At 71.1% G+C, this 56,805-nt stretch carries 52 protein-coding genes (2 of these 52 cut by a window edge); 22 read left to right on the forward strand and 30 right to left on the reverse strand.

Translation table 11 applies throughout. The features are described from left to right. The 9 genes from pdxT to C5H89_RS08845 form a co-directional block, all read right to left on the reverse strand. Window positions 1-25, reverse strand: partial view of a pyridoxal 5'-phosphate synthase glutaminase subunit PdxT gene (pdxT, locus tag C5H89_RS08805; protein WP_104106614.1) — the 5' end (the start) only. The gene continues 593 nt to the left of window position 1, outside the view; 25 of the gene's 618 nt are visible here — the first part of the coding sequence; the start codon lies at window positions 23-25; its stop codon lies beyond the left edge, outside the window. After that, window positions 22-573: a hypothetical protein gene (locus C5H89_RS08810; protein WP_104106615.1), complete on the reverse strand. Its 552-nt coding sequence runs from the start codon at window positions 571-573 to the stop codon at window positions 22-24. The genes pdxT and C5H89_RS08810 overlap by 4 nt, the downstream gene beginning before the upstream one ends. Then, complete coding sequence (gene pdxS, locus C5H89_RS08815; RefSeq protein ID WP_104106616.1) at window positions 570-1,481, reverse strand: pyridoxal 5'-phosphate synthase lyase subunit PdxS; 912 nt, start codon at window positions 1,479-1,481, stop codon at window positions 570-572. Before pdxS ends, C5H89_RS08810 begins: the two co-directional genes overlap by 4 nt. An 89-nt stretch (window positions 1,482-1,570) precedes the next feature. Continuing rightward, window positions 1,571-2,365 carry a fused MFS/spermidine synthase gene (locus tag C5H89_RS08820; protein WP_104106617.1) on the reverse strand — a complete coding sequence of 265 codons (795 nt, stop codon included), beginning with the start codon at window positions 2,363-2,365 and terminating at the stop codon, window positions 1,571-1,573. Between the two features lie 3 nt (window positions 2,366-2,368). Continuing rightward, complete coding sequence (pgsA, locus tag C5H89_RS08825) at window positions 2,369-2,998, reverse strand: phosphatidylinositol phosphate synthase (protein ID WP_104106618.1); 630 nt, start codon at window positions 2,996-2,998, stop codon at window positions 2,369-2,371. Window positions 2,999-3,010: 12 nt separating this feature from the next. Continuing rightward, window positions 3,011-3,772, reverse strand: a complete 762-nt coding sequence (locus C5H89_RS08830) for an inositol monophosphatase (RefSeq protein ID WP_104106619.1) — start codon at window positions 3,770-3,772, stop codon at window positions 3,011-3,013. 7 nt (window positions 3,773-3,779) lie between these two features. Beyond that, window positions 3,780-4,331 carry an HIT domain-containing protein gene (locus tag C5H89_RS08835; RefSeq protein ID WP_104106620.1) on the reverse strand — a complete coding sequence of 184 codons (552 nt, stop codon included), beginning with the start codon at window positions 4,329-4,331 and terminating at the stop codon, window positions 3,780-3,782. Window positions 4,332-4,336: 5 nt separating this feature from the next. Further along, on the reverse strand, window positions 4,337-6,328 hold the full coding sequence (gene thrS, locus C5H89_RS08840; protein ID WP_104106621.1) for a threonine--tRNA ligase: 1,992 nt from the start codon (window positions 6,326-6,328) through the stop codon (window positions 4,337-4,339). A gap of 63 nt (window positions 6,329-6,391) precedes the next feature. After that, entirely contained in the window at window positions 6,392-6,958 is a 567-nt protein-coding gene (locus C5H89_RS08845) for a DUF2231 domain-containing protein (protein WP_104106622.1), read from the reverse strand. A gap of 98 nt (window positions 6,959-7,056) precedes the next feature. Between C5H89_RS08845 and C5H89_RS08850 the strand changes: the two genes are divergently transcribed. From C5H89_RS08850 to C5H89_RS08865, 4 genes are read left to right on the forward strand one after another with little or no spacing between them, the layout of a single operon-like run. Next, window positions 7,057-8,226: an RtcB family protein gene (locus C5H89_RS08850; protein WP_104106623.1), complete on the forward strand. Its 1,170-nt coding sequence runs from the start codon at window positions 7,057-7,059 to the stop codon at window positions 8,224-8,226. Window positions 8,227-8,276: 50 nt separating this feature from the next. Then, entirely contained in the window at window positions 8,277-9,002 is a 726-nt protein-coding gene (locus C5H89_RS08855; RefSeq protein WP_104106624.1) for a VOC family protein, read from the forward strand. Window positions 9,003-9,027: 25 nt separating this feature from the next. Next, window positions 9,028-9,891 carry an MBL fold metallo-hydrolase gene (locus tag C5H89_RS08860; RefSeq protein ID WP_104106625.1) on the forward strand — a complete coding sequence of 288 codons (864 nt, stop codon included), beginning with the start codon at window positions 9,028-9,030 and terminating at the stop codon, window positions 9,889-9,891. Continuing rightward, window positions 9,888-10,472, forward strand: coding sequence for a TetR/AcrR family transcriptional regulator (locus C5H89_RS08865; RefSeq protein WP_162799293.1), 585 nt, complete (start codon window positions 9,888-9,890; stop codon window positions 10,470-10,472). The genes C5H89_RS08860 and C5H89_RS08865 overlap by 4 nt, the downstream gene beginning before the upstream one ends. On the opposite strand, the gene C5H89_RS08870 is transcribed toward C5H89_RS08865, so the two are convergent. The 10 genes from C5H89_RS08870 to C5H89_RS08915 form a co-directional block, all read right to left on the reverse strand. Beyond that, entirely contained in the window at window positions 10,456-11,727 is a 1,272-nt protein-coding gene (locus C5H89_RS08870; RefSeq protein ID WP_162799294.1) for an MFS transporter, read from the reverse strand. The two genes, C5H89_RS08865 and C5H89_RS08870, sit on opposite strands and share 17 nt — an antisense overlap. After that, window positions 11,724-12,305, reverse strand: coding sequence for an isochorismatase family cysteine hydrolase (locus C5H89_RS08875; protein WP_104106627.1), 582 nt, complete (start codon window positions 12,303-12,305; stop codon window positions 11,724-11,726). The genes C5H89_RS08870 and C5H89_RS08875 overlap by 4 nt, the downstream gene beginning before the upstream one ends. Continuing rightward, entirely contained in the window at window positions 12,302-12,988 is a 687-nt protein-coding gene (locus C5H89_RS08880; protein ID WP_104106628.1) for an isochorismatase family cysteine hydrolase, read from the reverse strand. Before C5H89_RS08880 ends, C5H89_RS08875 begins: the two co-directional genes overlap by 4 nt. Before the next feature lie 76 nt (window positions 12,989-13,064). After that, window positions 13,065-14,060: an ABC transporter permease gene (locus C5H89_RS08885; RefSeq protein ID WP_104106629.1), complete on the reverse strand. Its 996-nt coding sequence runs from the start codon at window positions 14,058-14,060 to the stop codon at window positions 13,065-13,067. 1 nt (window position 14,061) lies between these two features. Further along, the gene (locus C5H89_RS08890; RefSeq protein ID WP_104106630.1) at window positions 14,062-14,943 is read right to left on the reverse strand and encodes an ABC transporter permease; all 882 of its coding nucleotides are present in this window, start codon (window positions 14,941-14,943) and stop codon (window positions 14,062-14,064) included. Then, window positions 14,927-16,618: an ABC transporter ATP-binding protein gene (locus C5H89_RS08895; protein ID WP_162799295.1), complete on the reverse strand. Its 1,692-nt coding sequence runs from the start codon at window positions 16,616-16,618 to the stop codon at window positions 14,927-14,929. The genes C5H89_RS08890 and C5H89_RS08895 overlap by 17 nt, the downstream gene beginning before the upstream one ends. Further along, window positions 16,611-18,185 carry an ABC transporter substrate-binding protein gene (locus C5H89_RS08900; protein WP_104106632.1) on the reverse strand — a complete coding sequence of 525 codons (1,575 nt, stop codon included), beginning with the start codon at window positions 18,183-18,185 and terminating at the stop codon, window positions 16,611-16,613. The genes C5H89_RS08895 and C5H89_RS08900 overlap by 8 nt, the downstream gene beginning before the upstream one ends. A gap of 80 nt (window positions 18,186-18,265) precedes the next feature. Then, window positions 18,266-18,886, reverse strand: coding sequence for an isochorismatase family cysteine hydrolase (locus C5H89_RS08905; RefSeq protein ID WP_104106633.1), 621 nt, complete (start codon window positions 18,884-18,886; stop codon window positions 18,266-18,268). Further along, window positions 18,883-20,379 carry a sodium:solute symporter family protein gene (locus C5H89_RS08910; RefSeq protein WP_104106634.1) on the reverse strand — a complete coding sequence of 499 codons (1,497 nt, stop codon included), beginning with the start codon at window positions 20,377-20,379 and terminating at the stop codon, window positions 18,883-18,885. Before C5H89_RS08910 ends, C5H89_RS08905 begins: the two co-directional genes overlap by 4 nt. Before the next feature lie 109 nt (window positions 20,380-20,488). Next, window positions 20,489-21,181 (reverse strand): TetR/AcrR family transcriptional regulator, encoded by a 693-nt coding sequence (locus C5H89_RS08915; RefSeq protein WP_104106635.1) that lies wholly within the window; start codon window positions 21,179-21,181, stop codon window positions 20,489-20,491. A gap of 142 nt (window positions 21,182-21,323) precedes the next feature. On the opposite strand from C5H89_RS08915, the gene C5H89_RS08920 reads away from it, so the two are divergent. The 8 genes from C5H89_RS08920 to C5H89_RS18920 all read left to right on the forward strand — a co-directional run bounded on the left by C5H89_RS08920 (window position 21,324) and on the right by C5H89_RS18920 (window position 32,854). Next, entirely contained in the window at window positions 21,324-22,157 is an 834-nt protein-coding gene (locus tag C5H89_RS08920) for an urea amidolyase associated protein UAAP1 (RefSeq protein ID WP_104106636.1), read from the forward strand. Next, window positions 22,154-22,768 carry an urea amidolyase associated protein UAAP2 gene (locus C5H89_RS19115; protein ID WP_240181780.1) on the forward strand — a complete coding sequence of 205 codons (615 nt, stop codon included), beginning with the start codon at window positions 22,154-22,156 and terminating at the stop codon, window positions 22,766-22,768. Before C5H89_RS08920 ends, C5H89_RS19115 begins: the two co-directional genes overlap by 4 nt. Beyond that, window positions 22,765-26,346 (forward strand): urea carboxylase, encoded by a 3,582-nt coding sequence (uca, locus tag C5H89_RS08925; protein WP_205304933.1) that lies wholly within the window; start codon window positions 22,765-22,767, stop codon window positions 26,344-26,346. Before C5H89_RS19115 ends, uca begins: the two co-directional genes overlap by 4 nt. Then, entirely contained in the window at window positions 26,343-28,091 is a 1,749-nt protein-coding gene (gene atzF, locus C5H89_RS08930) for an allophanate hydrolase (protein WP_104106638.1), read from the forward strand. Before uca ends, atzF begins: the two co-directional genes overlap by 4 nt. A 66-nt stretch (window positions 28,092-28,157) precedes the next feature. Next, window positions 28,158-28,748 (forward strand): TetR/AcrR family transcriptional regulator, encoded by a 591-nt coding sequence (locus tag C5H89_RS08935; protein ID WP_104106639.1) that lies wholly within the window; start codon window positions 28,158-28,160, stop codon window positions 28,746-28,748. 178 nt (window positions 28,749-28,926) lie between these two features. Then, a complete protein-coding gene (locus C5H89_RS08940) occupies window positions 28,927-30,882 on the forward strand; it encodes a primary-amine oxidase (RefSeq protein ID WP_104106640.1) in 1,956 nt (651 codons plus the stop codon). A 17-nt stretch (window positions 30,883-30,899) separates the two neighbouring features. Beyond that, window positions 30,900-32,384: an APC family permease gene (locus C5H89_RS08945; RefSeq protein ID WP_104106641.1), complete on the forward strand. Its 1,485-nt coding sequence runs from the start codon at window positions 30,900-30,902 to the stop codon at window positions 32,382-32,384. A 5-nt stretch (window positions 32,385-32,389) separates the two neighbouring features. Continuing rightward, window positions 32,390-32,854: a hypothetical protein gene (locus C5H89_RS18920; protein WP_162799296.1), complete on the forward strand. Its 465-nt coding sequence runs from the start codon at window positions 32,390-32,392 to the stop codon at window positions 32,852-32,854. On the opposite strand, the gene C5H89_RS08950 is transcribed toward C5H89_RS18920, so the two are convergent. The 5 genes from C5H89_RS08950 to C5H89_RS08970 are packed head-to-tail and all read right to left on the reverse strand — an operon-like array spanning window position 32,743 to window position 37,276. Continuing rightward, window positions 32,743-33,309, reverse strand: a complete 567-nt coding sequence (locus C5H89_RS08950) for a carboxymuconolactone decarboxylase family protein (RefSeq protein ID WP_104106642.1) — start codon at window positions 33,307-33,309, stop codon at window positions 32,743-32,745. The genes C5H89_RS18920 and C5H89_RS08950 overlap by 112 nt on opposite strands. Further along, a complete protein-coding gene (locus C5H89_RS08955) occupies window positions 33,306-33,755 on the reverse strand; it encodes a nuclear transport factor 2 family protein (RefSeq protein WP_104106643.1) in 450 nt (149 codons plus the stop codon). Before C5H89_RS08955 ends, C5H89_RS08950 begins: the two co-directional genes overlap by 4 nt. Beyond that, window positions 33,752-34,474 carry a hypothetical protein gene (locus C5H89_RS08960; protein WP_104106644.1) on the reverse strand — a complete coding sequence of 241 codons (723 nt, stop codon included), beginning with the start codon at window positions 34,472-34,474 and terminating at the stop codon, window positions 33,752-33,754. The genes C5H89_RS08955 and C5H89_RS08960 overlap by 4 nt, the downstream gene beginning before the upstream one ends. 41 nt (window positions 34,475-34,515) lie before the next feature. Beyond that, window positions 34,516-36,480 carry an FAD-dependent oxidoreductase gene (locus C5H89_RS08965; RefSeq protein WP_205304934.1) on the reverse strand — a complete coding sequence of 655 codons (1,965 nt, stop codon included), beginning with the start codon at window positions 36,478-36,480 and terminating at the stop codon, window positions 34,516-34,518. Window positions 36,481-36,517: 37 nt separating this feature from the next. After that, complete coding sequence (locus tag C5H89_RS08970) at window positions 36,518-37,276, reverse strand: hypothetical protein (protein ID WP_104106646.1); 759 nt, start codon at window positions 37,274-37,276, stop codon at window positions 36,518-36,520. A 233-nt stretch (window positions 37,277-37,509) separates the two neighbouring features. On the opposite strand from C5H89_RS08970, the gene C5H89_RS08975 reads away from it, so the two are divergent. From C5H89_RS08975 to C5H89_RS09000, 6 genes are read left to right on the forward strand one after another with little or no spacing between them, the layout of a single operon-like run. Then, complete coding sequence (locus C5H89_RS08975) at window positions 37,510-38,352, forward strand: ABC transporter ATP-binding protein (protein ID WP_104106647.1); 843 nt, start codon at window positions 37,510-37,512, stop codon at window positions 38,350-38,352. 1 nt (window position 38,353) lies between these two features. After that, on the forward strand, window positions 38,354-39,253 hold the full coding sequence (locus tag C5H89_RS08980) for a branched-chain amino acid ABC transporter permease (protein ID WP_158647992.1): 900 nt from the start codon (window positions 38,354-38,356) through the stop codon (window positions 39,251-39,253). Further along, window positions 39,246-40,394 carry a branched-chain amino acid ABC transporter permease gene (locus C5H89_RS08985; protein ID WP_104106648.1) on the forward strand — a complete coding sequence of 383 codons (1,149 nt, stop codon included), beginning with the start codon at window positions 39,246-39,248 and terminating at the stop codon, window positions 40,392-40,394. The genes C5H89_RS08980 and C5H89_RS08985 overlap by 8 nt, the downstream gene beginning before the upstream one ends. 59 nt (window positions 40,395-40,453) lie before the next feature. Next, window positions 40,454-41,677, forward strand: coding sequence for an ABC transporter substrate-binding protein (locus C5H89_RS08990; protein ID WP_104106649.1), 1,224 nt, complete (start codon window positions 40,454-40,456; stop codon window positions 41,675-41,677). Between the two features lie 36 nt (window positions 41,678-41,713). After that, window positions 41,714-42,445, forward strand: a complete 732-nt coding sequence (locus C5H89_RS08995) for an ABC transporter ATP-binding protein (RefSeq protein ID WP_104106650.1) — start codon at window positions 41,714-41,716, stop codon at window positions 42,443-42,445. A 48-nt stretch (window positions 42,446-42,493) separates the two neighbouring features. Further along, window positions 42,494-43,723 (forward strand): ABC transporter substrate-binding protein, encoded by a 1,230-nt coding sequence (locus C5H89_RS09000; RefSeq protein ID WP_104106651.1) that lies wholly within the window; start codon window positions 42,494-42,496, stop codon window positions 43,721-43,723. 603 nt (window positions 43,724-44,326) lie between these two features. Here C5H89_RS09000 and dctP read toward each other — a convergent pair. The 4 genes from dctP to C5H89_RS09025 all read right to left on the reverse strand — a co-directional run bounded on the left by dctP (window position 44,327) and on the right by C5H89_RS09025 (window position 49,585). Next, entirely contained in the window at window positions 44,327-45,628 is a 1,302-nt protein-coding gene (dctP, locus tag C5H89_RS09010; RefSeq protein ID WP_104106653.1) for a TRAP transporter substrate-binding protein DctP, read from the reverse strand. Between the two features lie 123 nt (window positions 45,629-45,751). Further along, window positions 45,752-47,242: a TRAP transporter large permease gene (locus C5H89_RS09015; RefSeq protein ID WP_104106654.1), complete on the reverse strand. Its 1,491-nt coding sequence runs from the start codon at window positions 47,240-47,242 to the stop codon at window positions 45,752-45,754. Window position 47,243: 1 nt separating this feature from the next. After that, window positions 47,244-47,801 carry a TRAP transporter small permease gene (locus C5H89_RS09020; protein ID WP_104106655.1) on the reverse strand — a complete coding sequence of 186 codons (558 nt, stop codon included), beginning with the start codon at window positions 47,799-47,801 and terminating at the stop codon, window positions 47,244-47,246. Further along, window positions 47,798-49,585 carry an AMP-dependent synthetase/ligase gene (locus tag C5H89_RS09025; protein WP_104106656.1) on the reverse strand — a complete coding sequence of 596 codons (1,788 nt, stop codon included), beginning with the start codon at window positions 49,583-49,585 and terminating at the stop codon, window positions 47,798-47,800. Before C5H89_RS09025 ends, C5H89_RS09020 begins: the two co-directional genes overlap by 4 nt. Before the next feature lie 222 nt (window positions 49,586-49,807). Here C5H89_RS09025 and C5H89_RS09030 point away from each other — a divergent pair, with 222 nt between their 5' ends. Then, on the forward strand, window positions 49,808-50,839 hold the full coding sequence (locus C5H89_RS09030; RefSeq protein WP_104106657.1) for an LLM class F420-dependent oxidoreductase: 1,032 nt from the start codon (window positions 49,808-49,810) through the stop codon (window positions 50,837-50,839). Next, window positions 50,836-51,615, forward strand: coding sequence for an enoyl-CoA hydratase/isomerase family protein (locus C5H89_RS09035; protein WP_104106658.1), 780 nt, complete (start codon window positions 50,836-50,838; stop codon window positions 51,613-51,615). Before C5H89_RS09030 ends, C5H89_RS09035 begins: the two co-directional genes overlap by 4 nt. Here C5H89_RS09035 and C5H89_RS09040 read toward each other — a convergent pair. After that, window positions 51,602-52,294, reverse strand: coding sequence for a nitroreductase (locus C5H89_RS09040; RefSeq protein ID WP_104106659.1), 693 nt, complete (start codon window positions 52,292-52,294; stop codon window positions 51,602-51,604). The two genes, C5H89_RS09035 and C5H89_RS09040, sit on opposite strands and share 14 nt — an antisense overlap. Continuing rightward, the gene (locus C5H89_RS09045) at window positions 52,294-54,207 is read right to left on the reverse strand and encodes an AMP-binding protein (protein WP_104106660.1); all 1,914 of its coding nucleotides are present in this window, start codon (window positions 54,205-54,207) and stop codon (window positions 52,294-52,296) included. Before C5H89_RS09045 ends, C5H89_RS09040 begins: the two co-directional genes overlap by 1 nt. 145 nt (window positions 54,208-54,352) lie before the next feature. Between C5H89_RS09045 and C5H89_RS09050 the strand changes: the two genes are divergently transcribed. Next, complete coding sequence (locus C5H89_RS09050; protein ID WP_104106661.1) at window positions 54,353-55,372, forward strand: LLM class F420-dependent oxidoreductase; 1,020 nt, start codon at window positions 54,353-54,355, stop codon at window positions 55,370-55,372. Then, window positions 55,369-56,805 carry the 5' portion of an AMP-binding protein gene (locus tag C5H89_RS09055; protein WP_104106662.1) on the forward strand. Its footprint extends 162 nt past the window's final position, so the window shows 1,437 of its 1,599 coding nt (coding positions 1-1,437); the start codon lies at window positions 55,369-55,371; its stop codon lies beyond the right edge, outside the window. Before C5H89_RS09050 ends, C5H89_RS09055 begins: the two co-directional genes overlap by 4 nt.

The raw sequence follows: 56,805 nt of genomic DNA on the forward strand, positions 1-56,805 counted from the left end.
CCCCGATCGTGGGCGCTGCGGTCACGGCCGCGCCTGCCAGGTCACCGAGAGCAGCAGCCGGCCGCGCTCGAAGGCCGCCGGCACCTGGTGGCGCGCCAGCACCCGCAGCACCCCGGACAGCAGGTCGTCGCCCGGCACCGCGTCGGTGAGGTCGGGGTGGGACAGGGTGACCTCGAGCACCCCGTGGTCCAGGGAGTGCCACACGTCGGGGTGGGTGAACCACAGGACGCCGCGCAGCTCACCGGGGTCGAGGCCTCGTCCCGCCGCGGCACGGTCGGCCACCCCGGCCCGGACCGCTACCCCGCGGTTGCGCAGGTCGGTCAGCGCGCTGACCAGCCGGTCGTGACCGGTGACCTCGGGCCAGCGTGTCGCCTCGGCGCGCAGCGCGGCGGTCTCCGCGGCGATCCACGCCCGGGCAAGCACCTGGGGATCGGTTCCCGGGAGCTCGACCTCGATCGCCTCGACCAGCTCGGCGAGCACGGTCTCGGGTGGGTGCAGCCCGGTGCGCACCTGGAGTCGGGCCAGGTGGCGCAGGCCGTTCTCGGCGCGGCGTCTGGCGTCGGGTTCCGTCACCAGCCGCGCTCGGAGAGCCGGTGCGACTGGGGCAGCTCGTCGACGTTGATGCCCACCATCGCCTCGCCGAGGCCGCGGGAGACCTTCGCGACCACGCTGGGGTCGTCGTAGAACGTGGTGGCCTGGACGATCGCCTCCGCGCGCTGCTCGGGGTTGCCGGACTTGAAGATCCCCGATCCCACGAACACCCCCTCGGCACCCAGCTGCATCATCATCGCCGCGTCCGCCGGCGTGGCGATGCCACCGGCGGTGAACAGCACGACCGGCAGCTTGCCGGCCTCGGCGACCTCCCGGACCAGCTCGTACGGCGCCTGCAGCTCCTTGGCCGCGACGTACAGCTCGTCGGGCGCCATCGCTCCCAGACGCCGGATCTCGGCCCTGATGGTGCGCATGTGGGTGACCGCGTTGGAGACGTCACCGGTGCCTGCCTCGCCCTTGGAGCGGATCATCGCCGCTCCTTCGGTGATCCGGCGCAGCGCCTCGCCCAGGTCGGTGGCGCCGCACACGAACGGCACGGTGAAGTCCCACTTGTCGATGTGGTTGGCGTAGTCGGCGGGGGTGAGCACCTCGGACTCGTCGATGTAGTCCACTCCCAGGCTGGCCAGGACCTGTGCCTCGGCGAAGTGACCGATCCGTGCCTTGGCCATGACCGGGATGGAGACGGTCTCGATGATCGAGTCGATCATGTCCGGGTCGCTCATCCGGGAGACCCCGCCCTGGGCGCGGATGTCCGCGGGCACCCGCTCGAGCGCCATCACCGCCACGGCCCCGGCGTTCTCCGCGATCCTGGCCTGCTCCGCGGTGACGACGTCCATGATCACGCCGCCCTTGAGCATCTCCGCCATGCCGCGCTTGACGCGGGACGTGCCGGTGCTGGTCGCAGGAGCCTGGGGGTTGTCTTCGGTCATGTGTCGATCGTATGCGCGCGGCCCCCAAGCACCCGCCGCGCCCGCAGTGCGGGCAGCCCGGCGCCCGTGGCCCGCCTGGGGCGACCGCCTCAGGGCGCGCCGGAGGCCTCGGAGTCGGAGTCGGTGAAGGGCACTCCGCCGCCGAAGAAGTCACCGACCTGGGTCCCCGCCAGGACCCGGAACCCGGTCTGGCGCCCCCTCAGCCGCGCGTGCACCGTGTCGAGGGGCTGCTGCCGCGTCGAGGCGAGGAGCAGGACGTTGCCGGCGCGCCGTCCCTTCAGCACCGCCGGCTCCACGTGCAGCGCGGTGGCGTCGAAGACGCTGCGCCCCGCGGCCAGCGCCCGGCGGCTCCAGGAGAACGGCGCGCGGTCCACCAGGTTGAACAGCAGCAGGCCGCCGTCGAGGAGCACACCGCGCATCGTGGTGAAGGCCTCCACGGTGACCAGGTCGGCCGGCACCCGGCCGCGGTCGAACGCGTCGACGAGGATCACCTCGGCGCTGTCCGGGCGCAACGCGCCCAACCCGGTGCGTCCGTCCTGCGGCCGGACCTTGATGCCGCTGCGTGGCGGCAGCGGGAGGTGCGCGCGTACCTGCTCGGTGGTCTCGGTGTCGGGCTCGAGCACGATCTGGGACGACCGGGGACGGGTGGCGGCGACGTAGCGCGGCAGGCTCATGGCCGCTCCCCCGACGTGCACCACCCGCAACGGCTCTCCCGGCGGATCTACGACGTCCAGCACGTCGCCGAGACGTCGTACGTAGTCGAAGGCGAGGTGCAGGGGGTCGGCCAGGTCGACGTAGGACTGGAGCTGACCGTCGGTGCGCAGCGCGAACGCGGTGCGCCGCTCGGTCGGGACGATCTCCGCTCCCCCGCCAGCGCTCGACACCGGTCAGCCCGCCTCGGCGGCCCTCGCCTTGGCGAGCGCCTGGCTGCGCACCGTCAGGATGCGCTGGACCACCGTCACCGTGCTCAGCGCCCCCAGCAGGCCCAGGCCGTAGGCGAGCACGGCGGGCTCGTCGGCGATCTCGGCCGCGAGCGCGAAGACGCCCAGCAGGACCAGCCGGTCCGCCCGCTCCATCAGCCCCACTCGAGCGGTGTAGCCCACGGACTCCGCGCGAGCCCGGGCGTAGGAGGTGGTGGCACCGGTGACCAGGCACCACAGCGCGGTCGCCTGGCCCAGGACCATGTCGCCAGGACCGGCGAAGTAGAGCAGCACCGATCCGAAGACGACGGCGTCGGCGATCCGGTCCAGCGTGGAGTCCAGGAAGGCGCCGAAGTCGCTGGTACGCCCGCTCAGCCGGGCCATGGTGCCGTCCAGCAGGTCGAAGAGCGCGAAGACGGTGACCACGACCAGCGCGGTGATCAGGTGGCCGCGCGGGGCCCAGTAGAGCGCGGCGGCGCACGTGAGCACCGTGCCGATCAGGGTGATCGCGTCCGGGGTCAGCCCCAGGCGCAGCAGGACTCGGGCGACGGGGGCGATGAGGGCCTTGGTGATGAAGCCTCTGAAGTGTTCCAGCATGTCGGGAGCAGGCTACCGGCCCTGGCCGGTCAGCGCCTGACAGACCTCCGCCACCGCCGTCGGCGCGCCCGCGACGTACCACTCCACTCCACCGGCCGACACCCGGCTGGTGGTGCCCCCCACGCCTCGGATGACGGCCGCCCCCGGGAGCTCGTCCCAGACCGGCACCGAGTGCTGCACCAGGACGTCGACCCGTCCCTGGGCCAGCGCCATCGCGTCCATGGAGCCCGAGCCCATCATCCGCAGGGTCGCCGCTCCCCGCACCGCGCGGCCGAACGCCTCGCCGACCGGGCCGCCGTAGAAGGGCGGGTGCAGGTAGGTGGTCACGCAGGCCCGCGCCAGCGGTACGTCGACCAGCGGGGCCAGCGCGACACCGTTGCGGGTGGATCCCAGGCCCGGCCCGCCCACGTAGGTGGCGTCCTCATGCGGGTGGTGGACGGCGCCCAGGACGAGCTCGTCCCCGTCGGAGAGGGCGAGCGCCGAGCACCACCACTCCAGGCCACGGTGGAAGTTGTAGGTGCCGTCGACCGGGTCGATGACCCAGGTGCGGCCGCTGGAGCCAGTGTGGGCGGCCCCCTCCTCCCCCACGATCGAGTCGTCGGGCCGCTCGGCGCGCAGCCGCTCCAGGACCAGACGCTCGGCGGCCCGGTCGGCCGCGGTGACGACGTCGGAGACGCTCGTCTTGCGCTCGACGCTGAGCCCGGCGACGCGCATGCCGAGCGCGAGCGCCCCGGCCTCGCGGACGAGGTCGGAGGCCAGCGCGGCGTCGGTCATGGCCTCGTCACTGCCAGGCGTCGGCGAGCAGGGCACGGGTGTCGGTGAGCAGCTCGGGCAGGGTCTTGGTGTGGCCGATGATCGGCATGAAGTTGGCGTCGCCGATCCAGCGGGGCACCACGTGCTGGTGCAGGTGGGCGGCGATCCCGGCACCCCCGGCGATCCCCTGGTTCATCCCGATGTTGAAGCCCTCGGCCCGGGACACCGAGCGCAGCACCAGCATGGCCTTCCTGGTCAGCCGCCCGATCTCCACCGCCTCCTCGTCCGTGGTCTCCGTCCAGTCCGCGATGTGCCGGTAGGGGCAGACCATGAGATGCCCCGAGGCGTACGGGTAGAGGTTGAGCACCACGAACGCGGTCTCCCCGCGGTGCACGACCAGCCCGTCCACGTCGTCGAGCGAGGGGACCCGGCAGAACGGGCACTGCTCGCTGGAGGGGTCCGCGGGCTTGTTCTCGCCCCGGACGTAGGCCATCCGGTACGGCGTCCAGAGCCGCTCCAGGTCGTCGGGCCGGCCGATCCCGTCCTGGTGCGCCTCCTGGTGGTCCTGCTCGGCAGCCATCGTGATCAGACCTGCTCGCGGGCGGCCACCGCGGCGGCGACCCGCTCGATGGCCTCTTCCAGCGGCACCCCGTTGTCCTGGCGCCCGTCGCGGTAGCGGAAGGAGACGGCCCCGGCCTCGACGTCGTCGTCACCGGCGATCATCATGAACGGCACCTTCTGCAGCTGGGCGTTGCGGATCTTCTTCTGCATCCGGTCGTCGGAGTCGTCCACCTCGACCCGCAGGCCCAGGGGCTTCATCCGCTTGGCCACCTCGAAGAGGTAGTCGTTGTGCCGCTCCGCGATCGGGATCGCCTGCACCTGGACGGGGGCGAGCCACGGCGGGAACGCGCCGGCGTAGTGCTCGACCAGGACGCCGAGGAACCGCTCGATCGACCCGAACTTGGCGGAGTGGATCATCACCGGCTGCTGCCGCGAGCCGTCGGCGGCGACGTACTCGAGGTTGAAGCGGTCCGCGGACGGCTGGTTGAAGTCGTACTGGACGGTGCCCATCTGCCAGGTCCGGCCGATCGCGTCGCGCGCCTGGACGGAGATCTTGGGGCCGTAGTAGGCGGCGCCTCCGGGGTCGGGCACCAGCTCCAGGCCGGTCCGGGTGGCGACGTCATCGAGCACCTGGGTCGCGGTCGCCCAGTCCTCGTCGGACCCGATGAACTTGTCCTTGGCGGCGTCGCGGGTGGACAGCTCGAGGTAGAAGTCGTCGAGACCGAAGTCGCGCAGCACGCTGAGCATGAAGTTGAGCAGGTGCTCGACCTCCTCGGGAGCCTGCTCGGGAGTGCAGTAGGAGTGGGAGTCGTCCTGGGCGAAGCCGCGCACCCGGGTCAGGCCGTGCACGACTCCGGACTTCTCGTGCCGGTAGACGCTGCCGAACTCGAACAGGCGCAGCGGCAACTCACGGTAGGAGCGCTGCCGGGAGCGGTAGATGAGGTTGTGCATCGGGCAGTTCATCGCCTTGAGCCGGTAGTCCATGCCGTCGACGTCGAGAGCGGGGAACATGCCCTCCCCGTAGTACGGCAGGTGCCCGGAGGTGTAGAACAGGCCCTCCTTGGCGATGTGGGGGGTGCCGACGTACTCGAAGCCCTCCTCGATGTGCCGCTGCCGGACGTAGTCCTCCATCGCCCGCTTGATCACGCCGCCCCTGGGGTGGAATACCGGCAGCCCGGAGCCGATCTCGTCGGGGAAGCTGAACAGGTCGAGGTCGCGGCCGAGCTTGCGGTGGTCGCGGCGCTCGGCCTCCTCGATCCGGTGCAGGTGCTCCTCGAGCGCCTCCTTGGACTCCCAGGCGGTGCCGTAGATGCGCTGCAGCTGCTTGTTCTTCTCGTCGCCGCGCCAGTACGCCGCCGCCGAGCGCATCAGCTTGAAGGCCGGGATGCGCTTGGTGGTCGGCAGGTGCGGACCGCGGCACAGGTCGGACCAGGCCACGTCGCCGTTGCGACGCACGTTGTCGTAGATGGTCAGCTCGCCCGCGCCGACCTCGACGCCGGCACCCTCGGCGGCGCCCTCGGCGTGCCCGGAGCCCTTGAGCCCGATCAGCTCGAGCTTGTAGGGCTCGTCCTGGAGCTCGCGGATGGCGTCGGCGTCGGTGGTGACGCGGCGGTCGAAGCGCTGACCCTCCTTGATGATCTTGCGCATCGCGGTCTCGATCTTGGCGAGGTCCTCGGGCACGAACGGGGTCTCGACGTCGAAGTCGTAGTAGAAGCCGTTCTCCACCGGCGGACCGATGCCGAGCTTGGCCTCGGGCCAGAGCTGCTGCACGGCCTGGGCCATCACGTGGGCAGTGGAGTGGCGCAGGATGTCGCGGCCGTCGGCGGAGTCGATGGCCACGCCCTCCACCTCGTCGCCGTCGGAGAGCTCGTGCGCGAGGTCGCGCAGCTGGCCCCCCACCCGCGCCGCGATCACCTCGGCGTCGTCGGCGAACAGCTGCCAGGCCTTGGTGCCACTCGTGGTGGTCCGCTCCTGACGCTCACCGGCGTGGATGCGGACGACCTTGATCTCGGGCACGGGATAGCTCCTGGTTCGGCTGGGTGAGGACGGGTCGATGCTATCGGTCCCGCCGCCGACCTCTCAGACCCGTGTCGCGTCGAACGCCGGGTGGTGGCTGCCCACCTTCCGGGCCTCGGCGAGATGACCGCCGAGGTAGGCGCCGGCGCCGGACATCGCGAAGCCGAGCAGGCTGAGCTTGACCCCGGTCCCCTGCCGGCCCTGACGGCGGGCCCGCCAGGAGGCCGCGTAGGCGCCGATGGCCAGGCCGTTGCTGACCGCGTGGACCAGCCCCACGCGCTTCTCCCGCGACGAGGCCTCGGACCACTCGGCCCAGCCCGTCCAGGCCGTCGGGACCGCGGCGGCGAGCCCGGTGCCCACCAGGGCCTGGGCCGGCGCGGCCCAGCGGCCCCGCCCCAGCACGTCGAGCAGGCTGGCGGAGGTCCAGCTGCCCACGACCAGGTCGGTGAGCAGCGGGTGGAGGGCGTGACCGAGCCAGTCGCCGCGCAGCACCCGACCCTTCACCCCCGAGGCGAAGAGCGTCTGGACGTGTGGCTCGAGGGCAGCCACCGGCCGGTCGAGCACCGAGGCACCCTCCAGTCGCAGGGTCCAGCGCACGAGTGCCGGCGGTCGTTCGGATGTCGTCGTCATGGACCCACCGTGCCCGGCGAGGCTGTCAGCAAACGTGGCGGATCCGTGCGTCGGCCGACTGAGAGAATTCCGTTTGACCGGTAAGGAAGGCTGCGGACATGGAACAGATCACCAAGCGCTTCCTCAACTGGGCGAGCATCCTCGAGGACGCGACCCGGGCGCAGGTGCAGATGACCAGCGACATGCCCTTCATCTACCCCCACGTCGCCCTGATGCCGGACGCGCACCTGGGCAAGGGCTGCGCAGTGGGGGCCGTCCTGCCGACCCGCGGCGCGATCATGCCCGCTGCGGTCGGGGTCGACATCGGGTGCGGGATGATCGCCGTCCGCACCCAGTACGTCGCAGCCGACCTGCCCGCTGACCGGCGGCCGCTCCGCGAAGCGGTCGAAGGTGCGGTGCCGCTGTCGGCGGGCAGGTACAACGCGGCGGTGACACGTGAGCACACCAGGGCGCGGGTCACGGACCTGGAGGCCCGCGCCGAGAGCGCCGGCTTCGATCCGGCTCGCTACGCCGCCAACTGGCGGCTGCAGCTCGGCACGCTCGGCTCGGGCAACCACTTCATCGAGGTCAGCCTCGACGAGGAGGACCGGGTGTGGCTGTTCCTGCACTCGGGGTCCCGCGGCGTGGGCAACAAGATCGCGACCCAGCACATCAAGGTCGCGCAGCGCCTGTGCGCACAGCGCTACATCAAGCTCCCCCACCCCGACCTGGCCTACCTCGTCGAGGGCGATCCCGAGTTCTGGACCTACCTGGACCAGCTGCGGTGGGCGCAGCACTTCGCCCTGCTCAACCGGGAGGAGATGATGGATCGCCTCGCCCACTGCTTCGGCGAATGGGTCGGCGGTGCCGTCGTGGAGTCGCAGCGGATCAACTGCCACCACAACTACACCGAGCAGGAGGAGCACTTCGGCGAGACCGTCTGGCTCTCCCGCAAGGGCGCCATCGACGCCTCCCAGGGGACGTGGGGCCTGATCCCGGGCAGCATGGGCACGCGTTCCTACGTGGTGCAGGGCAAGGGCAACCGCCTCGCCCTCAACTCCTCCCCGCACGGGGCGGGGCGGGAGTACGGGCGGCGGCACGCACAGCGGACGTTCACCTACGACCAGCTGGTCGAGTCGATGGCGGGCATCGAGTGGTCGGGGTCCAGGGAATTCATCGACGAGATCCCGAACGCCTACAAGGACATCGACGTGGTGATGAACGACGCCAAGGACCTGGTGGAGGTGCGCCACACCCTGCGCCAGATCGTGAACGTCAAGGGCGACTAGCGCGCCGAAATCGGCGTGCGCCGCCCATTGTCCCGCTCTACGGTGAGCGCATGTACCTGGAGAACGTCGTCTTCGACGCCATCGAGCCACGGCTGCTCGGGCGGTTCTGGGAGTCCGCGGTGGGCGGTGAGCGGCTGACCGACGAGCCCGCCGGCTTCGAGACGCGGCTCGCCGTCCCGGGCGGGCCGACGCTGGACCTGTGCTTCCAGCCCGTCGCCGACCCGACGCTCGACCCGCCCCGGCTGCACGTGGACCTCCGGGGCGGGGAGCGCCAGGCCGAGGAGGTGGAGCGACTCCTCGGACTGGGTGCGCGACGCCTGGACCTGGGACAGGGCGAGGTGCCCTGGGCAGTGCTCGCCGACCCCGAGGGCATCCCCTGCTGCGTCGTGGAGGAGCGTCCGGCGTACGCCGGCACCGGACCGATCGCCGCACTGCCCCTGCACTCCGCGGACCCGGCTCGGGACGCGGAGTTCTGGTCCTGGCTGACCGGTTGGCACGAGGTCCCCGGCTGCGCACCCCGCTCACTGCGTCACGAGTCCGGGCTGGGTCCGCTGCTCGAGCTGTGCCAGGAGACGACCGGCAAGACAGCGGCCAAGAACCGGCTCCACCTCGACGTCCGGCTGGAGTCCGGCGAGGACGCCGACGACGTTGAGGAACGCATCACCGAGCGGGGAGGCGCACGCCTCCAGGTCGACTGGGGCGCGCTGCCGTGGCGGTCCTACACCGACCCCTCGGGCAATGAGTTCTGCGTCCTCCCGCCGACGAAACACGCCTGAAACTGTCAAGCGATAGGTTGAGCCCATGCTGGGCTACGACACGGGTTTCCACGAGGTCGGCGACCGAATCTGGGTCGCGCGCTACGAGTGGCACGACGTAAACATCACGGTCATCGAGGGCGGCGCGGGCCTGCTCATGATCGACACCCATGCCTCCACCAGGGCCGCGGTCGGTGTCATCGACGACATCCGACGGGCCGGCCTGGGCGAGGTCACGGTCGTGGTCAACACCCACGAGCACTTCGACCACACCTTCGGCAACGCCGCCGTACGGTCGGCCTACGGCCCGGTCCCCATCCACGCCACCCAGCACGCCACGGACCACACGCTGAGCTCGGCGGTCGCCTTCAAGGCTCGCTTCGCCGCCCAGGTGGCCGCCGGGGAGCTGGCCGACCCACGGACCCCGGAGATCCTCCGGACAGATGTCGTGGCACCCGACCGCCCGTTCGTCGGCCGGACCACCCTCGACCTCGGGGGCCGCACCGTGGAGCTCGTGCACCCCGGTCGGGGGCACACCGCCGGAGACCTGGTCACCTGGGTGCCGGACGCCAACCTGCTCCAGGCCGGCGACCTGCTGGAGGAGACCGGACCACCGGTCTACACCGACCACAGCTACCCGCTCGACTGGCCGGCGACCATCGACGCCGTCCTGGACCTGATCGACGCCCGCTCCACCGTCGTGCCGGGGCACGGCGTACCCGTGGACAAGGAATGGGTCCGGGGGCAGCGCGCCGAGATCGCGCAGGTGGCGGACACCATCCAGCGGCTGGGGTCCGACGGCGTCCCGATCGAGCGGGCGATCGCGGCGGCGAGCTGGCCGTGGCCGACCGACGACTGGCGGTTCGCAGGGGCGCTCCAGAGCGGGTACGCCCAGCTCGGGCTCGCATGAGCACCGAACCCGTGCGCCGCGGCACCGGTCGCGCGCGCATCATCGAGGCCGCGACCGAGCTCTTCCTCTCCCAGGGTTACGCGGGCACCACCACGCGCGACATCGCCGCCAGGGCGGGCATCCGACAGCCCTCGCTCTACGCCCACTTCAAGGTCAAGGCCGACATCCTGCTGGAGGTCCTGGCCCAACCGATCCGGGCCTCGGTGGAGACCTCGGCCGCCCTGATCGAGGACGCCGGGCTCAGTGCCGTCGAGCGTCTGGGACGACTGGTCGAGTTCGACGTGAAGCTGCTCTGCGACGGACCGAACCTCGCTCACCTGGGATACCTGCCCGACGTCCGCGCCGAGCAGATCGACGCGGAGCTCGACGCGCAGCACCGGGACCTGCGCCGCGCCTACGAGGTGCTGGTCGAGGGAGCGCTGAAGGAAGCAGGACGGCCGGTCGAGGACGCCCGAGGCATCAGCGACGTCGTGCTGACGCTGGTCGAGGGGGTCATCCTCCGCCGCATCGTGGATCCCGGCGTCACCGGCGAGCAGCTCGCTCCGCTGCTGCGCGACGCCGTGCTCACGCTGGTGCGCTGAGCGGCGCCTCGGCTGGGTCCCGCTGTGCTCGGACGTCGGCGGTCCGGCCCTGCGCAGCGGCCCGCCCCGCCCGCTCACGTGCTTGGCGGTCGTGCCGGGTCACCACCAGGACCCACATGGTCCCCAGCAGCACTACGACGCAGCTGATCCACAGACCGCGGGCGCCGAGCCCTCCCAGCGCCAGGCCACCGACGAGCGATGCCAGGGTCCGTCCCACGGTCCAGGTCATGGAGTAGAAGCCCTGGTACGTCGCGAGCAGACGCGGCGGCGCGATGTCGGCCACCACGGTGGCGGCGACCGGGAAGATGCCGAGCTCCCCCAGCGTCCACAGCACCGTGGCGGCGGCGTAGTGCCACCACGCGGTGGCGAACACCTGCACGACGTACCCCGCCGCGGTCAGGGCGACGGCGCAGCCGAGCACCGTGGACTTCGGGACCCGCTCCAGGAGCCGGACCAGCGGCAGCTGGAAGAGACACAGGATGACCCCGTTGACGGTGAGCAGCACGCCGTACTGCGGGACCGAGAAGCCGGCGTGGTCCATCACCACCGGGAGCGTGGTGGTGCCCTGGATGTAGACGACCATGTAGGCCGTCATCGTCACGGTGAAGACCAGGAAGACCCGGTCCCGCAGCAGCTCGCCGTACGCGGTGCGCACGGTGATCGGGGCTCCGCCGGGCCGAGGCGCCGAACCGCTCCTCAGGCTCGGGACCAGGACGACCAGGACGCCGAGCAGCAGCGCCGCCTCGAGGTAGAACACCGCGGCGAAGGACCAGCCCGCCAGCCAGCTGGCGAGGATCGGGCCCACCGCCCAACCGGCGTTCATCGCCCACACGTAGAGGCTGTAGGCGCGCTCGCGCTGGGCCGGCTCGACCCGCTCGGTCACCAGCGAGCTGAGTGCCGCGTTGCCGAGGTGACAGGCGATCCCGTACAGCAGCAGGACCCCCGCCAACGGGCCCGTGCCCAAGGGCTGGGCCAGCACCACCAGGAGCAGGGCCGACGCCACCTGGCCGGCGACGATCAGGCCGAGCCGCCCGAGGCGGTCGGCGAGGTAGCCGCCAGCCAGGCTGGCGACCACCCCGCCCGCGCCGAACGTCGCGGTGACCAACCCGATCGTCGTGGCCCCCAGGTCCCGCTCGCTGGCGAGCCAGGACGCCAGGAGCGGCGCGACGAACCGGCCGATCGAGAGCACCAGGACGGTGGTCCACAGAGCCCAGAAGCTGCGCGGCAGCCGACGGCCGCCCCTGGGACGGGTCACACCATCACGGGACGCGACGCCAGCCAGCCCATGACCTCCTCGGAGGTGACCAAGGCCTTGCGCTGCAGGTAGTCGATCATCTTCAGCGCGTCGTCGTGCGCCTGCTCGCTCGACCCGGCCACCACGTCGGTCACGACGTTGATGAAGAAGTCGCGCTGGTGGGCGTCGACGCTGGTGTAGAGGATGCAGATGTCGGTGAAGCCGCCGATGAGGATCAGGCTCTCCACCCCGTAGGCCTTGAGCACGATGTCGAGCTCGGTGGCGAAGAAGCTGGAGTAGCGGCGCTTCCGGATGTGGAACTCCTCGCCCACCGGGCCGAGCCCGTGCGCGATCTCGTTCTGCGGGTCGCCCTCGATGCAGTGCGGGCCCTCGGAGCCGTCGAGCTCGCGCCCGATGTCGGTCAGGTGCGGCTTGTGCACCTCCTGGATCCACACCACCGGGACGTCGCTCTCACGGCACGCGGCGACGATGGCCTCGGCCTTGTCACGCTGCTCGGCGGTGTAGGTGCAGAAGGGACCGGACAGGTCGCCCCCCTGGAAGTCGACGACCACGAGTGCGGTCTTGCCCTGGATGTTCATGCGATCTCCTCGAGGGTGGTGGCGGTCGGCGCGGGCAGCGCGGCGAGCCAGTCGGTGACGGCGCCGCTGGTGACGAGCGAGTCCCGCTGGAGGTACTTCATGGCGCGCAGTGCGGCCTCGTGCAGCTCCTCACCGGAACCGACGACGAGGTCGGTCACGGTGCGGAAGTGGTAGTCGTGCTGGTGGGCGTCCACCGCGGTGTAGTGGATGCACACGTCCGTCATGCCGCCGATCAGGACCACGGTCTCCGCGTGGTAGCCACGCAGCACCAGGTCCAGCTCGCTGCCGAAGAAGGCGGAGTAGCGGCGCTTGCGGATGAGGTACTCCTCGGGTCGCGGGTCCATCCCGGGGTGCAGCTCGGTCGCCTGCTCCCCCTCGATGCAGTGCGGCCCCTCGGCTCCGTCGAGCTCCCGCCCGATGTCGACCAGCGACGGCTTGTGCACCTCCTGGATGAACACCACCGGCACCCCCTTGTCCCGGAAGGCGGCGACCAGGTCCACGGCGCGGGCGTTGCGCTCGGCACGCCCGGGCATGAAGCCCTGCTCGGGCCGGGTGGGGGTGAACGGGTTCTCCAACCCGCCGCCCTGGATGTCGACGACGACCAGGACGACGTTGCCGACGGGCTTCAGCTCGTCGCTGGGGGACCATTCCGTGACCTGGCACGGGCTCTGCACTTGGGGCATGGGACTTCCTCACTGATGTGGATGGGACTGATGGGGGGGTTGGGGGACGGCGCTCCCGGTCACCGGGGCGCCCGGGTCAGCTGAGCCGGGCCCTGGGGTCCAGGGCGGCCAGGCCCAGGTCCACGAGCGTGTTGATCACGACGTACGTCGCGCCGAGGAGCAGGCTGACGGTGGCCACGGTGCTGGTGTCGGCGGTGTTGATGGCGCGCACCAGGTACTGGCCCAGGCCGTTCCAGGAGAAGATCGACTCCACGACGACGAGGCTGGAGAGCATCATCCCGACCTGGACGCCGAGCAGGCTGAGCGCCGGGCTGGCGGCGTTGCGCAGACCGTGCCGTCGCAGCACCTGGGACTCCGTCTCGCCCAGGGAACGGGCGGTCTGGGCGTGCTTGGAGGCCAGGTTCGTGGAGAGTCCGTCCGCGAGCACCCGGGCCAGCGCCACCCCGGGACCGAGGCTGCCGGCGAGCGCGGGCAGCGCCAGGTGCTTCAGCGCGTCCAGGGAGTAGGCGAGGTTGCCGGTCAGGAGGCCGTCGAGGACGTACAGGCCGGTCAGCCCCTCCGACGCGCCGTACGACGTGCGGCCGGAGACGGGAAGCAGGTCGACCTGCACGGCGAGGAGGACGACGCCTGCCGTGGCGACCAGGAACGCCGGCGCGCTCGCCGCGCTGAAGAGCACGAACCGGAGCCAGCCCGCGCCCCGGCCGTCCAGCGCGTAGGCACGCGCCAGTCCGACACCGATCAGGATGGACAGCACCACAGTGACGAGGGCGAGCTCGAGCGTCGCCGGGATCCGGGTGGCGAGCTCGGAGGACACCGAGCGGCGCGTCGACAGGCTCTGGCCCAGGTCGCCGGTCAGGATGCCGCTGACGTAGTTCCAGTACTGCACGACCAGCGGGTCGTCGAGCCCGAGGCGGGCCCGGGTGGCCTCGACCGCTTCCTGGGAGGCGTTGGCCCCCAGGTAGGCGTGCACCGGGTCGCCGCCGCCGAAGTGGCTGACCAGGAAGACCAGCACGCTCAGTGCGAGCAGCACCGGCACCAGGGAGGCGACCCGGAACAGGGTGAAGCGCAGCATGTCAGGCCTCCTTCGCGCGCAGCGTCGTGCGGACGCTGTCGCCGACGTAGTTGAAGATCAGGGCCAGCACACCGACGGCGATGCCGGGGACGACCGGGATCCACCAGGCCGAGAGCACGTAGTCCATGCCGCCCGAGGCCATCAGTCCCAGCTCCGGGGAGGGTGCCGGCGAGCCCAGGCCGATGAAGGCCAGAGCCGCCAGCGTCATCACCACCGCGCCGATGTCGAGGCTGGCGGTGACCAGGACGGTGGGCAGCACCGTGGGCACGACGTGCCGGGTGAGCAGTCGCCACCCCGTGGTGCCACTGGTCCGCGCCGCCTCGACGTGCAGGCTGCGACTGGCGCGACGCACCTCGCCGCGCACGATCCGGGCGTAGAGCGGCCACCACACGACGCTGATGCCGATCATCGAGCTGGTCAGGCCCGGCCCCAGCCCGGCGACGATCGCCATCGCGACGATGGTCGCGGGGAAGGCCAGGAACAGGTCGGTGACCCGCATCAGCAGGCTGTCGACCCAGCCGCCGGCGTAGCCGGCGAGAGTGCCGACGACCAGGCCGACGACGGCCGCCACGCCGGTGACCACCACGGCGGCGAAGAGGCTGATACGCATGCCGGCCAGCACCCGGGTCGCCAGGTCGAGGCCGAGGTTGTCGGTGCCCAGCAGGTGGCCGGCGCTGAACGGCGCCAGGTAGGCCTCCCCCGACGGGACGTCCGTGCGGTACGGCGAGAGCCAGGGGCCGACCACCGCGGCCAGCACCAGCAGCCCGAGCAGGACGTAGGGCAGACGGACCCCGAGACGCGGCACCCCGGCACGCCGACCGGGCGACCGGACCGCGCGCCGGCCGAGACGGCGCAGCACGAGGGCTTCAGGCGAGGACGGCATCGAGGAGCTTCCTTCCGTAGTCGCTGGTGACGGCCTGCAGCTCCGCCGCGGGTCGCTGCTCGACGATCCGTCCCTCGCTGATCACGTCGATCCGGTCGGCGACCACCCGGGCCGCGGCGACGTCGTGGGTGACGAAGAGCATCGAGAGGCCGAGGTCATGACGCAGCAGGTTGAGCAGGTTGAGCACCGTGCAGGCCACCGACACGTCCAGGGCGCTGGTCGGCTCGTCGCACAGCAGCAGCGCCGGCGGCACCACGACGGCGCGCGCGATCGCGACCCGCTGACGTTGGCCGCCCGAGAGCTGCCCCGCCTTGGCGTCCAGCACAGTGTCGGGCAGCGCGACCCGCTCCAGCGCGAGCCGGACGAGGTCCTCCCGCTCGGTCGAGCCGAGCGCCCGCCCGGTGACGGTGTTGGCCAGCCGCTCGAGCAGCAAGGAGCGGACCGTCAGCCACGGAGTGAGCGAGGCACCGGCGTCCTGGAAGATCACCTGCACCCCCTCGCCGCTGCGGTTGTCGACCACCACGTCCCCGGAGTCGGGTCGCTCCAGGCCTGCGGCGATCCGCAGGATCGTGGACTTGCCCGAGCCGGACTCCCCGAGCAGCGCCACGCTCTCCTGCTGACCGACCCGCAGGTCGACGCCGTGCAACACCTGCTTGCGGTGCTTGCGACCGGAGCCGCCGCTGGTGAAGGACTTGGTGACCAGCGCCAGCTCCAGCGCCGGCACGCGTCCCGGCGAGGGCAGGTGGCGGCCGAACCCGTCCCAGCCCAGGTCACCGCTCTCCCAGTCCCGGGTGAGCACCTCGCGACTGCGCCCCGTCGCCTCGCTCATCGCCGCGACCACGGTCGGCTCGGGCAGGCCGGTCGGTCGGCTCCGGTCCGTCTCCAGCGTGAGCCGGGAGGCCACCAGGCGCCGGGTGTAGTCGTGGGTCGGCTCCCCCAGCACCCCTGCGGCCGCGCCCTGCTCGACGATCCGGCCGTGCCGCATCACCGCGACGTCGTCGCAGATCGCCCCGGCCACCCCCAGGTCGTGGGTGATGAACAACAGGGCGAGTCCCAGGCGCTCCCGGTCCAGCAGACGCAGCACCTGCGCCTGGACGCTGACGTCGAGCGCGGTGGTCGGCTCGTCCGCGACCAGCACGGCCGGGCGCCGAGCCAGCGCCATGGCGATCATCACCCGCTGGCGCATGCCGCCGGAGAGCTGGTGCGGATAGCTCTTCAGCACCGCCGCTGGGTGTCGGATCTCGACCTCCTCCAGCCAGCGCAGGCTCTCCTCCCGACTGCCGGTGACCAGCCGCAGCATCCGGCCGATCGTCATGGTCGGGTCCAGGGAGGACATCGGGTCCTGGAACACCGTGGTGACCAGATCGCCCCTCACCGCGCGGCACTGCCGTTCGTCCGAGGGGTCGAACCGGGTGCCCGCGACGCGGATCGACCCTTCGGTGACCACACCGGGGGTCCGGGCCAGGAGCCCCTGGACGGCCGACCCGATGGTCGACTTCCCCGAGCCGGACTCCCCGACCAGCCCCAGGCACTGCCCTGGCTCGATCGCGAACGACACCTGATCGACCGCAGGGGCGGCCGGCCCCGCCGCCCGGGACGACCCACGGGCTCGGTAGCGGACCGTGAGCTCCTCCACCCCGAGCCCGGCGCCGGGGCCTGCTGACTGGTCAGTCACTGGCCGGCCGCAACTGCGACAGCTCGAGCATGTCGGTGATGACGGGGTGCCAGGACTCGTCGACGCCGGCCACGTCGTCGGCGAAGACCGCGGTGCCCTTCTTGGTGGCGACGGAGTACCAGAGCCCGGACTCGCTGACCATCCGGGCGGCCTCGGCGTACGCCTGGAGGTCGTTGGTCTCGACCGCCTCGGCGAGCAGGTCTGCCAGGCCAGGCACGTCGGCACCGAACAGGTCCAGGCCGCCGCCGGGGGTGTAGAACACGAAGCCCCAGGCGTCCGGGTGCGCGGTGTCGGGGAACCCGGTGAAGAAGGTGACGTCCGGTGCGGAGGCGCCCTTGGCGAGGGCTTCGTAGTAGGCGCCCGCGGCGAACCCGACGCTCTTGGTCTTGATGCCCGCCCCGTTGAGGACCGCCGCCAGGTTGTCGCAGAGCACCTGGGCGGCCGGCGTGCTCTCGGCGTAGCCGCAGGAGATGGTCCGGCCCGACAACGCGCCTGCGGCCAGCGTGTCCAGCGCCTCGGGGTCAGGCTCGATGACCTGCTTGTTGCTCTCGGCCGGGAGCAGGTTCTTGGGGAACACCTCGTCGGTGGGCTCGGCGGTCTCGCCCAGGGCCTTCTCGGCAAGCGCCGGGAAGTCGATGCCGGACAGCAGCTGCACGCGGGTCTCCTGGTCGCCCAGTGCCGCGCTCTTGGGGTTCACGAAGAGCGCCGGGGTCTGCATGCTCGGGAACGCGTAGGCCTCCAGGTCCTGGTCCTTGGAGAGCTCGCGGAAGGAGGCGTCGTCGCTGTAGCCGATCAGTCCGTCGAGCTCGCCGTTGCCGAGCTTGAGCTGGATCGTGGACATGCTCGACATCACGTCGAAGCGGACTGCCTGGTAGCCCGCCGGCTCGCCCCAGTAGTCGTCGAAGGCCTCGAGCTCGTAGGCGACGCCCGGCTGGAAGTCTCCGTAGGTGAAGGGGCCGGTGCCGGCGTCGTGGGTGTCGAACCAGTCGGTGTCCGCGCCCGCCTCCACCGGGTGCGCCTCGAGCGCCTGCGGGCTGATCATCTTGGGACCGAAGGGCGAGGCGAGGAGGTCCAGGAAGGACGAGTTCGGCGCCTCGAGCGTGATCACGACCTCGTTCGGGCTCGGCGTCTCCACCTTCGTCACGCCCCCGACCATGTACGCCGGTCCCTCGTCGATCGCGGTCCGGCGGTCGAACGACGCCTGCACCGCGGAGGAGTCGAACGGCGTGCCGTCGTGGAAGGTCACGTCCTCGCGCAGCGTGAAGGTGAAGACGGTGTTGTCGTCGTTGGCCTCCCACTCGGTGGCCAGCTTGCCGACCAGCTCCGCCTCGCTCTGCCCGGACTGGTAGCCCAGCAGCCCCTCGTAGGCACTGTTGGCCAGGTTGAGCTCCGCGCCGTCGTACGCCGTGTCCGGGTCCGGGGGCGGGATGTCACCCAGGAACGCCAGGTTGAGGGTGGTGTCTGCGGCACTGGCGGTGCTGCCCCCCGGAGTGGACCCGCCCGAGCAGCCGGTCAGCGCCAGCGCGGAGACAGTGGCTAGAGCGGTGAGACGCAACAAGTTCTTCATGGTGGGCGCGCTTCCTCGAGGCGGGATGACCAGACGCGAGAAAACTATCGATCGATAGTTTCAGGGAGCGACGACTTCTGTTAACGACCGGTTTCGGCTCCCGCGGGCACCCCCGCCAGCCAGTCGGTCACCTCCGCCCGGGACACCAGCGCGCCATCCTGGAGACGCGCCATGGCGCGCAGAGCAGCGCGGTGCAGCTCCTCCCCCGAGCCGAGGACGACGTCGGTGACGACCCGGACGCGGTAGCCGAGCTGGTGGGCGTCCACCGCGGTGTAGTGGATGCACACGTCGGTCATCCCGCCGACCAGGACGACGGTCTCCGCACGGTAGCCGCGCAGCACCAGGTCGAGCTCGGTGCCGAAGAAGGCGGAGTAGCGGCGTTTGCGGATCAGGTACTCCTCGGGACGTGGGTCGAGCCCGGGGTGCAGCTCGGTCCCGCGAGCCCCTTCCAGGCAGTGCGGGCCCTCCGCACCGTCCAGCTCTCGCCCGATGTCGACCAGCGAGGGCTTGTGCACCTCCTGGATGAACACCACCGGCACCCCCTTGTCCCGGAAGGCGGCGACCAGGTCCACGGCCCGCGCGTTGCGCTCGGGCCGCCCCGCCATGTAGCCCAGGCCGACGGAGTGGGTGTCCGGGTCGCCGCCACCTTGGATGTCGACGACCACCAGGACGACGTTGCCGACCGGTGCCAGCGCCTTCATGCGGCCGGCTCGGGAACGGGCTCCTCGGCGAAGCGGTCGGCGTGCCGCAGCCCGGTCTCCTCGGCGTCGTGGGAGCGGGTGGCCAGCGCGGTGAGCACGAACGCGCCGGCACCGGCGCCGAAGGCGACGAAGGTGGCCCAGCCGTCGAAGCCGGCCCCGACGAGGTCGTTGTCGCGGAAGAACAGGGTGTTCGGCACGCCGTACAGCGTGGGGGTCAGCGCCAGCAGGATCACTCGGACGACCAGGCCGACACCGCAGCCGACGAGGGCCGCCATCGAGGTCGATCCCTTCCAGAAGAGCCCCAGGATGAACGGGGCGATGAGGCACGCGAGCATCAGGTCGAAGGCCAGGGTCAGCAGGATCCCGGTCTCGCTCACCCTGATCGCGAAGTAGACCCCGAGCACCACCACGGGCACCATCGCCATCCGGGTCCAGCGCAGCAGCGGGTCCGCCTGCCCCTGGGCCACGACCCGCCTTACGCCGAGGACGTTGCGGACCGCGACGGCCGAGGTCGCCAGGATCGCACCCGAGGCGGTGGAGAACGAGGCGGCCACGATGCCGGACAGGGAGAGCACGGCGATCAGCGCGGGAGCAGGACCGTCGAGCAGCTGGTACATCACGGGGCCGTCATCGAGGCTGAGTCCGAGCGCGTCGGTCGTGCTGAGCGCGATCAGGGACCACACGACGCCGATCCCGGCGGTGATCGCGGCGCCGAGATAGCAGGAGCGCTGCGCGATCTCGGGGGTGCGGGCGGCGAAGATCCGCTGCATGAAGTCGATGGCCACCAGGTCGCCGATGCCGAGCGAGACCAGGGTGGCCCAGTTGACCGCGGCGCCCTGTGAGGTGTCGGTGAGCTGGCCGAGGTCGAAGGGCCCCATGCCCACGGGCAGCGACATCCCGTACTCCGTGGCCACCCAGACGAACAGCGCCACCGTGGCCACCACGGTGATCACCGCCTGGATGACGGCGGTGTAGGCGTCGGAGAACAGGCCGCCGCCGATGGTGTAGGCGAGCACCAGCAGCACCGCCAGGACGACACCGAGCTCGTAGCCCAGGGGGGTGAAGTACTCCACCATGAAGCCCATCGCGACCAGGTTGCCGGCGAGCAGGATGGTGAAGGCGAAGATCATCAGGAGCGACGCCGTCACCTCCACCCGACGGTCGTAGCGCCGGGCGAAGAAGTCACCGAGGGTGTAGAGCCCCATCCGGTTCATCGGCTTGGCGAGGAACAGTCCGGACAGCGCGAGGCAGATCGCGAGGCCGAGGGCGAGCGAGGCGCCGGCCCAGAACCCGTACGCCGAGCTGAGATCGGTGTTGCCGACCGTGGCGTTGCTGTCGACCGCGGCGGTGGTCAGCGCCACCGCGACCAGAGGCACGCCCAGCGAGCGGCCGGCGACGAGGTAGTTGGCGCTGTCGCCGTCGACCTTGCGGGACACGGCGATGCCGACGACCAGCATGAGCACGACGGTGAGCATGACTCCGGTGATGATCATGAGAGGTCCTTTGACGGTGGCCTGCCGGGGCCCCGACCGACTTTCGATCGACCGACAGGTAGTGCCACCATTGAGACGCCGAGATGTTTCCGGCGGCGTCCCCGCAACCTCACATCTGTGTTACATCCTCCAGCGCGCGCAGCAGCTCCTCGGCCTCGGAGCGCACGGCCGCGATCCGCTCCTCGGTGACGCCCACCACCCGCAGGGCCGCGTCGGCGATCCGGGTCGCGGCGTCGGTCTCGCATCGCCCGGTACGGCGCCTCAGGATCACCGACTCCACCAGCCCGAAGACCAGCCAGGAGTCGTCCGCGCCGCCCTGCTCCCCACGACCCTGCTCCGGGCCGGCCACCCCGGCCACCCCGGCGACCAGCGCGGCGTACACGTCGGCCAGCCGCTGGCGCTCGGCGTGGAACTGCGCGAACCGCTCGTCGGAGAGCTCGGGGAGCAGGTAGAGCGAGCCGGTGTTCTGCTCCCCGGAGGCCAGCAGCCGCACGTCGAAGGCGCACAGCGCCCACAGCCGCACCTCGGCCGGCTCGTCGCGCCCCAGCAACGCCGTGGCGATCACGGTCGAGGGCTGCACGGTGCGCAGCAGCAGCGCGAGCAGGATGGAGTGCTTGCCGGCGAAGTAGTGGTACATCGTGGCCTGGGAGGTGCCGGCAGCCTCGGCGATGGCGTACGTGCTCGTCGAGCCGTAGCCCACCTCGCAGAACAGCGTGGCCGAGGCGAGGAGGATGTCCTCCTCGGTGGAGAGGCCCGAGGCCGAGGCCCGGGAGCGAGGTCGTCCGATACCGCGGCGGGCCATGACCGCAACCTAGCAGCGCGACGCCCTCGCGTCGGGCCGGCTCATGGGCGCGTTACACAGAGTTAACCGCACCGGAACGACCCGGTCGTACGAGCGCCGTTGACTTTCGCTTGACCAACCGAAAGTCATCCCAGGAGCGTCGATGAGCAGCACCACCAGCACCACCGCGGGAGCCCGCGACCATGCCCGCGCCCAGGAGGGGACGGTCGTCGACGCCATGCCGACCGTGCCGGCGGCCGGGGCCGGAGCCCTGCCCGAGGGCGTCGTCGCGGACCAGGTGGTGTGGGCCGAGACGATCGCGGGCGGCGGCTACGGCCACCGGGTGCTGGCCGCCGGCACCACGGTGCGCCTCACCGACCCCACCGGAGACGCCTGCGCCGGGACCCTGCTGCACCACGCGGGCATGCCCTGGGAGCGGCTCAACGTCGCCGACACCGTCAAGGTCCAGTGGCAGGTCTACACCGCCGCCGGTCAGCTGCTCCTCAGCGACCAGGGCCGGGTGCTCGCCACGGTCCTGGCCGACACCTCCGGCCACCATGACGCCGTCTACGGCGCCTCGACCCGGTCCCGCAACCAGGAGCGGTACGGCGACGGCTCACCGCAGGGTCGCTCCCCCGCCGGCCGCGAGCTGTTCCTCCTCGGCGCGAGCAAGCACGGGCTCGGCCGCCGCGACCTGCCACCGTCGGTCTCGTTCTTCCAGGGCGTGCGCATCGACGAGGCCGGCCAGCCCGTCTGGCGCGGCTCCGCCGGCCCCGGGGCGAGCCTCACCCTGCGCACCGAGCTCCCGGTGGTGCTGCTGCTGGCCAACGCCGCCCACCCGCTGGACCCCCGGCCGGAGTACACCGTGGGCCCCCTGGAGGTGCTGGCCTGGCGCGGCCGGCCGACCACGCCTGATGACCCGCTGTGGCACGCGACGCCCGAGCGGCGACGCGCCTTCGAGAACACCGCCGACCTCCGGAAGGGACTGGGACTGTGAGCAGCCGCGAGGTGCACCGCGAGACCGTTGCGGCCTGCGCACCCTGGTCCCGGACGCTGAGCCGCGGGCAGGTGCTCACGATCGTCGACCTCGACGGCAACCAGGCCGTCGACTTCCTGGCCTACGACGCGCACGACACCTCTCGCGCCTACAGCGCCCAGACCACCCTGCAGGCCCAGGACTCGGTCTTCCTCACCACCGGCAGCGTGCTGCGCGACAACGAGTCCGACGCGCTGCTCACTGTGGTCGCCGACGAGGTGGGCCGGCACGACACCCTGGGGGGCGCCTGCTCACGGGAGTCCAACACGCTGCGCTACGGCCACCACACCTGGGGCCAGCACGCCTGCGCGGAGAACTTCCTGGCCGAGCTCTCCCGCCACGGGATGGGCAAGCGCGACCACGTGGCCAACGTCAACTGGTACATGAACGTCCCCGTCGACCCCGACGGGGCGCTCGGCATCGTCGACGGCATCTCCGCACCCGGGCTCACGCTCAGCCTGCGCGCGGAGAAGGACGTGCTCGTGGTCGTCTCGAACTGCCCCCAGGTCAACAACCCGTGCAACGGCTTCGACCCCAGCCGGGCCGAGATGATCGTGACGGAGCCGGCGTGACCACCCCGGGGGTGCTCCTGGTCGCCAACCGCGGCGAGATCGCCTGCCGGGTGCTGCGCACGGCCCGGGCGCTGGGCTGGCGCACGGTCGCGGTCTTCTCCGACGCCGACCGCGGCGCCCCCCAGGTGCACCTGGCCGACACCTCGGTCCGCCTCGGGCCCACCCCCGCCCGGGAGAGCTACCTCGACGCCGACGCGGTGCTGCGCGCGGCCGCCGAGACCGGGGCGACCGCGATCCACCCCGGCTACGGCTTCCTCTCCGAGGACGCCGACTTCGCCGAGCGGGTCGAGTCCGCCGGTCTGGCCTTCGTCGGCCCGACGCCGCACCAGCTGCGGGTCTTCGGCGCCAAGCACACCGCCCGCGAAGCCGCGGCCGCCGCCGGCGTCCCCATCTTCCCCGGCACCGGGCTGCTGCGCGACGCCGACGACGCGGTGGCCCAGGTCGAGGCGATCGGCTACCCGGTGATGCTCAAGGCCACCGGTGGGGGCGGCGGCATCGGGATGACCGTGTGTCGCACCCCCACCGAGCTGCGCGCCGGCCATGCCTCGGTGACCCGGCTGGCCGGGGCGAGCTTCGGCTCCACCGGGGTCTTCGCCGAGCGCTACGTCGAGCGCGCCCGGCACGTGGAGGTCCAGGTCTTCGGCGACGGCACCGGCCGCGTGGTCTCCCTCGGCGACCGCGACTGCTCCCTGCAGCGGCGCCACCAGAAGGTCGTCGAGGAGGCGCCGGCTCCTGAGCTCCCGGCCACGGTCCGCGAGCGGCTGCACACCTGTGCCCGCGCGCTTGCCGCCTCCCTGGGCTACCGCTCGGCGGGGACCGTGGAGTTCGTCTACGACCCCGAGCGCCAGGAGGCGTCCTTCCTGGAGGTCAACGCCCGGCTCCAGGTCGAGCACCCGGTCACCGAGGAGGTCACCGGAGTCGACCTGGTCGCCTGGATGCTCCGCCTGGCCACCGGCGACACCGCCATGCTGGACGAGCACCCGACCGGCACGGTCCCGGTGACCGGCCACGCGGTCGAGGCCCGGGTGTACGCCGAGGACCCGTCGCTCGACTTCCGGCCCAGCGCCGGCCTGCTCACCCGCGTGGAGCTGCCGGCCACCGGCGCCGGGGTCCGGGTGGACGGCTGGGTCGAGACCGGGACCGAGGTGACCACCGCCTACGACCCGCTGCTCGCCAAGGTGATCGGGACCGGCGCCACCCGCGAGGAGGCGGTCGCCGCCCTCGCCGGGGCGCTCGCCAGCACCCGGATGGACGGCATCGAGGTCAACCTCGGGATGCTCCGCGCCGTCCTGGAGCTGCCGGAGTTCACCTCCGCCAGCCACTCGACCCGGACTCTGGACGGCGCCGGCGACCCGGAGCCGCGGATCACCGTCGTGCGCCCCGGTCTGATGAGCACCGTGCAGGACGTCACCGGACGGCTGGGGCTCTGGCAGGTGGGGGTGCCGCCGAGCGGTGCCATGGACGGCCGGTCGCTGCGCCTGGGCAACCTGGCCCTGGGCAACGACGAGAACGCCGCCGGCATCGAGTGCACCGCCACGGGCCCGGCGCTGCTCTTCACCCACCGCACCCGGGTCTGCGTCACCGGCGCGGTCGCCGCGGTCACCGTCGACGGCTCCCCGGTGCCGATGTGGGAGCCGGTCGACGTGCCGCCCGGCGGCACCCTCGACATCGGGGACGCGACCGCCGGGCTGCGCACCTACGTCGCCCTGCTCGGAGGTCTCGACGTGCCGGCGTACCTGGGCAGCGCAGCGACGTTCACGCTGGGCCAGTTCGGCGGCCACGGGGGCCGCGCGCTGCGGCCCGGCGACGTGCTGCGCACCGCGCCCGGGACGAGCGACGACGGGAGCGGGCCGGTGGACCCCGGCCTCCGCCCCGACCTCGGCTCCCACTGGGAGCTCGCGGTCACCGAGGGACCGCACGGCGCCCCGGAGTTCCTCACCCGGGCCGACATGGCGCAGCTCTTCGCGACGTCGTACGCCGTCCACTTCAACTCCTCGCGGACCGGCGTGCGGCTGGTGGGCCCGAAGCCCGCCTGGGCACGCAAGGACGGCGGCGAGGCGGGCCTGCACCCCTCCAACATCCACGACACCGCCTACTCCGTCGGCGCGCTCGACTTCACCGGTGACACCCCCATCCTGCTGGGCCCCGACGGCCCGAGCCTGGGCGGCTTCGTCTGTCCCGTCACCGTGGTGCGGGCGGACCGGTGGAAGCTCGGCCAGCTGCGACCCGGGGACACGGTCTCCTTCGTCCCGGTGCGCGGCGCCGACGCGCCTTCGGCGCGGTCGCTCGCTCTGCCGACCCACCGCCCAGGTGGCGACGGCGACGACGGCGTGCTGCGCCGCCGTGCCGGTGAGGTCCCGGTGACCTACCGGCGCAGTGGCGACGACAACGTGCTCGTGGAGTACGGCGACCTGGTCCTCGACCTCGGGCTGCGGGCGCGGGTGCACGCCCTGCACACCGCCCTGGCCGAGCGCTCGGTCCGCGGGATCCTCGACCTCACCCCGGGCATCCGCTCGCTGCAGGTCCACGTGGACCCCGACGTGCTGCCGGTCCCGGTCCTGCTGGACCTGCTCACCGAGATCGAGGACTCGCTGCCGGCCGTCTCCGAGTTGGTCGTGCCGTCCCGGCAGGTCCGGCTCCCGCTGAGCTGGGACGACCCCGCGTGCCGCGAGGCGGTGGAGCGCTACACCGCCGGCGTCCGCGACGACGCACCCTGGTGTCCCTCGAACATCGAGTTCATCCGCCGGGTCAACGGGCTCGCCTCGGTCGACGACGTCCACCGCACCGTGTTCGGGGCCGAGTACCTGGTGCTCGGGCTGGGCGACGTCTACCTCGGCGCACCGGTCGCCACCCCGCTCGACCCGCGGCACCGACTGGTCACCACCAAGTACAACCCCGCGCGCACCTGGACGGCCGAGAACTCGGTCGGCATCGGCGGCGCCTACCTGTGCGTCTACGGCATGGAGGGGCCCGGCGGCTACCAGTTCGTCGGACGCACCACCCAGGTCTGGTCCCGGCACCGGACCAGCGCGGCGTTCCCGCCCGGGTCGCCGTGGCTGCTGCGCTTCTTCGACCGGATCAGCTGGTACCCGGTGGAGGCCGAGGAGCTGCTCGACCTGCGCGCCGACCTGGCCGCCGGACGCGGCACCGTCGACATCAGCGAGGGCTCCTTCTCGCTGGCCGACTACCAGGCGTTCCTGGACCGCGAGGCCGTCTCGATCGCCGGTTTCCGGGAGCAGCAGTCGGTCGCCTTCGCGGCCGAGCGCGCGGCGTGGGAGGCGGCTGGCGAGTTCGACCGCGCCGAGGCCGAGGCGACGCCGGCCGACGAGGCCGTCGACGTCGAGGTGCCTGAGGGCGGCTCGCGGGTCGACGCGCCCTTCGTGGCCAACGTGTGGAAGGTCGAGGTCGCCGCCGGCGACGTCGTGGAGGAAGGTCAGAGGCTGGTGTCGCTGGAGGCGATGAAGATGGAGACCCACGTGTCCGCACCCGGACCGGGCCGAGTCGTGCACGTGCACGCCAGTCCCGGCACCCAGGTCGCCCCTGGCGACGCGCTCGTGGTGCTGGAGCCGGTCGCGTGACCCGGGTGCGCGCGGCGTACGCCGCGGTCGCGGACGTCGACCGGCCCGAGGTCTGGATCAACCTGCGACCCGAGGCCGAGGTGCAGGCCGAGCACGACGCGACGCTGGCCGCCGGCGGGCCGCTCGCCGGCCTGCTGCTGGCGGTCAAGGGCAACGTCGACGTCGCGGGCCTCCCCACCACAGCCGGCTGCCCGACGTACGCCGACGGGCCGGCCGCCGCCGACGCCGCGGCCGTGGCGCGGCTGCGCGCGGCCGGTGCCACGGTGCTGGGCGCGACCAACCTGGACCAGTTCGCCACCGGGCTGGTGGGGCAGCGCAGCCCCTACGGCGGCGTGCGCGACGCCCGGCGTCCGGCGTACGTCTCGGGAGGCTCGAGCTCCGGCTCCGCGGTCGCCGTGGCCCTGGGCCTGGCCGACGTAGCGATCGGCACCGACACCGCCGGCTCCGGGCGGATCCCCGCCGCCTTCCAGGGGCTGGTCGGGATCAAGCCGACCCTGGGCGTGGTCTCGACCGCCGGCGTGGTGCCGGCCTGCCGCTCCTGGGACGCGGTCACCATCCTCGCCCGCGACCTCGACACCGCCGAGACCGCGATGGGGATCATGGCCGGCGGGCCCGGCACCCGCCCCTGGCCGGCGGACGCCCCACTGGCCGCCCCGCCCGGCGCCCGAGTCGCGGTGCCCGACGACCTCGGAGATCTCGCACCGGGATGGGCCGCCGCCTTCGATGCCTCCGCGGAGCGGCTGCGCGCTGCGGGCTGCACGGTCGAGGCGGTGTCCTTCGCGCCGTTCCTCTCCGCCGCCCGCCTGCTGTACGACGGGGCCCTGGTGGCAGAGCGGCACGCCGCGGTCGGGGCGTTCATCGACGCCCACCACGAGGACCCCGACGCCGGGATCGATCCCACCGTCGGCGGGCTCATCGCCCGGGCCGGGACCCTCAGCGGGTCGGCGATGGTCCGCGACCTGGCGCGCCTGGCAGAGCTGGACGCGGTGTGCGCGGAGGTGATGAGCCGCTACGACGCCCTGCTCGTGCCCACCGCGCCGGGCCACCCGACGCAGGCAGCGGTCGCCGCCGACGCGATCGGGGTGAACTCCTGGCTCGGGACCTGGACCAACTTCTGCAACCTCCTCGACCTGTGTGGGGTCGCCGTCCCGGCCGGCACCGTGGACGAGGGGTCCGCCGGGGTCGCCCAGTTCGGGGTGACCGTGCTGTCGCCGGCCTTCCACGACGGCGTCGCCGCGGACCTGGCGCGGCTGGTCGCCGTGGCGCCGGTCCCGGTCACCGCTCCGGGGGCCGCTGCTCCGGTGGCGGCGCGGCTCCCGTGGCCGGTGGCCGCGGGCGCGTCGTCGGTGCCGCTGCTGGTCGTGGGCGCCCATCGTCGCGGCCAGCCCCTCGAAGGTGAGCTGACCTCGCGGTCCGCGCGGTGGGCGGGCACGGTGCGCACCTCCTCCGCGTACCGTCTGCTGGCTCTGGACACGGTGCCGCCCAAGCCGGGGCTGGTCCGGGTCCCGCTCGGCGACGGCGGCGGGGTGTCGGTGACCGGCGAGCTGTGGCAGCTGCCCGTCGCGGCACTGGGCGACTTCCTGGCCGCGCTCCCGGAGCCGATGGCGCTGGGGCGCGTGGAGCTCGCAGACGGCTCCTGGGTTCCCGGCTTCGCCTGTGCCGCTGACGCCGCGGCCGCGGGGCGCGACATCTCCGAGCACGGCGACTGGCTGCGCTACCTGGAGGCGACCACCGAATCCGGCTGAGCGTCCGGCTGAGGGTCAGGCTGAGGATCCGCGACCCACGCTGATCCCGGGGCCTAGACTTTCGCCGTGCCCAAGATCGTCGACCACGACGAGCGTCGACGACAGGTGGTGGCAGCCGCCTGGCGGATCATCGCCGCCGAGGGCGTGGACGCCGTCACCATGCGGCGCCTCGCGGACGAGCTGGGACTGTCCAACGGGGCGCTGGCGCGATACTTCCCGGCGAAGGCCGACATCGTGGGAGCCGTCTTCAGTGCCGCGACCGACGCGACCCACGAGCGGTTCCTCGCCGCCGGCGGCGACGTCCTGACGGGCTCGAAGGCCCTGCGGGCGCTGCTGCACGAGATGTTCCCCTTCGACGACGTCACCCGGCGCGAGGCGCTGATCGTCATCCCGTTCTTCGACTACGCCCAGCACAACGAGCGGCTCCAGCGCATCTGGCAGGACTTCGTCGAGCTGGAGCGCCCGCTGCTGGACCGCATCTTCGACGAGATGGTCCTCGAGGGCACCGCCCGCCCGGACCTCGACCGCACCACAGCGCTGGACTTCCTGTTCACCGTCGTGTCGGGCGCCCAGGCCAATCCCCTGCTGCTGCCCGAGACCGGCACCGAGGAACGGCTGCAGGCCCTGGTCGAGTCGGTCCTACGCGCCCTCGTCTGACCCGGCCGACCCCACTGCCCGACGCCCCGTACGGCGCCCGGAGGGCGTCCTGTGCGGTGGTGGACACGCAACGCAAACAGGGTCTTCTTCCGCCCGAAACATATTAATCAACGATGTTGATTATGTTCCGAGGAACCGGCGCATGACCGGCGAGCATGCGGCCTCGAAAGGTGCTTCCATGACCCTGACCGACGTCTCCGTCACCACCGCCCACCCGCTCGACCCGCTCAGCGCGGCCGAGGTCGAGACTGCGGCCGGCATCGTGAAGGCGAGCCGGTATGCGAGCGAGACCCTCAAGTTCGTCACGATCGCCCTGGCCGAGCCGACCAAGCCGGCGGGCCTGGTGTTCACCGGCGACGAGGCGCGCCAGGCCTTCGTCGTGGCGTTCGAGACCGACGAGCAGCTGATCTACGAAGGGGTCGTCGACCTGGGTGCAGCCCTCGTCGAGTCCTGGACACCCGTGCCGGGTCGTTTCCCCTCCTACCTCGCCGAGCACTTCTTCCTCATCGAGGAGGGCGTCAAGGCCGATCCCCGCTGGCAGGAGGCGATGCGCAAGCGCGGCGTCACCGACTTCGACCTGTGCATGGTCGACCCGTGGCCCGCGGGCTACTACGGAGCCGAGGACGACCACGGGAACAGTCCCTGGATCTCGCGTCCCCTCACCTTCGTCCGCACCGCGGAGGGCGAGAACGGCTACGCCCGCCCGGTGGAGGGCCTGATCGTGAAGTTCGACCTCTCGACCAACGCGGTCATCGAGGTGGAGGACCTCGAGGTGGTCCCGTTGCCGCCGCAGGCCGGCAACTACCTGGACCGCTTCATGTTCACCGAGGAGAACCGGCCGGCCCTGACCAAGCCGCGGGAGGGCATGAAGGAGATCGCCATCACCCAGCCCGACGGTGCCTCCTTCACCGTGGACGGCTACCAGGTGGAGTGGCTGAACTGGCACGTCCGCGTCGGCTTCAACCCCCGCGAGGGCCTCACCCTGCACGACGTCTCCTACACCGACCGCGGCACCCGGCGCCCGATCATGTGGCGGGCCGCGCTGTCGGAGATGGTGGTGCCCTACGGCGACGTCGCGCCCACCCAGCGCAACAAGAACGTCTTCGACATGGGCGAGGTCGGCATGGGCCTCTCGGCCAACTCCCTGGTCCTCGGCTGCGACTGCCTCGGGGAGATCTACTACTTCGACGGGGTGGTCAACGACTCCGCGGGCAACGCCGTGGTCATCCCCAACGCCATCTGCATGCACGAGGAGGACTTCGGCGTCGGCTGGAAGCACACCGACTTCCGCACCGGCGAGCTCGCCGTGCGCCGGTCCCGCCGACTGGTGATCTCGATGTTCTGCACCGTGGGGAACTACGAGTACGGCTTCTTCTGGTACCTCTACACCGACGGCTCGATCGAGTTCGAGACCAAGCTCACCGGCATCCTGACCACCAACTCGATCGCGGTCGGCGAGAGCTCCAAGTACGGCAACCTGGTGGCACCCGGGCTCTACGGTCCGCACCACCAGCACTTCTTCAACGTGCGCATGGACATGACCGTGGACGGCGAGAACAACACCGTCCACGAGGTCGACTCGGTGCCGGAGGAGGACGGCGAGCTCAACAGCTGGGGCAACGCCTGGTACACCCGGTCCACCCCCATCACCTCCGAGGCCGAGGGCGCGAGGGACTGGAAGTACGAGACCAACCGCTACTGGGTGATCAAGTCCGACAAGCTCAACGAGCTCGGCGAGGCCACGGCATACAAGATCGAGCCTCGTGGCGTGGTGGCGCCCTTCGTGATGCCGGGCAGCCACATCTACGACCGCGCCCGCTTCGTCCAGCATCCGCTCTGGGTCACCGCCTACCACCCCCGGGAGCTGTACGCCGCCGGCGACTACATGTACCAGTCTGGCGAGGTCCAGGGCCTTCCGGTCTACCTCGAGGACGACGCGCCCCTGGAGGACACCGACGTCGTCGTCTGGTACTCCCTGGGCACCCATCACGTGGTGCGTCCCGAGGACTGGCCCGTCATGCCGGTGGCCTACATCGGGTTCCACCTCAAGCCCGTCGGCTTCTTCGACGGCAACCCGGCGCTCGACCTGCCGAAGTCCGCCCCGACCGGTGGCCACTGCCACGCCGAGAACTAGCAGGACAGGACCACGACATGACGCAGACCGCGGAGGTCCTGACTCCGGGACCCGAAGGACAGCCCCAGAAGAACCGGCTCGGCGGCTCGCTCGGCGCCGGGGCCATCGTGTTCATGGTGGTCGCCGCCGCCGCCCCCCTCACCGTCATCGGCGGCGGCTTCCCGCTGGCGGCGCTACTCGGCAACGGCGCCGGCGCGCCCGCCATGTTCGCCATCGGCGGCGCCATCCTGCTGCTCTTCGCCGTCGGCCTCGCCACGATGAGCCGCTTCGTCTCCAAGCCCGGCGCGTTCTTCACCTACGTGGGCTACGGGCTCGGCCGCCCCGCCGGGCTGGCGGCCGCCTGGATCGCGATCCTCACCTACGTCGCGGTGCAGCTGTGCGTCTACGGCTTCATCGGCCTGGCCCTGGGCGGCTGGGTCGAGGACAAGACCGGGCTCGACCTGCCCTGGTGGGTCTGGTCGCTCGTGCTGGTCGGCGTGGTGGGCGTGCTGGGCTACCGCCACATCGAGCTCAGCTCGAAGGTGCTCGGCGTGCTGCTGATCGCCGAGGTCGGCATCGTGGTGCTGCTGGCCGTGGTCATCCTGTTCCAAGGGGGTGCCGACGGCATCTCGGCCAGCTCGTTCGAGCCGGACACCGTCACCTCGGGCAGCCCGGGCCTGGCGCTGATGTTCTGCATGGCCGGCTTCATCGGCTTCGAGGCCACCGCCATCTTCCGCGACGAGGCCCGCGAGCCGGAGAAGACCATCCCACGGGCGACGTACGGCGCGGTGCTGCTGATCTCGGTGTTCTACACCTTCTCCTCGTGGGCGATCGTGCAGGGCTGGGGCGAGGGCTTCGCCGTGGAGGTGGCCGAGGACCTCGACGGGTTCATCGTGACCACCGGCGACCGCTACCTGGGGGCGCCTGGAGCCGAGATCGTCAACATCCTGCTGATCACCTCGCTCTTCGCCTGCATCCTGTCCTTCCACAACGTCATCACCCGCTACGCCCACTCGATGTCCAACGCCGGCCTGCTCCCCCGTCAGCTCGGGTCGGTGCACGAGTCGCAGCGGTCCCCGCACGTGTCGTCGCTGATCACCTCGATCGTCGGGTTGGTGGCCGTCGCGCTCTTCGCCGCCTTCGGTCTCGATCCCTACCTGGAGGTGTTCACCTGGTTCAGCGGCATCGCGACCGTGGCCGTGGTGGTCCTGATGGCCCTGACCTGTGCGGCCGTCATCGTCTACTTCGCCCGCAACAAGGTCGAGGCGACGATCTGGCACACCGCGGTGGCACCGTTGCTCGGGTTCCTCGGGCTGACGGTCGTCACGGTCATCCTGTTCTCCAACTTCTCCCTGCTGCTCGGCGACGTCGACGAGACGGGCGCTCCGCGGACGGGGTCGTTGACCATCACGTTCCTGGTCGCCATGGCGGCGTTCCCGGTCTTCGGGCTGGCGCAGGCGGTCTGGCTCAAGCGGAGTCGACCGGCGGTCTACGAGACCGTCATCGACACCATCTCGGAGTAGGCCCCGTGCCCACCCAACGGGACCTGGGCCGGCTCGGCGCCGCCCTGGTGACCTCGGCCCTCGGTCTCCACCTGCTGATGCTGCACCACATGTCGGCGGGCCCGGCCGCGCTCATGGTGGTGATGGTGGCCCTCTGTGCACCCTGCGGAGTCGCGCTGTGGCGCGGCGGCTCACCGTTGGCCTGGGCCACCACCGGGGTGATGGCCGGGCTGATGCTCGGGGTGCACCACGCGTGGGCACTGCACGAGACGGCCGGCCACGGCACGGTGCTGAGCGCTCTTGCCACCGCCGTCGCCTCGGCCGAGATCGCGCTGGCCGTCACCGCCCTGGCGGTGGGCCACCGCCGACGTCCGTCGGCTCAGAGGAAGGTGACGGGCGCCTGTCGCCACGGTGCCACCGTCGCGTCGGGATCGGCGTACTCCTCGGGGAGGTCGTCGGTCATCGCGAGGGCAGAGTCCATGCGTCCGTAACCGACGAACGTCGCGACCAACAGGCACAGCTCCATCACCTCGGGGGAGGTGAAGTGCTGGTGCAGGCGTGCGAAGGTCGCGTCGTCGATCCGCAGGTGGTCGGTCGCCATGAGGTCGGCGAACGCGAGTGCGGCGCGCTCGGGCTCGGTGAGATCCTCGGCCTCCTCCGGCTTCTCGAGCGAGCAGACCAGATCCTCGCTGACGTCGCCCGTGGAGTATCTGATCGCCATGCAGCTGCGGCACTGGTTGTGGAAGGCGACCCGGAGCCGGACCAGCTCCACCAGCCGCCCTGGGAGGATCCCCTTGGTTCGGAGTGCCGTCATCCAGGCGAGGTAGTCAGCGGTGAGGTGGGAGGCCTGTGCGTGGATCCGTCGCCGCAGACCGGGCTCCGAGCCGAAGATCGGCTCGTAGACCTCGGCCGGGGCGGGCGGGACTCGCGAGGACTCCAGCGTCATGTGAGGCTCCTGAGCGTGTGGGTCGGGTCGATCTCGATCCGCTTGTGGACGATCCGGAGCCCCACAGGGGTCTCCACGTGGACGTCGCGATAGCGCCCGGTCTGGATCCGCACGGCCGACTCTGCGTGGAAGACCGCCTGGAAGTAGGCGCCGGTCTGGATCACGCCGCCCGCGGACCGGTTCGCCCGCACGTTGCTGATGACGTGACGGCAAGGACCGGCCAGTCCTGCCAGCAGACGCTGGTAGGTCGCGATGAAGTCGTCGACGCCCTCGGCCTCCCAGTCGTTCGCGGTCAGACGGACGGCGGGGGTGAGCAGCCCGCGCAGGGCGTCGTAGTCCTGGTCGTCGACCGCCCACGCGTAGTCGTGGTACAGCGCGGTCACCCGCTCCAGCAGGCTGGGCGCCGGGTCCGTACCCGGCGCACTCGTCGTGGCGGCGCTCGTCATGCCGGTGGCCTCCTGTCGTGAGCGACCCGTTCGGCGACCTCGTAGCCCACCAACCGGTCAGGCGCGAAGGGCGAGTCGGTGAGGAGTCGTCGTACCGGCTGGGACCCCAGGTGCTCCCGCCCCCACACCCGGTCGTCGAACCAGAGCTCGACGAACCCGAGGCGCCGGGTCGGGAGGGTCTCGTCGGTGGGGATCTGTCCGGGCTCGCGGCCCGGGGCGCTGCCACGCTCGGCGACGACCACGTTGGCCACGAGCCGTCGAGCCCCGTGCGCCTCCTGGAGGCCGGTGACGAGGCCGGAGAGCAGGGACTCGAACGCCGCCGCGGCCTCGGTCGGGTCCAGGTCGTCGGGCCGGTCCAGCACCAGCAGGTACTTGGCCGCGGCCAGGGACCTGCTGCTCCGGTCGAACCGCACCGTCTCCTCGACGTCGAACCGGCGCAGGTCCCGCAGGAAGACCTGGTGGTCGTGCCCGAGCACCCGCCCCTGCGACGGGGTGAACATCGGGGAGTCGCCGGTCTCCCGCAGCACCGCGAACCGCCACTGGTCCGGCGGCTGGTCGAGGCCACCCAGGAGGTCCCACTGCCGTTCCACCAGGTTGGTCTCGTAGCTCACCAGGGACGGGGCGTCCCGGAGCGCCTGCATGGCCCAGACCGAGTGCACCTCGGAGTAGTAGCGCTCGCACTCCTCGGCGCTGCGCAGGGCGCTGGGCTGGAACTGCACGAACTTCTTCCGGGGTGCGCCCGCACCTCCCGGCTTGCCCGTCACAGCCGGGCCGCCAGCGCGTAGGCCTGCCGGGTGGCGAACGAGATCCGACGGGGAGCGTAGGCGTCCCCCAGGACGTGCACCTCGACGCCGGCCTCCGCGAGCTCGTCGTACAGGCTGGAGTCGGCGTCGCCACCGCAGGCGAGCACCACGTGGTCGAAGCCGGGGTAGGACTGCTCCACCCCGCTGTAGACGTTCTTGGTCACCACCCGGTCCCCCACCACGGCGCTGACCTGCTCCATCACCTTGACCTCGACCCCGCCTGCCGAGAGCTTCGCCATCACCGCGCCGATCGAGTACTTCCCCACCAGGGGCGCGACGCTCGGGGTGGGGTAGAAGATGGTGACCTTCTTGCCCTGCTCGACCAGGTGGCTGGCGATCGTCAAGGGCTGCATGTGGTCCTCCATCGCCACCACGGCGACCCGCTCGCCGACCTGCTCGGCCCCCAGCAGCACGTCGGTGCCCTGCACCACGTGCGGAGCGTCGAACCCGGGCCGGTCGGGGCGTCGCGGCAGGGCGCCCGTGGCGACCACCACGACGTCGACCTCGGCGGCCCGCACGGCCTCCAGGGTCGCCTCGCGCCCGAGCTCGACCTGCGCACCCGAGGCGGCGAGCCGTCGCTCCTGGAAGGCCACGAAGTCGCCGTACGCGGCGTTCTCGGAGACCTGGCGCCCCGACCTGAGTTGTCCTCCGAGCTCGCTCTCGCGCTCCCACAGCGAGACCCGGTGGCCTCGTTCGGCCAGCAGCGCGGCGGTCTCCATCCCTGCCGGCCCGCCGCCCACCACGAGCATGGTCCGGGCCGGGTCGGCCGCAGGCAGAGGACCGTCGACCTCGTGCCCCGTGCCGGGGTTGACGCTGCAGGAGAACGGGATGCCGTCGACGATCGTGCGGTGCAGGCAGTCGTTGGTCCCGATGCACGGACGTACGGCGTCGAAGTCGCCGGACCGCGTCTTGGACACGAACCGCGACTCCGCGAACATCGCCCGGGCCAGGCCCACCACGTCGGCCTGCCCCTGGGCGACGACGGCGGCCGCAGCCTGGGGCGTCGAGACCCGGCCGGTGTAGATCACCGGGAGCCCGATCGCCGCCCTGACCTGGCCGGCGAGATCGGCCCACCCGGCCACCGGATAGACGTGCGGCTGGATGTAGCTGGGCGCGCCCCAGTTGTTGCCCATCACGCAGTGGATGTAGTCCACGTGTCCCGTCGCCTCGAGCATCCGGGCGATCTCGATGCCGCCGGCCAGGTCGTAGCCGCCCTCGAAGAGCTCGTCCATGTTCATCCGGACGCCGACCGCCATGCCCTCGCCGATGACCGAGCGGACCCCGGCCAGGATCTCCCGGACGAACCGGCTGCGTCCCTCGAGGTCACCGCCGTACTCGTCGGTGCGCTTGTTGGTGGCCGGTGAGAGGAAGAGGTGCAGCAGGTCCTCGTGGTTGGCGTGCAGCTCGATGACGTCCAGGCCGGCGGCGGCGGACTCGGCCGCGGAGAAGGTGTACTCCTCGACGAACCAGGCGATCTCGGACCGGGTCAGCACGTGCGGGACGAGGTTGTTGGTGTAGTTGGCCAGCACTCCGGACGGCGAGTGCGGGGTCGCGCCCTGGGCGATGAGCTGGATCCCGGCGTGGGCGCCGCCCTCCTTGACCGCCCTCACGTACATTCCGGCCCGCTCGCGGAAGTGCGGCATCCGGAAGACGCCGCGGGTGACGGCGCCGACCCCGGTTGGGTCGAAGCCCGGGACGACGAGGCTGTTGTCGATGAATCCGTTGAGCCCGCAGACCAGCCCGACGCCGTCGGCGGCCCTGCTACCCCAGTAGGCCGCGCCCCGCCTGGCTGCCCGTTCCGACGCCCACAGGGATCCCACGGAGAGGCCGTGCGGAGGCATCATGAACCGGCTGCGCAGCGTGAGGGGGCCGATGTCGATCGGCTCGAACATGTGGGCGACAGAGTGCACGGGGGTGGTCAAGAAATGATCCTTCGTGGGAGGGGCCGGAGCCGATAGCTCAGGCGGGGCGCTTGTCGTGCCCGGCGCGTTCGAGCACGTGGTAGCCCGCGAACTGCCCGGGGGCGAACGGAGAGGAGCGGACCGCGTCCTGCACGTCGGCACGGGCGAAGAACTCCTCGCCCCACTCCTGGTGGTCGAAGTAGATCTCCAGGTAGGAGACCCGCGAGGAGTCGCTGGCCGAGCGGGAGGTGATCCGCTGACCGGGTTCGCGCCCCTCGTCGTACTCGCTCTCGGCCAGCACCCGGTTGGCCACCATCAGTCGGGCGCCGTAGGCGTCCTCGAGGAGCTCGCGCAGTCGGTGCTGGACGACCTCGGCGGCCTCGTGGGCAGCCGCCTGGTCCAGACCCTCGGGCCGGTCCAGCACGATGACGTACTTGTCGCTGGTCAGCTGGCCGGAGCGCCGGTCCAGCCAGACGGACTCCTCGACGGCGAAGCCGCGGAGGTGGCTGAGGAAGCTCTCGTGGTCCTGGCTGAGAAAGCCCAGCATCGGGGGCGGGAAGCCGGCGTGCCCTCCGGGTCGCGACCGCATCGTGGCGAGGCGCCACTGGTCGGGCGCCTGGTGGAAGCCTCCCAGGAGGTCCCACTGACCCAGCATCAGGTTGGTGTGGTAGCTCACGATGTCGTCCATACGACGGATCTCGCGGACCGCCCAGGGGCTGTGCACCCGGAGGTAGTGCCGCTCGCACTGCTCGAGCGCGACCAGCGAGCTGGGCTGGAACGCAAGGATCCGCTTGTTCCACGGCTGCACCGCTGGCATTGCTCCCCCTCGATGACACCTGCTGGGCTCCGGCTGGAGGACTGGGGGTCCCGGCCGGCTCGCCACTCAGTGAACCCACCAACCGGATGGTTGTCAACGATCAGCAGAAATTGGGTAACTAACCAACCGTATGGTGGTTTAGGTGTTGCGTGCCTCACATCGGGTGTGCATATGATGCCCATCATTCGCCCTGTTTGGGGACCTGTTCGATACGTGGCATGAGGGGTTTGCCCATGACCGTCCGTCCCGCCGAGCCGGCAACGCCGGGCACTCGCGCACAGGACCGACCCGGGGACGTCGTGCTCGACGTCGACGGCGTCACGCTGCGCTACGGCGCCGTGACCGCGCTGGAGGACGTCAGCTTCACCGTGCGCTCGGGTGAGGTGGTGGCCCTGGTCGGCCCCAACGGCGCCGGCAAGACCTCGATGTTCAACTGCGTCAGCGCCTTCTCCCGGCCCACCGAGGGCTCGCTGCGCTACCGCGACATGGATCTGACCACGGCCAAGAGGCACACGATCGCCGCCGCCGGCGTCGGCCGGATGTTCCAGAACCTGTCGCTGTTCCCCGGCGCCACGGTGATGGAGAACGCCCTGGTCGGCCGGCACCCGCTGATGCGCTCCTCGATCGCCGGCAACCTGCTGCTGTGGCGGCGCTCGCGCCGCGAGGACCTCGAGCACCGTCAGGCCGTCGCCGAGGTGCTGCAGCTGCTCGACCTCTTCGAGCTGCGCAACACCGCTGTCGGCGACCTGCCGTACGGCACCCGCAAGCGGGTCGAGCTCGCCCGGGCGCTGGCCTCGGACCCGACCCTGCTGCTGATGGACGAGCCGGTGGCGGGCATGAATCCCACCGAGACCGCAGAGCTGACCCAGATCCTCGCCCGCATCCGTGCGGAGCGGGACCTGTCGATCCTGGTGGTCGAGCACGACATGGCCATGGTGATGGAGGTGGCGGACTGGATCACGGTCCTCGACTTCGGGCACGTCATCGCCGAGGGCCGCCCCGCAGACATCCAGAAGGACGCACGCGTGCGTGCCGCCTACCTCGGCAACTCAGCCCCAGCGACAACGGAGACATGACGTGCAAGAGCTGGTACAACTCATCGTCAGCGGGGCCTCGCTCGGCTGCGTCTACGCCTTGGTCGCCCTCGGGTTCGTCCTGATCTACAAGTCCACCGGGCACATCAACTTCGCCCAGGGCGACGTGATGGCGATGGGCGCCTTCCTCGTCTACTGGTTCGGACCGGGACGCTTCGGCCTCAACTTCGGCGTCGCGGCGCTGCTGGCCATCATCGGCACCGCCGCCTTCATGGTGCTGATCGAGCGCACCGTCGTACGACGGCTCAGCCACTTCTCGCACGAGGCGGTCATGATGGGCACGCTCGGGCTGGGCATCCTGATCCGGGCGGTGCTCGCCGCCTCCTTCGGCACCGACAAGCTCGGAATCGGTGACCCCTGGGGCTCCGACAGCGTCACGGTCGCCGGGGTCGCGCTCACCACCTCCAGCATCTTCGCCATCGCCGTCACCGGGATGATCGTGGGTGCCATGGCGATCTGGTTCCGTCGCAGCCGGACCGGGATCTCGATCACCGCGATGTCCCAGGACCCCGTGGCTGCCGCGGCCCTCGGCGTCAACACCCGCCGGATGACGATCGCCGTCTGGGCCACGGCCGGGGTGCTCGCCGTGCTGGCCGGCATCTTCCTCGCCGGCTACCCCCGAGCTATCGATCCGCACATGGGGCTCATCGCCCTCGCGGCCTTCCCCGGCGCGGTCCTCGGCGGCTTCGACTCCATCAACGGCGCGGTCGTCGGCGGGGTGTTCATCGGCATCATCCAGACGCTGGTCGCCGGCTACGAGGCCCCGTTCGCCGGGGTCATCGGCCAGAACTTCCACGTCATCGTGCCGTGGCTGGTCCTGGTGCTGGTCCTGCTCGTCCGCCCCCAGGGGCTCTTCGGAACGAAAAGAGTGATCCGTGCCTGAGACGACCTCCGAGCTGCCGGCACGCGCCGGCACCGCCACCACTCCGGTGAAGGCGCTGGCACCCTCCGAGCTCCGGGCCCAGGTCAACCTCCTGGGCACCCCGATGGCGCGAGTCGCGGCCGGGCTGACCCTCCTGCTCGCCGTCGGGCTGCTGGCCTCCGGCGACGCCAAGATGCTCTCGGTCGTCAACTTCGGCCTGATCGCCGCGGTCGCCGCCATCGGTCTCAACCTGGCCATGGGCACGACAGGCATCCTCTCCCTCGGGCACGCCGTCTTCGTCGGGTTCGGGGCCTTCACCGCGGCTGTGGCCGCGGACCACGGACTCCCCTACCCGGTGGCCGCGGTCCTGGCCATGCTGGTCGCCGCGATCGCCAGCCTGTCCATCGGGCCGCTGGCCCTGCGACTCTCCGGCCTCTACCTGGCTGTGGGCACGATCGGGATCGCCTACGTCGGGGAGCACCTGTTCGTGAACCTCCGCTCCCTGACCGGTGGTGGCGCCGGACGCATGGTGGAGTCTCCGATGCTGTTCGGCACCAAGCTCTCGGAGTCGGCCGGCCTGGCCGGACGCCTGGTCACCGGCGACATGAAGTGGTTCGTCCTGCTCAGCCTCATCACCCTGGTGGTGGGGGCCTGTGTGGCGACCCTGGGCCGGCTCCGTTGGGGACGTGCCTTCCGGGCGGTCCGCGACAACGAGAACTCGGCGGCTGCTGCCGGGATCGCGGTCAACCGGGTCCGGGTCACCGCCTTCGCCCTCTCGGCGGCGCTCGGCGGTCTCTCGGGCGCCCTGCTGGCCGGCTACCTGCGCTACCTCAACCCGGAGACCTTCGGGCTGGAGCAGTCGATCCAGTACATCGCCATGATCATCGTCGGCGGCCTGGGCTCGGTGAGCGGCGCCGTCATCGGGGGCCTGCTGATCATCGCACTGCCCACGATCCTCAACGAGGTGAGCTCCGCGCTGGGCCTGGTGGAACAGGCCAGCGGCACCTCGAGCAGCTTCAACACCGGCACCCTGGCGCTCATCGCCTACGGCCTCATCATCGTCGCGGTCATGTGCCTGGCTCCCAACGGCATCGCCGGGGGCCTCTCCCAGCTCGGGCGTCATCTCGGTGGAGGGCGCGCAAAACACGACAAGCAGCACTAGCCCCACCTCGGCAACCAGCCGGACATCCATCCAGAAACACCGTGAAGGGATCCACCCACATGCGAGACACACGCAAGCGAATCGCCGCCAGCCTGCTGGCGGTCGGCCTGCTCGGCACAGCCGGCTGCACCGCCGCCCCCGACGAGGGCAGCGACGCGGACGGCGGGCTCAAGACCGGCAACGGCGTCACCGACGACACCATCAGGATCCTGTCGCTGACCGACCTGTCCGGACCCGGCGCCGCCGGTGGCAAGCCGGTCCAGACCGGACTCGACGCCTACGTCGAGCAGCTCAACAAGGACGGTGGCATCGACGGCCGCAAGATCGAGCTGGAGACCGCCGACACCCAGTACGACCCCCAGAAGGCCGTGCAGTTCTACCAGGGCGCCCGCGACAACGTCGCTGCCGTCGTCTCCTACGGCACTCCCACGACGGACGCGATCCGGTCCTTCAGCCTGGACGACGACCTGCTCGCCCTGGCGTTCAAGGGGCCCTTCCCCGAGGAGAACAGCGTCGCCCAGGGCACGGCGTTCGAGGTGGACACCGCCAACCTGCTGACCTACATCTACGAGGAGCACCCGGACGCCAAGGTCGGGGTCCTCTACCAGGCGGACGCCGTCGGGGACGGCGTCAAGCGTGGGGTCGAGGCCGTGCTCGCCGAGACCGGCAACAAGACCGTGGCCGAGGCGAGCGTCGATGCCTCCAGCCAGGACCTCACCGCGCAGATCACCGCGATGCGCAAGGCCGGGGCCGACCACGTCCTCATGGGTCTGAGCCCGGGCACCACCATCGCCGCGGTCGGCGCCGTCTCGGCGCTCGACTACGACGCCACCCTGCTGTCGCCCGGAGTGGCGTACAGCAAGGCGCTCCTGGCCCTCCCGGTCGGTCCGACCATGGAGAAGCAGATGCTCATCACCTGCTCCTACCCCCAGTGGGACCAGGAGTCGGAGGGCAACGAGGCGTTCAAGGCCGCCCTCGGCGACACCGAGCCGAACGCGACCATCGTGCTGGGCTGGATCGCCGGCCGGATGCTGCACGAATTCCTCGAGACCGCGGTCGAGGACGGCGACCTGACGCCTGCCGGCATCATGAAGGCCGCCCAGCACAGCACCGTCCAGACGGACGGCCTGACGCCCGACATGACGTTCGGCAAGGAGATCAACGAGCGCACCCCCTTCCGGGAGTCCCAGGTCTGCTCCGTCAGCGATGACGGCGACGACGGCGTGACCGTGGTCAAGGACTGGTTCGAGAGCACCGCCGCCACCAACGTCGAGCTGCAGTGACCCGGTTGCCCACCAGCGAAGATCAGGAGCTGAGACGTGCTTGAGGTCAACGACCTGTCCGTGACCTACCCGGGAGGGGCAGTCGCCCTTCACGGGGTCACGCTCGCGGCCGAGACCGGCAAGGTCACCACGGTGCTCGGCGCCAACGGCGCCGGCAAGACCACGCTCCTCCGGGCGCTCGGCGGGCTGCTTCCGCAGTACCGCGCCGAGCGCTCGGGGACCATCCTGTTCGGCGGGGAGCGCGTGGAGACCCGCGCCCCTTGGGACCTGGTCCGCCTCGGGGTGGCCCAGGTCCTGGAGGGGCGCCACATCTTCACCGACCTCACCGTGCACGACAACCTCGTGGTGGGCGGCCAGGGACTGGACAAGCAGGAGCTCGCCACGGCGGTCGAGAAGGTGTACGCCGACTTCCCGGTGCTGGCCGACAAGTCCGACATGAGCGCGGGCTACCTGTCCGGCGGGGAGCAGCAGATGCTCGCCATCAGCCGGGCCACCCTCCGGCTGCCCAAGATGCTCATCCTCGACGAGCCGAGCCTCGGGCTCTCCCCGCTGATGATGGAGCGGATCGCCGAGGTCGTGGCCGGGATCGCGGCCCAGGGAGTCACGGTGCTGCTCGTGGAGCAGAACGCCTCCCTGGCTCTGTCGATCAGCGACCAGGCGGTCGTCCTGGCGTCGGGCCGCGTCGTCCTGAGCTGTCCGGCGAGCGAGCTCCTCGACGAGGAGCGGCTCTCCGCGGCCTACCTCGGCGGCCAGCAGCCGGTGGCCTGAGGACGCTCCACCGACCCAGCACCACCCGTCAACGAGCAGGAGCCCACCATGAGCAGAGCCCGCCCGACCCGCGCCGCCGCCCTCCTCGCCGTGGGGCTGTTCGCAGTCACGGCCTGCACCGCTGCCCCGGACGGTGACGGGAGCTCCTCGGACGGTGGTGTGAAGACGGGCAACGGAGTCACCGGCGACACGATCACCCTGCTCTCGCTCAACGACCTCTCCGGTCCCGCCGCCGCTGGCGGCAAGCCGATCCAGGCGGGCTTCGACGCCTACCTGGAGCGGGTCAACGCCGACGGCGGGATCGGTGGTCGCCAAGTGGTCGTGAAGACCGTGGACACCCAGTACGACCCCCAGAAGGCCGTACAGCTCTACCAGGGCAATCGCAACGAGATCGCCGCGCTGCTGAGCTACGGGACGCCGACCACGGACGCGATCCGGGCGTTCACCAGCGACGACCAGGTGCTGGCCCTGGGACTCAAGGGCCCCTTCCCGGAGAAGAACAGCTTCTCGATGGCTACCGCGGTCGAGGTGGACACCGCCAACCTCTTGACCCACGTGCTCGAGGAGGATCCCGACGCGCGCATCGGCGCCATCCTCCAGGCAGACGCCATGGGAGAGGCGGTGAAGCGAGGCGTCGACGCCGTCAGCGACACCGTCGGTGTCGAGCTGGTGGCCGAGACCTCCGCGGACTCCACCAGCCAGGAGCTCACGGCGCAGGTCACCGCCATGCGCAAGGCCGGGGCCGACCACATCCTGCTGGGCATGGGGCCTGGCGGCCTCTTGGCCACCGCCGGAGCGCTGTCCTCCCTCAACTACGACGCGCAGATCCTCTCCCCCGGGGTCGCGTACACCAAGTCGCTCATGGAGCTTCCGATCGCCGCCACCCTGGAGGAGCAGCTGCTGTCCACCTGCTCCTACCCCTTGTGGGACCAGGAGAGCGAGGGCAACACCGAGTTCAAGGAAGCGCTCGACCCGTCCCTGCCTGCGCACGGCTCCTACGTCAACGGATGGCTGGCGGCCAAGGTGCTCCTGACGTTCGTCGAGAACGCGATCGAGCAGGGTGACGCCACTCCCGCCGGCATCATCGAGGCAGCCCAGGGTTCCACGGTCGACACGCTGGGTCTCACCCCGAACATGACCTTCGGCGAGAGCATCGACGAGCGCACGGCGTACCGGCAGACCCAGCTGTGCACCGTCAGCAACGACGCCGACGACGGCTTCACGCTGGCCAAGGGCTGGTTCGAGAGCGAAGCAGGCAACGCCGTCAAGCTGCAGTGAGCTCCTGAGCGACGATCCGCAGCGGCTCGCAAGGGCCGCTGCGGATCGGCCGGTGCTGAGGCTCTCGCGCGGGCCTCGCCCTGGTTCACCGCACGCGTTGGCGGCCAGCGCATCCGATCGGCCAAGCGCGCCAGGACCGGCATTCGCGTGGCCATCATGACGATGCCGTAGCCCACTGGCGCCCCACCGCGTGGAAGAAGAAGTCGCTTATCGGCGACGTGACCACCGTCGAGGAAGTGGTCGCTGAAGAACTGGGGAGTCTCGGTCAGCAGACTGAGCAGCACCCCGAGACTCGCCACCCGCCACAGCGAGCGGGTTCCGGCGATCAGGGGCAGCAGGACGCCCAACGGGATGAAGACCAGGACATTCTGGGTCGCGTCACTGGGCTCGTAGTCGACGAACAGAGTCACGCTGATCGACGACGACCACGGTGGCGTGCCAGGCGCCGCAGCTGCAGGCGCAGACGGCCACCTCGCCGAACAACATCGTGCACACTCCTCTTCACCAGCGCCGGCGGACCACCGTCGATGGCGCGGGTCCTGAGACAGCGCAGCCCCGCCCCGCGAGCGTGTCGCGGGACGGGGCCGAGGTGCAGAGCAGAGGTCAGCTGGGGCGACGCTCCCCCATCGCCTCGTCGAAGAGCTTGGCGAGGAACTCGTCGAACACGTCGAGGTCCTTGTCGTTCTCCTCGTACCAGGTCACGAACTCCTCCGGCGTCATCTCCGGGTCGAAGCCGAGGTCGGTGGTGACCACGTCGCGCCACTGCTTCATGTTCTCCATGGAGCCGTCGACGAACGCCGCGGGGTCGTCCACGCCGGCGAGCTCCTTGCGGCTCTCCTCCAGCAGACCCTCGTTGGCGGTCTCGAGGGCGCTCACCACGTCGTCGTCGAAGAGGCCGAGCTCACCGTCGTACTTCTTGGTGGACTCCACCGTCTCGGTGATCGCGTTGAGGGTGGCCCCGATCTGCTCCTTGACGAACACGTCGAGGCGGTCGTGCAGCAGCTGCTGCGCGGCGAGCGGCAGGTCGCCCCACACGTCCTGGTTGATGACCATGGAGCCCACGCCGCCGGCGAACCCGGCAGACGGAGCGATCTTGGCGTTCGGCGCGATCTCGAAGATGCCGGTCAGCGCGGCGGTCAGCGGGTTGGCGACAGTGCAGTCCACCACGCCGCGCTGCAGCGCCTCGAACATCTCGGAGAGGTCGACGCTGGTGCCCTCCATGCCCAGCGCCTTGAACTGAGCCGCGTGCAGGCGGGCTCCCATCCGGCTGGTCACGCCCTTGAAGTCCGCCAGCGAGGAGCGCGGCTCCGCGCAGAACAGCGCGTCCGGGCCCAGGGAGTAGACCGGGAGCAGGGGGTGCAGGCCGATGGCCTCGTACTCGTCGAGGATCTCCTCCGACGCGTTCGAGGTCTCCAGCGACCAGCCCAGCAGCTGCAGCACTCCGACCAGCGGCGTCTGGTCGGCGGAGATGCTGAGGTCGATCAGCGCGTTGGTCGCCGGCAGCTCGTCGGGCTGGTACGCCGGGATGGTGTAGGACATGTCGAGACGACCGTCCGCCACCGCGTCGCTGACCTCCACCGGCGGGGCGACGGAGTAGGCGTAGTTGGTCTCGAACTCGATCTTGCCGCCGGACCAGTCGCTCACCGCCTCCTGGTAGGCCTCGAAGTAGGCGCTGGTCACCGTCCCCTGGGCGCCGGCGGTCTGGGTGATGATGGTGATCGGGTCGATCTCCTCGAAGGCCGCCTGGTACTCCTCCTTGGAGGCGCCCGCGGCGACGCTCTCGCCCTCGGCACCCTTGCTGTCGCTGTCACCGCCGCAGGCGGAGAGGGTCAGGGTGGCCGCGAGTGCGAGCACCCCGAGGGACTTGGGGTTCCACTTCGTGGAGCGGGTCAAGCTTCTGGACATGTGGCTTCCTGTTCTGGAGGTCGAGCGCACCCGGAAGGGGTACGCCGTGGCGGTGGATGGATCAGCTGTCTGGACGACCCGAGTCGAGACGTTCCTGAGGGCGCGCGTGCCGGAGCCGGTTCATCACCCCCCGGTGTGGTCCGGGATGTAGGTGGCGATCTCCGGGAAGACGATGAGGATCACGACGATGAGGATCGAGGCGGGCATCATCCACGCGATGGCGACGAAGACGTCGCGCAGCGAGATGTCGGTCCCGCGGTTGACCGCGGGGTCCTTGGTGATGTTGTGGATGATGTAGGCCAGGATCCCGACCGGTGGGGTGAGGACGGCCAGCTCACCCATGAAGACCACGAAGACGCCGAACCACAGCAGCGAGATGTCGAGGATCTCCAGGGTGGGGATCAGGATCGGCACCGTCAGCAGCATCATCGCCAGGGGGTCCAGGAACATCCCCATGATCAGATAGATGAGGGTCATCAGGAGCAGGAACTGCCAGGACGGCAGCTCCATGTCGATGATCCACTCACCGATCCCCCGGGTGACCCCGGACAGGGTGAGCATCCGCGAGAACATCGTGGCGCCGATGATGAGGAAGAAGATCGCGCCGGTGGACGCCACGGTGCTCACCGAGGCCTGTCCGATGGCGGCGAACGGCTTGTCGTTGCGCTTGTAGAACAGGGTGAGCAGCATCGCCACCAGCGCCGCCACCGCGCCGGCCTCGGTGACGGTGAGCGTGCCGCTGTAGATGCCCCCGATGATGATGCCGATCAGCACGGGGATCGACCAGGCGCCCCCGAGGCTGCGCCAGCGGTCGGCCCAGGTGGTGCGAGGCTTCGCCGCCACGTCCCCGGTGACGTTGGTCAGGCGCGGGAAGACCATGCTCATGCCGGCGATCACGACGGCGAAGACCAGGGCGACCAGGACGCCCGGACCGACGCCGGCCATCAGCTGGGGCCCGACCGGGACCTCGGCGATCCCGGCGTAGATGACCAGCATGATGCTCGGCGGGATCAGCTGCCCCGGCAGCCCCGAGACCGCCACGGCGAGGATCGCGAGCCGCTTGTCGTAGCCGGCCCTGATCATCTCCGGGACCCCGACCCGGGCCAGGGCGTACGTCGTGGCGATGGACGAGCCGCTGACCGCGGAGAGCCCGGCTCCGGCGAAGTTGGTGCCGATGGCGAGACCGCCCGGCAGCCAGCCCAGCCAGTCGCGCCCGGTGTCGTAGACCCGCGTGGTGATGCCCGACTGCCACAGCAGCAGTCCCATGAGGACGAACATCGGGATGACGCTCAGGGTCCACGTGGCGGTGGAGTTGTAGGGGAGGTCGGTGAGGCCGCTCTTCATCGCCGGGAAGCCGCGCAGCGCCAGGGTCCCCAGGAGTCCGGGGACCATCAGCGCCACCGCGACGGGGGCCTTGATGAAGATCAGGCCGAGCATCATCACGATGGCCAGGAGCCCGACGATCTCGCGTTCGACGTCGGCGAACATGCCCGCAGCCGGGACCAGGACGCTGACCAGGAGTGCGGCCAGGATGAGCCAGCCGCGCCGCTCGCTGGCCCCGGTGGGTGCGTCGGAGGCCGGCTCGGCGCCGACCGGGGTGATCAGATCGGTCATGTCAGGACTCCTCGGCAGTGGTGCCGCTGGACGAGGGCTTGGCCAGCCCCGCGCGCACGGACCGGAACAGGTCGACGGCGAGCCACACCGAGAACAGGGCGAACCCGACAGGTGCTGCGAAGGTGGCGGGCCAGATGGTGATGCCACTGACGCCGGCGGTGCGTCCCAGGTCCATGCTCTCCAGCGCCATCTCGGCGGTGTAGTAGGTCAGCGCCACGGCCAGGGCCAGGGTGAGCAGGTCAGTCCCGGCCTGGACGAAGGGCTGCGCCCGAGCGGGGATGTGGTCGAAGAGCAGGCGTGCCTCGATGTGCTCCTTGTTGCGCTGGGCGGTGACGATCCCGACGAAGGCCACGATCGGCAGGTACCAGAACTGCGTGTACTCCAGCGTCCCGTGCACGGGGCTGCTGCGGAACGTGCGCGACAGCGCGTTGACGGTGACGTGCAGCATCATCGCGATCGTGACGAAGGCGGCGGCGCCGGCCAGGATCCGGCTGAACCAGTCACCGGTCGGGGGCGGGTCCTCCAGGGCGTTGATCTCTGCCTCTGCGTTGACGCTCATGCGTACAACCTCTCGATGGTCTCGGAGTGCATGCGCGCGATCTCGCCACGGCGCATCTTGGACGTGGGAGTGAGCTCGGCCGAGCCGGGCACCCACTCCACGGGGAGCACGTGGAACCGCTTGACCTGCTCGGGACGGTTGAGCCGGGCGTTGCCCGCGTCCACGCCCTCCTGCACCGCCTGCAGCAGCTCCGGTGACTGGCTGAGGTCGGCCAAGCCGTCGAACCGGAGGCCTCGCTGCCGCGCCCACGTGAAGGCGTGCTCGGAGTCCAGGACCACCAGGGCCACGTTGTAGGGGCGGGCGTCGCCCAGGCACATCACCTGGTTGATCAGCGGGGTGGCGCTGATGATGGCGGACTCGACGGTGACGGGTGAGATGTTCTTGCCGCTGGAGCTGATCAGGATCTCCTTCTTGCGGCCGATCACCTTGAGGTAGCCGTCCGCGTCGACCTCCCCCAGGTCGCCGGTGTGCAACCAGCCCTCGCCGTCGATCGCCTGGGCGGTCTCGGCGGGTCGGTTGTGGTAGCCCACCATCAGCGTCGGGCCACGCAGCAGGATCTCGCCGTCGCCCGCGATGGCCAGCTCCATGTGCGGACCGGGGCGTCCCACGGTGCCGATCCGGATCGTGTCGACCGTGGCGGCAGTGCCGCCGGCCCCGCTCTCGGTCAGGCCGTAGACCTCGCCCATGGGGATCCCGACGGCGTGGAAGAACTCCATCAGCGGACCCGGATTGGGCGCCGTGGCGACGATGGCGATCCTCAGGTCGTCCAGGCCCACCTCCTGGCGCCAGGGCTTGAACACCAGGGTCCGTGCCTCCAGGGAGGCCGCCAGCACGTCGTCGGGCACCGTCCTGCCGGCCTGCTCCAGGCGCACCTGCTCCAGGCTGGCGTCCAGCCCTGCCCTGACCCGGGCCTGCTCTGCCTCGTCCAACCCAAGCAGCCACGTCTCGAAGGTCGCTCGGAGCTTCTCGAAGACGCGAGGCGGACCGTAGAAGTAGCCGGGCCGGATGGCCGGGACGAGGTCCGCGACCTTGCGGGGGTCTGCCACGGTGACGGCCTCGAAGCCCTGCACCACGGTCATGCAGTAGCCGCCGGTCCGCTCACCGATGTGGGCGGTGGGCAGCCACGACACGATGGTGGTGCCCGCGGGCACCCGGACGCTGCGCAGCGTCGAGTCGGCGGCGTGCATCAGGTTGCGGTGCGAGATCAGCGCCCCCTTGGGCGTGCCCGTAGTACCGCTGGTGTAGATCATCGTCAGCAGGTCGTCCGGCTCCGGCTCGGGTACGGCGTCCAGGTCGACGTCCGCGCCGGCGCCGTGCACCGCGGCCTGATCGAGCCACCCCTCACCGGGGTCAGCGTCCAGCAGCACGCGCACGGCCGGCAGGGCCACCCTCGACAGCGTGGCCACCAGAGCGTGCTCGGCCACCACGGCCCGGGCGTCGGAGTCCTTGAGCGAGTAGGCGTTCTGCTCGGGCGAGGAGGAGGCGTAGAGGGAGAACGGGACCGCGCCGATCCGGACCAGGGCCAGGTCCACGGCGAAGAACTCCGGGCGGTTGCTCAGCAGCAGGGCGACCTTGTCGCCGCGGCGCACCCCGAGACCGGCGAAGCCCGCCGCCCACCGGTCGACGGCGGCGGCCAGCTCGGACCAGGTGTAGCTCAGGCGGCCGTCGTGCGAGCGCACGGCCGTGGCGTCGGGACGGGTCGCCACCGTGCGCGCCAGAGCGGCGGTCAGGGTCGGGGCGAGCTCCAACGGGACGTAGTCCTCGTGGTCGTTCGGTACAGGCATGGGTCTCCTCGTGCTGGTGCCGCCCGGACGGGCGGCAGCCCGGCGCCCGACCCGCGGATGACAGCCACTGCGGATCGAAAACCATGACGCACATCACATGATCAACCAACCGTTTGGTGCCGTCAAGGGCTGTCCAGACCCGAGTTCGCACCCCGCCCGCACCCTTGCCAACCCAACAACCGATTGGTAGTTTCAGGGCAAACCCGACCCCCAAGGATGTGCATGAAGCTCTCGACCGCCCTCGACTACGCCGGTGACCCCCGAGCCGCCGCCGACTCCGTCCGCGCCCTGGAGCAGGCGGGCCTGGACACCGTCTGGGTGGCGGAGGCCTACGGGTTCGACGCCCCCAGCCTGATGGGCTATCTGGCGGCCCGCACCGAGACGGTGGAGATCGGCTCCGCGATCATGAACATCTACTCCCGCACCGCCACCGCGCTGGGCCAGACCGCTGCCGGACTGGACAACGTGAGCGGGGGCCGCACGATCCTGGGGCTCGGCGCCTCGGGCCCCCAGGTCATCGAGGGCTGGCACGGCGTCGCCTACGAGAAGCCCGTCGCGCGGATGCGCGAGGTCGTCGACATCATCCGGCGGGTGCTGCGTCGGGAGGTGATCGAGAACGACGGCCTGATCAAGCTTCCCCTCCCCCAGGGCGAGGGCACGGGTCTGGCCAAGCCGCTCAAGCTGCTCAACCGGCCCGGGCGCTCAGCCGTGCCGATCTACGTCGCGGCGCTGGGTCCCCGCAGCGTCGAGGGCACCGCGGAGTACGCGGACGGGTGGATCCCGACCATGTTCGTCCCCGAGCGGGCCGGCAGGGTCTGGGGAGACTCGCTGGCAGCCGGGACCGCCCGGCGTACCGAGGGCCTGGCGCCGCTCGAGGTCGTCGCCGGCGGGCTGGTGGCGATCGGCGACGACGTCAAGGGCTGCCTGGACCTGGCCCGGCCGATGTTCGCGCTCTACATCGGCGGCATGGGCGCTCGGGACAAGAACTTCTACAACGACCTGGTCAGCCAGCTCGGCTGGGCCGAGGAGGCCCGGGAGATCCAGGACCTCTACCTCGCCGGGCACAAGAAGGAGGCCGAGGCCCGCGTGCCGCTGGACCTGCTCGAGGCGACCAACCTGGTCGGCCCGCGGGACTACGTGCTCGACCGCATCGCGGCCTACCGCGAGGCGGGGGTGACGAACCTGATGATCAAGCCCGCGGGCGACGACCCGGTGGCGACCGTGCGCGAGATGCGGGACCTCGTCGACCGATGACGGCGCACCCCGAGGCGGCGCCACTGGTGCTGCTCTCCGTGGCGGGCGGCGTGGCGACGGTGACGCTGAACCGTCCCGCCCGGCTCAACGCGCTGCTGCCGCAGACGTTCGCCGAGCTCCGTGCCCATCTGGACGCCCTGACGAGCCGGAGCGACGTGACCTGCCTGGTGCTCACCGGGTCCGGACGGTCGTTCTGCGCCGGGCTCGACCTCGACGCCATCGACCCTGACGTGGACCCGGACGTCGAACCGGCAGGCCACGAGGCGGCCGAGACCATCGACCTGCTCGAGTCCTTCCCGTTCCCCACGATCGCCAAGATCGCCGGGCACTGCCTGACCGGCGGCCTGGAGCTGGCGCTAGCCTGCGACCTGCTGGTCTGCGCCGACGACGCCTCCTTCGGCGACACCCACGGACGCTGGGGCCTGGTGCCGGCATGGGGGCTGTCGGTCCGGCTGCCGGAGCGGGTCGGGCGCTCCCGAGCGCGCGAGCTGAGCTTCACCGGCCGCATCGTGGCCGGCAGCGCGGCCGCCGCGATCGGTCTGGCGGACCGCAGCGTCCCGCCGGACCAGCTCGACGACGCCGTCGCGGAGCTCGCCGGCGAGATCGCCAGCGGCTCCCGGGACAGCAACCGGATCTACAAGTCCCTGTACGCCGAGCGCGGCAGCACCGAGCGCACCCGCGCACTGGCCTTCGAGCGCAGCCTGCCCTACGGCCTGCCCGCCGACCTGCGCGCCCGACTGGCACCCCGCACCGGCGAGCCTCCTACCGGGTCCTGAAGTCGACCGCGACCTCGACGGGGGCCCTGGTGGTCCGGAACGCGTTGGCCAGGTGGGCGGGGTCCTCGTAGCCGAAGGAGACCGCGCACACCGTCATCCGGTCCTCGGTGAGACCCAGGTGCTCCCGCACGCCGTCGGAGTACATGGCGATCGCGGCCTGCGCCACCGAGGCCAGACCGAGCGACCTGGCAGCCAGCATCAAGGTGCCCACGTAGCCGCCGCAGTCCACGGCGCCGTACACGCCTTGGTCGCGGTCGGTGGTGATCACCGCGACGTGCGGGGCGCCGAAGAACGAGAAGTTCCGCCCCGCCTGCTCGGCCCGGGCAGCCCTGTCCTCGCGGGCGATGCCGAGGCTCTCGTAGAGCGCGAAGCCGCTCTCCTTGCGCCGCTCGTCGTACACCCCGGCGTACTTGGCGGGAATCTCGAAGTCCGAGCGCGGAGGGTGGCTCGCGGTGTAGTCGGACAGCGCCGCGGCGAACCGGGAGGTGGCCTCCCCGGAGGTGACCGTGACCTGCCAGGGCTGGGTGTTGCACCACGAGGCCGTGCGCTGGGCCAGCTCGAACAGCCGGTTCAGGGTGTCCGGGGGCACCAGGTCGGGCAGGTAGCCACGGCAGCTGTAGCGCTCGTCGAGCAGCTGGGTGAGGGCCTGCTGGGTCTGGCTCCCGGGGAGCGTCGTCATCAGTTCTGTCCCTTGATCATCGGCACCACGGCCGCGGTGTCGTACCAGGTGGAGATGGACTTCAGCAGCCCGTCCTGCACGTCGATGAAGTCGGCCGCCGGGAAGGTCAGCCGGGTGCCGTCCAGCTTGACGACGGTGGCGGTGATCTCGACCGCGACCAGGTCACCCTGGACCAGGATGCGGGTCGGCCGGTCCTCGTGGCCGCCCTCCCGGTACTGCAGCAGGATGGCCTGGTAGAGCTTGACCACCTGGTCCACGCCGGAGGCGGACATCAGGTCGCCGTGCCGGATCGTGACCTCGGGGTGGAGCACGGAGGCCAGGGTGGTCCAGTCGCGGGTGTTGACCGCGTCGAAGTACTTCGTCACCAGGGCCCGGTGCCCCTCGGCGGAGGGGGCGTCGGCGGGCGGGGCGGCACCAGGAGCATCCGCCACCTCCCGGCGCAGCTCGCGGCGCAGGATCTTGCCGTTGGCGCTGCGCGGCAGGGAGGCGGTGCGCACCAGGATCTGGCTCGGCACCTTGTAGCCGGCGAGCTGGACCCGCAGCCGCGACTCGATGAGCTCCGGGGTCAGGGTCTCGTCGGCGGTCACCACGAAGGCGATCGGCGTCTCCCCCCACTTCTCGTGCGGCGCACCCACAACCGAGCACTCCAGGACACCGGGAACGTCCTCCAGGACGCGCTCGATCTCCGCGGGGAAGACGTTGATGCCGCCGGTGATGATCATGTCCTTGAGGCGGTCCACGATGTAGAGGAAGCCGTCCTCGTCCTGGGTGGCGATGTCACCGGTGGCCAGCCACCCGTCGTGCAGGGTGGCGGGGTCGGGGGCGCCGTTGCGCCAGTAGCCGGCCATCACCGCGGGACCGCGGAGCCAGAGCTCGCCGGACTCCCCCACCGGGCACTCGACCCCCATCGGGTCCACAACCTTGGCCTCCATCCGCATCATCGGACGGCCGATCGACCCGGGCTTGCGGTCGATGTCCTCGGGACGCAGCGCGGTCGCGACGCCGGAGGACTCGGTGAGCCCGTAGCCCTGGGAGAGCAGGATGCCGTGGGACCGGAGTCGGGCCATCAGCTCGGGGGTGACCATCGCCCCGCCGGCCGAGACCGTGGACAGGGTGTCCACCCGGGTCTTGTCGATGTCGGGGTGGTTCACGATGGCCTGCCACAGCGCGGGGACCGACATGAAGACCGTGATGCCGTCCTCCTCGAACCTGCGCAGGGCGCGACCGGGGTCGAAGGCGGCGTCGACCACGGTCATGCCGCCGGCCACCATGGTGGCCATCCAGGAGGCGAGCAGGCCGGCGGAGAAGGCCAGGGGGTACGGCACGTAGGTCCGCGTGTCCCGGGACCAGGCGTCGTTGACGATCCGGTCGTGGGCCATCGCGTAGATGCTCTGGTGGGTGATGACGACGCCCTTGGGACGCCCGGTGGTGCCGGAGGAGTAGAGGATCACCGCGACGTCGGAGAAGTCCCGGACCGTACGCGCCCGGACCGCGTCCGCGGCCGGGGGCGCCTGGACCTCGTCCGGGACGAGGGTCTCCACCGAGCACCGCCCGCGTACGGCGGCGGCCTGCTCGACGTGGTGAGGGTCGTGCAGGAGCAACTGGGCACCCGCGTCCAGCAGCTGCTCTGCCATCTCGCGGGGGTGCAGGCGGAAGTTGATCGGCACCAGGACCGCACCCGCAGCCAGGACGGCCAGTGCCGAGACGCAGAACTGCCGGGAGTTGAGCATGAGCAGGCCGACCCGGTCGCCCGGCTGCACCCCGCGGGCGGCCAGGACGGCGGCGCCGGCCTCGGCACCGCGGACCAGCAGCGTCCAACTGAGGTCCCCGTCGTCGTCGCGCACCGCGACGGCCTCGGGGGTGAACCTCGACCAGTAGGCCGGAGCGTCGAAGATGTCCACAGGTCCACCCATCTATCGGATTGCGCGTGACGACATCCTACGCCTACCAAACGGATGGTTGCCAAGCCCTGTGACGCCGGACATAATCACCCTGTGCGCCCAGGCAGTCCAGCACCGACCCGAGGGCCGCACGACGACTGGAACGAGGAGCGTAACGATGGGGCATGACCTGAAGCTGGGCCTGGGGCTGGGCTACTGGGCGAAGCAGCCCGACGACGCCACCGAGGCGGTGCTCGCCGCGGAGGAGGTCGGGTTCGACTCCGTGTGGGCAGGCGAGGCCTACGGCTCGGACGCGCTGACCCCCCTGACCTGGTACGCCGCCCGGACCACGCGGATCAAGATCGGCACCTCGATCATCCAGCTCGACGCCCGCACCCCGGCGAACGCGGCCATGGCCGCAATGACGCTGGACGCCTTGAGCCAGGGCCGGCTGATGCTCGGGCTGGGGGTTTCCGGGCCGCAGATCGTCGAGGGTTGGTACGGCCGCCCGTTCCCCAAGCCGCTGGCGCGCACCCGGGAGTACGTCGAGATCATGCGCCGGATCTGGGACCGTGAGGAGCCGTTGACGCACGAGGGCGAGTTCTTCCCTCTCCCCCATCCCGGCGGCGCCGGGCTCGGCAAGCCGCTGCGCCTGATCACCGAGCCCTTCCGCCCCCGGGTCCCGGTCTACCTCGGAGCCCAGGGCCCGAAGAACGTGGCCCTCGCCGTGGAGATCGGCGACGGCTGGCTGCCGGCCTTCGTGCACGTCGACAAGTTCGAGGAGATGTACGGCGACGCGCTGGTCGATCGGCGCCCCGACCTGGACATCGTGGCGAGCGTCAACACGTTCGTCGACGACGACCTGAAGGCCGCGTTCCGCCGCGCCAAGGAGCCGCTGGCCTGGTACGTCGGTGGCATGGGCGCCAAGGGTGCGAACTTCCACTACGACGCCGTCACCCGCGCCGGGTTCGGCGCGGAGGCCGAGCGGATCCAGGAGCTCTTCCTGGCCGGCCGTCGGGACGAGGCGGTCGACGCGGTCCCCGACGAGCTCGTCGACGGCACCTCCCTGATCGGGTCCCCCAAGCGGATCAAGGAGCGCCTGGAACGCTGGCAACGCTCGGAGGTCAACACCGTGGTGATGATGGGACTGCGCGACACCGCGGACATCCGCGCCCTGGCGAAGGAGATCGACCTGTGAGCACCACCACCGACTCGGCGACGCCGCCCAGCGCCGCCCCCCGCACCGCCTCCGACCTCCGGTTCCGGCCGGGCGTCGCCGCGTGGATCACCCGGCATGCCGACCGGACGCCGGACAAGCCGGCCATCATCACCTCCGAACGCACGCTCTCCTACGCCGACCTCGAGCGACGCACCTGGCAGGTCGCCGACGCGCTCCGCCAGCTGGGCGTCTCGCGGGGGGACCGAGTGGCGGTGCTGCACGAGAACCACGCGGAGTTCATGCCCGCCACGCTGGGCATCCTGCGTCTGGGCGCCGTCTACGTGCCCCTCAACCTGCGGCTGGCCGCCCCCGAGATGGCGGCGCTGGTCGCGGACAGCGAACCGGTGGCCCTCATCACCACCAGCGGCTACCGCGACCAGGCGGCCCTCTTCGCCCGGGCGAACCCCGCCCTGTCGACGTTCTTCACCGACGTCGCGCCCGAGGACTTCCCGGGCCGGGTCGCGACGTGGCCGCAGCCGGACCAGGTGGTGACGCCCTTCGCCGTCGAGGAGTTCGACGACGACTCCGCCGCAGGGCTCTTCTACACCTCCGGGACCACGGGACTGCCCAAGGGCGCGATCATCACCCACGGCAACATCCGGTCGGTGGCAACCTCCCTGGCCGTCGACATCGGCTTCACCGGCCAGGACCGGCCCCTGGTCTCGCTACCCATCAGCGTCTCCGGGGCGATGCTGGCCGGGGTGCTGCCCTTCCTGCACCTCGGCTGCACCCTGCGGCTGCTGGAGCAGGGCACCCCGGAGGCGATCGCCGCAGCGATCCGCGACCACCGGCCCACCTACATGGCCAGCGTCCCCACGGTCTTCAAGTCGCTGCTGGACCACCCCTCCTTCACCGACCTGGACCTGACCTGCTTCAACCGGGTCCTCTCGGCCGCCGCGCCGATGCCGGTCTCGCTGATCGAGCGCTTCCAGGCCCGCGGGCTGTCGGTCTTCGTGCAGGGCTACGGACTGACCGAGTCGTGCGGCTTCTCCACCTACCTGATGCCCGAGGACGCGGTGCGCAAGGCCGGCTCCATCGGCAAGTCCCTGCTCTACAGCGACGTCCGGGTCTTCCGCGACGAGCTCGAGGCAGCCCCCGGTGAGATCGGCGAGATCCGGGTCTCCGGACCCTCCGTCATGGCCGGCTACTGGCGGCGCCCGGACGAGCGCCCCGTGGTCGACGGCTGGCTGTGCACCGGGGACCTGGGGTACGCCGACGAGGAGGGCTACCTCTACGTCACCGGCCGGCTCAAGGACATGATCGTGACCGGCGGGTTCAACGTCTACCCGGCCGAGGTGGAGAACGTCATCTACCAGCTGCCCGAGGTCGCCGAGGCCGCGGTGATCGGCGTACCGGACGACCACTGGGGCGAGCGGGTCGTCGCGGTGGTGCGCCCGCACCCCGGCACCGAC

Origin of the sequence: Nocardioides sp. 616 (assembly GCF_002930065.1) — a bacterium.
In the GTDB taxonomy this organism is placed as follows: Bacteria; Actinomycetota; Actinomycetes; order Propionibacteriales; family Nocardioidaceae; genus Nocardioides; species Nocardioides houyundeii.

Coding starts and splice junctions, on each gene's coding strand:
- C5H89_RS08875 (WP_104106627.1), bottom strand. CDS start 12,305: ATGAACATCCAGGGCAAGACCGCACTCGTGGTCGTCGACTTCCAGGGG.
- C5H89_RS08860 (WP_104106625.1), top strand. CDS start 9,028: ATGCTGGGCTACGACACGGGTTTCCACGAGGTCGGCGACCGAATCTGG.
- C5H89_RS09000 (WP_104106651.1), top strand. CDS start 42,494: ATGAGCAGAGCCCGCCCGACCCGCGCCGCCGCCCTCCTCGCCGTGGGG.
- C5H89_RS08945 (WP_104106641.1), top strand. CDS start 30,900: ATGACGCAGACCGCGGAGGTCCTGACTCCGGGACCCGAAGGACAGCCC.
- dctP (WP_104106653.1), bottom strand. CDS start 45,628: ATGTCCAGAAGCTTGACCCGCTCCACGAAGTGGAACCCCAAGTCCCTC.
- C5H89_RS09040 (WP_104106659.1), bottom strand. CDS start 52,294: ATGACGACGCTCCCCGGGAGCCAGACCCAGCAGGCCCTCACCCAGCTG.
- C5H89_RS08915 (WP_104106635.1), bottom strand. CDS start 21,181: ATGGCCCGCCGCGGTATCGGACGACCTCGCTCCCGGGCCTCGGCCTCG.
- C5H89_RS08880 (WP_104106628.1), bottom strand. CDS start 12,988: ATGCCCCAAGTGCAGAGCCCGTGCCAGGTCACGGAATGGTCCCCCAGC.
- C5H89_RS08920 (WP_104106636.1), top strand. CDS start 21,324: ATGAGCAGCACCACCAGCACCACCGCGGGAGCCCGCGACCATGCCCGC.
- C5H89_RS08845 (WP_104106622.1), bottom strand. CDS start 6,958: ATGACGACGACATCCGAACGACCGCCGGCACTCGTGCGCTGGACCCTG.
- C5H89_RS08970 (WP_104106646.1), bottom strand. CDS start 37,276: ATGCCAGCGGTGCAGCCGTGGAACAAGCGGATCCTTGCGTTCCAGCCC.
- C5H89_RS08905 (WP_104106633.1), bottom strand. CDS start 18,886: ATGAAGGCGCTGGCACCGGTCGGCAACGTCGTCCTGGTGGTCGTCGAC.
- C5H89_RS08830 (WP_104106619.1), bottom strand. CDS start 3,772: ATGACCGACGCCGCGCTGGCCTCCGACCTCGTCCGCGAGGCCGGGGCG.
- C5H89_RS09045 (WP_104106660.1), bottom strand. CDS start 54,207: ATGGGTGGACCTGTGGACATCTTCGACGCTCCGGCCTACTGGTCGAGG.
- C5H89_RS09025 (WP_104106656.1), bottom strand. CDS start 49,585: ATGCCTGTACCGAACGACCACGAGGACTACGTCCCGTTGGAGCTCGCC.
- C5H89_RS08955 (WP_104106643.1), bottom strand. CDS start 33,755: ATGACGAGCGCCGCCACGACGAGTGCGCCGGGTACGGACCCGGCGCCC.
- C5H89_RS08885 (WP_104106629.1), bottom strand. CDS start 14,060: ATGCTGCGCTTCACCCTGTTCCGGGTCGCCTCCCTGGTGCCGGTGCTG.
- C5H89_RS08835 (WP_104106620.1), bottom strand. CDS start 4,331: ATGGCTGCCGAGCAGGACCACCAGGAGGCGCACCAGGACGGGATCGGC.
- C5H89_RS09030 (WP_104106657.1), top strand. CDS start 49,808: ATGAAGCTCTCGACCGCCCTCGACTACGCCGGTGACCCCCGAGCCGCC.
- C5H89_RS09035 (WP_104106658.1), top strand. CDS start 50,836: ATGACGGCGCACCCCGAGGCGGCGCCACTGGTGCTGCTCTCCGTGGCG.
- pgsA (WP_104106618.1), bottom strand. CDS start 2,998: ATGCTGGAACACTTCAGAGGCTTCATCACCAAGGCCCTCATCGCCCCC.
- C5H89_RS08910 (WP_104106634.1), bottom strand. CDS start 20,379: ATGATCATCACCGGAGTCATGCTCACCGTCGTGCTCATGCTGGTCGTC.
- C5H89_RS09050 (WP_104106661.1), top strand. CDS start 54,353: ATGGGGCATGACCTGAAGCTGGGCCTGGGGCTGGGCTACTGGGCGAAG.
- C5H89_RS08850 (WP_104106623.1), top strand. CDS start 7,057: ATGGAACAGATCACCAAGCGCTTCCTCAACTGGGCGAGCATCCTCGAG.
- C5H89_RS09020 (WP_104106655.1), bottom strand. CDS start 47,801: ATGAGCGTCAACGCAGAGGCAGAGATCAACGCCCTGGAGGACCCGCCC.
- C5H89_RS09015 (WP_104106654.1), bottom strand. CDS start 47,242: ATGACCGATCTGATCACCCCGGTCGGCGCCGAGCCGGCCTCCGACGCA.
- C5H89_RS08855 (WP_104106624.1), top strand. CDS start 8,277: ATGTACCTGGAGAACGTCGTCTTCGACGCCATCGAGCCACGGCTGCTC.
- C5H89_RS08890 (WP_104106630.1), bottom strand. CDS start 14,943: ATGCCGTCCTCGCCTGAAGCCCTCGTGCTGCGCCGTCTCGGCCGGCGC.
- C5H89_RS08900 (WP_104106632.1), bottom strand. CDS start 18,185: ATGAAGAACTTGTTGCGTCTCACCGCTCTAGCCACTGTCTCCGCGCTG.
- C5H89_RS08950 (WP_104106642.1), bottom strand. CDS start 33,309: ATGACGCTGGAGTCCTCGCGAGTCCCGCCCGCCCCGGCCGAGGTCTAC.
- pdxS (WP_104106616.1), bottom strand. CDS start 1,481: ATGACCGAAGACAACCCCCAGGCTCCTGCGACCAGCACCGGCACGTCC.
- C5H89_RS08975 (WP_104106647.1), top strand. CDS start 37,510: ATGACCGTCCGTCCCGCCGAGCCGGCAACGCCGGGCACTCGCGCACAG.
- C5H89_RS08990 (WP_104106649.1), top strand. CDS start 40,454: ATGCGAGACACACGCAAGCGAATCGCCGCCAGCCTGCTGGCGGTCGGC.
- C5H89_RS08940 (WP_104106640.1), top strand. CDS start 28,927: ATGACCCTGACCGACGTCTCCGTCACCACCGCCCACCCGCTCGACCCG.
- C5H89_RS08865 (WP_162799293.1), top strand. CDS start 9,888: ATGAGCACCGAACCCGTGCGCCGCGGCACCGGTCGCGCGCGCATCATC.